The sequence below is a fragment of the Mycolicibacterium elephantis DSM 44368 genome, assembly GCF_004014805.1.
Classification (GTDB): Bacteria; Actinomycetota; Actinomycetes; order Mycobacteriales; family Mycobacteriaceae; genus Mycobacterium; species Mycobacterium elephantis.
Genome location: NZ_ATDN01000001.1, coordinates 343,326 through 400,996 on the forward strand (window position 1 = coordinate 343,326; position 57,671 = coordinate 400,996).

At 65.3% G+C, this 57,671-nt stretch carries 56 protein-coding genes, 1 tRNA gene and 1 pseudogene (1 of these 58 only partly in view); 31 read left to right on the plus strand and 27 right to left on the minus strand.

Annotation, left to right across the window (positions count from 1 at the left end):
• From MELE44368_RS01620 to MELE44368_RS01630, 3 genes are all read left to right on the plus strand, one after another.
• A protein-coding gene (locus tag MELE44368_RS01620; RefSeq protein ID WP_128106854.1) for an ABC transporter permease crosses the window boundary here: on the plus strand, positions 1-848 show its 3' portion. Its footprint begins 34 nt before the window's first position; only the last 848 of its 882 coding nucleotides appear in the window; the start codon falls outside the window, past its left edge; it ends in the stop codon at positions 846-848.
• On the plus strand, positions 845-2,470 hold the full coding sequence (locus tag MELE44368_RS01625; RefSeq protein ID WP_128106855.1) for a dipeptide ABC transporter ATP-binding protein: 1,626 nt from the start codon (positions 845-847) through the stop codon (positions 2,468-2,470). Before MELE44368_RS01620 ends, MELE44368_RS01625 begins: the two co-directional genes overlap by 4 nt.
• An 81-nt stretch (positions 2,471-2,551) precedes the next feature.
• Positions 2,552-3,292, plus strand: a complete 741-nt coding sequence (locus MELE44368_RS01630; protein WP_128106856.1) for an SDR family NAD(P)-dependent oxidoreductase — start codon at positions 2,552-2,554, stop codon at positions 3,290-3,292.
• 101 nt (positions 3,293-3,393) lie between these two features.
• On the opposite strand, the gene MELE44368_RS01635 is transcribed toward MELE44368_RS01630, so the two are convergent.
• The 4 genes from MELE44368_RS01635 to MELE44368_RS01650 form a co-directional block, all read right to left on the minus strand.
• A complete protein-coding gene (locus MELE44368_RS01635; protein ID WP_164889998.1) occupies positions 3,394-5,037 on the minus strand; it encodes a DUF7800 domain-containing protein in 1,644 nt (547 codons plus the stop codon).
• A 68-nt stretch (positions 5,038-5,105) separates the two neighbouring features.
• A complete protein-coding gene (locus MELE44368_RS01640; RefSeq protein ID WP_241566431.1) occupies positions 5,106-6,926 on the minus strand; it encodes a ribonuclease E domain-containing protein in 1,821 nt (606 codons plus the stop codon).
• Positions 6,927-7,105: 179 nt separating this feature from the next.
• Positions 7,106-7,291 carry a hypothetical protein gene (locus MELE44368_RS01645; RefSeq protein WP_128106859.1) on the minus strand — a complete coding sequence of 62 codons (186 nt, stop codon included), beginning with the start codon at positions 7,289-7,291 and terminating at the stop codon, positions 7,106-7,108.
• 65 nt (positions 7,292-7,356) lie between these two features.
• Positions 7,357-8,637: an acyl-CoA dehydrogenase family protein gene (locus MELE44368_RS01650; RefSeq protein ID WP_128106860.1), complete on the minus strand. Its 1,281-nt coding sequence runs from the start codon at positions 8,635-8,637 to the stop codon at positions 7,357-7,359.
• Positions 8,638-8,719: 82 nt separating this feature from the next.
• On the opposite strand from MELE44368_RS01650, the gene MELE44368_RS27445 reads away from it, so the two are divergent.
• Both MELE44368_RS27445 and MELE44368_RS01660 read left to right on the plus strand, forming a co-directional pair.
• Positions 8,720-10,393: an N-acetylmuramoyl-L-alanine amidase-like domain-containing protein gene (locus MELE44368_RS27445; protein WP_128106861.1), complete on the plus strand. Its 1,674-nt coding sequence runs from the start codon at positions 8,720-8,722 to the stop codon at positions 10,391-10,393.
• Between the two features lie 132 nt (positions 10,394-10,525).
• Positions 10,526-12,718: an alkaline phosphatase family protein gene (locus MELE44368_RS01660; protein WP_128106862.1), complete on the plus strand. Its 2,193-nt coding sequence runs from the start codon at positions 10,526-10,528 to the stop codon at positions 12,716-12,718.
• Between the two features lie 15 nt (positions 12,719-12,733).
• On the opposite strand, the gene MELE44368_RS01665 is transcribed toward MELE44368_RS01660, so the two are convergent.
• Positions 12,734-13,276 (minus strand): TetR/AcrR family transcriptional regulator, encoded by a 543-nt coding sequence (locus MELE44368_RS01665; RefSeq protein ID WP_128106863.1) that lies wholly within the window; start codon positions 13,274-13,276, stop codon positions 12,734-12,736.
• A 177-nt stretch (positions 13,277-13,453) separates the two neighbouring features.
• Here MELE44368_RS01665 and MELE44368_RS01670 point away from each other — a divergent pair, with 177 nt between their 5' ends.
• Positions 13,454-14,665, plus strand: a complete 1,212-nt coding sequence (locus MELE44368_RS01670; protein WP_128106864.1) for a cytochrome P450 — start codon at positions 13,454-13,456, stop codon at positions 14,663-14,665.
• A gap of 12 nt (positions 14,666-14,677) precedes the next feature.
• Here the strand turns inward: MELE44368_RS01670 and MELE44368_RS01675 are convergent, their stop codons facing one another.
• Positions 14,678-15,019 carry a hypothetical protein gene (locus MELE44368_RS01675; RefSeq protein ID WP_306439132.1) on the minus strand — a complete coding sequence of 114 codons (342 nt, stop codon included), beginning with the start codon at positions 15,017-15,019 and terminating at the stop codon, positions 14,678-14,680.
• Positions 15,020-15,143: 124 nt separating this feature from the next.
• Between MELE44368_RS01675 and MELE44368_RS01680 the strand changes: the two genes are divergently transcribed.
• Complete coding sequence (locus tag MELE44368_RS01680; RefSeq protein WP_241566432.1) at positions 15,144-15,443, plus strand: excalibur domain-containing protein; 300 nt, start codon at positions 15,144-15,146, stop codon at positions 15,441-15,443.
• A gap of 28 nt (positions 15,444-15,471) precedes the next feature.
• Here MELE44368_RS01680 and MELE44368_RS01685 read toward each other — a convergent pair.
• The 8 genes from MELE44368_RS01685 to MELE44368_RS01725 all read right to left on the minus strand — a co-directional run bounded on the left by MELE44368_RS01685 (position 15,472) and on the right by MELE44368_RS01725 (position 22,447).
• Positions 15,472-15,548: transfer RNA gene (locus MELE44368_RS01685), tRNA-Ile, on the minus strand.
• Between the two features lie 331 nt (positions 15,549-15,879).
• On the minus strand, positions 15,880-16,833 hold the full coding sequence (locus MELE44368_RS01695; protein ID WP_206613640.1) for a ribose-phosphate diphosphokinase: 954 nt from the start codon (positions 16,831-16,833) through the stop codon (positions 15,880-15,882).
• On the minus strand, positions 16,830-17,093 hold the full coding sequence (locus MELE44368_RS01700; protein ID WP_128106866.1) for a metallothionein: 264 nt from the start codon (positions 17,091-17,093) through the stop codon (positions 16,830-16,832). The genes MELE44368_RS01695 and MELE44368_RS01700 overlap by 4 nt, the downstream gene beginning before the upstream one ends.
• Positions 17,094-17,303: 210 nt before the next feature.
• Entirely contained in the window at positions 17,304-18,341 is a 1,038-nt protein-coding gene (rtcA, locus tag MELE44368_RS01705; RefSeq protein ID WP_128106867.1) for an RNA 3'-terminal phosphate cyclase, read from the minus strand.
• Between the two features lie 360 nt (positions 18,342-18,701).
• A complete protein-coding gene (locus MELE44368_RS01710) occupies positions 18,702-20,141 on the minus strand; it encodes an RtcB family protein (RefSeq protein ID WP_277749985.1) in 1,440 nt (479 codons plus the stop codon).
• Positions 20,138-20,560 (minus strand): archease, encoded by a 423-nt coding sequence (locus MELE44368_RS01715; RefSeq protein WP_128106868.1) that lies wholly within the window; start codon positions 20,558-20,560, stop codon positions 20,138-20,140. The genes MELE44368_RS01710 and MELE44368_RS01715 overlap by 4 nt, the downstream gene beginning before the upstream one ends.
• A 17-nt stretch (positions 20,561-20,577) precedes the next feature.
• Positions 20,578-21,987, minus strand: a complete 1,410-nt coding sequence (locus MELE44368_RS01720) for a phosphoribosyltransferase family protein (protein ID WP_241566433.1) — start codon at positions 21,985-21,987, stop codon at positions 20,578-20,580.
• Positions 21,988-22,114: 127 nt separating this feature from the next.
• Positions 22,115-22,447: a DUF4193 family protein gene (locus tag MELE44368_RS01725; RefSeq protein ID WP_164889999.1), complete on the minus strand. Its 333-nt coding sequence runs from the start codon at positions 22,445-22,447 to the stop codon at positions 22,115-22,117.
• Positions 22,448-22,749: 302 nt separating this feature from the next.
• Between MELE44368_RS01725 and MELE44368_RS01730 the strand changes: the two genes are divergently transcribed.
• Positions 22,750-23,958, plus strand: coding sequence for a patatin-like phospholipase family protein (locus tag MELE44368_RS01730; protein WP_128106870.1), 1,209 nt, complete (start codon positions 22,750-22,752; stop codon positions 23,956-23,958).
• A gap of 27 nt (positions 23,959-23,985) precedes the next feature.
• Here MELE44368_RS01730 and MELE44368_RS01735 read toward each other — a convergent pair whose 3' ends face one another.
• The 3 genes from MELE44368_RS01735 to MELE44368_RS01745 all read right to left on the minus strand — a co-directional run bounded on the left by MELE44368_RS01735 (position 23,986) and on the right by MELE44368_RS01745 (position 25,657).
• Positions 23,986-24,666, minus strand: a complete 681-nt coding sequence (locus MELE44368_RS01735; protein WP_241566434.1) for an Rv1733c family protein — start codon at positions 24,664-24,666, stop codon at positions 23,986-23,988.
• 61 nt (positions 24,667-24,727) lie between these two features.
• Entirely contained in the window at positions 24,728-25,198 is a 471-nt protein-coding gene (locus MELE44368_RS01740) for a DUF5709 domain-containing protein (RefSeq protein ID WP_128106871.1), read from the minus strand.
• Between the two features lie 24 nt (positions 25,199-25,222).
• Positions 25,223-25,657, minus strand: a complete 435-nt coding sequence (locus MELE44368_RS01745; protein WP_128106872.1) for a CBS domain-containing protein — start codon at positions 25,655-25,657, stop codon at positions 25,223-25,225.
• 241 nt (positions 25,658-25,898) lie between these two features.
• Here MELE44368_RS01745 and MELE44368_RS01750 point away from each other — a divergent pair, with 241 nt between their 5' ends.
• The 3 genes from MELE44368_RS01750 (at position 25,899) to MELE44368_RS01755 (ending at position 27,527) form a co-directional block, all read left to right on the plus strand.
• Entirely contained in the window at positions 25,899-26,099 is a 201-nt protein-coding gene (locus MELE44368_RS01750; RefSeq protein WP_128106873.1) for a hypothetical protein, read from the plus strand.
• Positions 26,100-26,555: 456 nt separating this feature from the next.
• Positions 26,556-26,726, plus strand: a complete 171-nt coding sequence (locus MELE44368_RS26515) for a hypothetical protein (protein WP_164890000.1) — start codon at positions 26,556-26,558, stop codon at positions 26,724-26,726.
• A gap of 285 nt (positions 26,727-27,011) precedes the next feature.
• Positions 27,012-27,527: a hypothetical protein gene (locus tag MELE44368_RS01755; RefSeq protein WP_128106874.1), complete on the plus strand. Its 516-nt coding sequence runs from the start codon at positions 27,012-27,014 to the stop codon at positions 27,525-27,527.
• A 434-nt stretch (positions 27,528-27,961) separates the two neighbouring features.
• Here the strand turns inward: MELE44368_RS01755 and MELE44368_RS01760 are convergent, their stop codons facing one another.
• From MELE44368_RS01760 to MELE44368_RS01780, 5 genes are read right to left on the minus strand one after another with little or no spacing between them, the layout of a single operon-like run.
• On the minus strand, positions 27,962-28,807 hold the full coding sequence (locus MELE44368_RS01760; RefSeq protein ID WP_128106875.1) for a carboxymuconolactone decarboxylase family protein: 846 nt from the start codon (positions 28,805-28,807) through the stop codon (positions 27,962-27,964).
• Between the two features lie 7 nt (positions 28,808-28,814).
• Positions 28,815-30,191: a TldD/PmbA family protein gene (locus tag MELE44368_RS01765; protein WP_128106876.1), complete on the minus strand. Its 1,377-nt coding sequence runs from the start codon at positions 30,189-30,191 to the stop codon at positions 28,815-28,817.
• 3 nt (positions 30,192-30,194) lie between these two features.
• Positions 30,195-31,712, minus strand: a complete 1,518-nt coding sequence (locus MELE44368_RS01770; RefSeq protein ID WP_128106877.1) for a TldD/PmbA family protein — start codon at positions 31,710-31,712, stop codon at positions 30,195-30,197.
• A gap of 24 nt (positions 31,713-31,736) precedes the next feature.
• Positions 31,737-32,573: a CbiQ family ECF transporter T component gene (locus MELE44368_RS01775; protein WP_128106878.1), complete on the minus strand. Its 837-nt coding sequence runs from the start codon at positions 32,571-32,573 to the stop codon at positions 31,737-31,739.
• Positions 32,570-34,615, minus strand: coding sequence for an ATP-binding cassette domain-containing protein (locus tag MELE44368_RS01780; protein ID WP_128106879.1), 2,046 nt, complete (start codon positions 34,613-34,615; stop codon positions 32,570-32,572). Before MELE44368_RS01780 ends, MELE44368_RS01775 begins: the two co-directional genes overlap by 4 nt.
• Positions 34,616-34,723: 108 nt before the next feature.
• Here MELE44368_RS01780 and MELE44368_RS01785 point away from each other — a divergent pair, with 108 nt between their 5' ends.
• Positions 34,724-35,149: a MarR family winged helix-turn-helix transcriptional regulator gene (locus tag MELE44368_RS01785; RefSeq protein WP_128106880.1), complete on the plus strand. Its 426-nt coding sequence runs from the start codon at positions 34,724-34,726 to the stop codon at positions 35,147-35,149.
• 100 nt (positions 35,150-35,249) lie between these two features.
• On the opposite strand, the gene MELE44368_RS01790 is transcribed toward MELE44368_RS01785, so the two are convergent.
• Complete coding sequence (locus MELE44368_RS01790; RefSeq protein ID WP_128106881.1) at positions 35,250-36,341, minus strand: esterase-like activity of phytase family protein; 1,092 nt, start codon at positions 36,339-36,341, stop codon at positions 35,250-35,252.
• Entirely contained in the window at positions 36,341-37,060 is a 720-nt protein-coding gene (locus tag MELE44368_RS01795; protein ID WP_128106882.1) for a VIT1/CCC1 transporter family protein, read from the minus strand. The genes MELE44368_RS01790 and MELE44368_RS01795 overlap by 1 nt, the downstream gene beginning before the upstream one ends.
• Before the next feature lie 116 nt (positions 37,061-37,176).
• Between MELE44368_RS01795 and MELE44368_RS01800 the strand changes: the two genes are divergently transcribed.
• A complete protein-coding gene (locus MELE44368_RS01800; RefSeq protein ID WP_128106883.1) occupies positions 37,177-39,099 on the plus strand; it encodes an acyl-CoA dehydrogenase family protein in 1,923 nt (640 codons plus the stop codon).
• 164 nt (positions 39,100-39,263) lie between these two features.
• On the opposite strand, the gene MELE44368_RS01805 is transcribed toward MELE44368_RS01800, so the two are convergent.
• Positions 39,264-39,644 (minus strand): nuclear transport factor 2 family protein, encoded by a 381-nt coding sequence (locus tag MELE44368_RS01805; RefSeq protein ID WP_241566435.1) that lies wholly within the window; start codon positions 39,642-39,644, stop codon positions 39,264-39,266.
• 402 nt (positions 39,645-40,046) lie between these two features.
• Here MELE44368_RS01805 and MELE44368_RS01810 point away from each other — a divergent pair, with 402 nt between their 5' ends.
• From MELE44368_RS01810 to MELE44368_RS01890, 18 genes and pseudogenes are all read left to right on the plus strand, one after another.
• Entirely contained in the window at positions 40,047-41,204 is a 1,158-nt protein-coding gene (locus MELE44368_RS01810) for a tyrosine-type recombinase/integrase (protein WP_128106885.1), read from the plus strand.
• A gap of 186 nt (positions 41,205-41,390) precedes the next feature.
• Complete coding sequence (locus tag MELE44368_RS01815) at positions 41,391-41,585, plus strand: helix-turn-helix domain-containing protein (RefSeq protein WP_128106886.1); 195 nt, start codon at positions 41,391-41,393, stop codon at positions 41,583-41,585.
• A complete protein-coding gene (locus tag MELE44368_RS01820; RefSeq protein ID WP_128106887.1) occupies positions 41,582-41,929 on the plus strand; it encodes a hypothetical protein in 348 nt (115 codons plus the stop codon). Before MELE44368_RS01815 ends, MELE44368_RS01820 begins: the two co-directional genes overlap by 4 nt.
• Positions 41,926-42,561 (plus strand): hypothetical protein, encoded by a 636-nt coding sequence (locus MELE44368_RS01825; protein ID WP_128106888.1) that lies wholly within the window; start codon positions 41,926-41,928, stop codon positions 42,559-42,561. The genes MELE44368_RS01820 and MELE44368_RS01825 overlap by 4 nt, the downstream gene beginning before the upstream one ends.
• A 125-nt stretch (positions 42,562-42,686) precedes the next feature.
• Positions 42,687-42,875, plus strand: coding sequence for a hypothetical protein (locus MELE44368_RS01830; protein ID WP_128106889.1), 189 nt, complete (start codon positions 42,687-42,689; stop codon positions 42,873-42,875).
• Positions 42,876-43,104: 229 nt separating this feature from the next.
• Positions 43,105-43,284 (plus strand): hypothetical protein, encoded by a 180-nt coding sequence (locus MELE44368_RS01835; protein WP_128106890.1) that lies wholly within the window; start codon positions 43,105-43,107, stop codon positions 43,282-43,284.
• Positions 43,271-43,645 carry a hypothetical protein gene (locus MELE44368_RS01840; protein ID WP_128106891.1) on the plus strand — a complete coding sequence of 125 codons (375 nt, stop codon included), beginning with the start codon at positions 43,271-43,273 and terminating at the stop codon, positions 43,643-43,645. The genes MELE44368_RS01835 and MELE44368_RS01840 overlap by 14 nt, the downstream gene beginning before the upstream one ends.
• Before the next feature lie 620 nt (positions 43,646-44,265).
• Positions 44,266-44,442 (plus strand): hypothetical protein, encoded by a 177-nt coding sequence (locus tag MELE44368_RS26520; RefSeq protein ID WP_164890001.1) that lies wholly within the window; start codon positions 44,266-44,268, stop codon positions 44,440-44,442.
• Between the two features lie 302 nt (positions 44,443-44,744).
• The gene (locus MELE44368_RS01845) at positions 44,745-48,095 is read left to right on the plus strand and encodes a hypothetical protein (RefSeq protein ID WP_128106892.1); all 3,351 of its coding nucleotides are present in this window, start codon (positions 44,745-44,747) and stop codon (positions 48,093-48,095) included.
• Positions 48,092-48,382, plus strand: a complete 291-nt coding sequence (locus MELE44368_RS01850; RefSeq protein ID WP_128106893.1) for a hypothetical protein — start codon at positions 48,092-48,094, stop codon at positions 48,380-48,382. The genes MELE44368_RS01845 and MELE44368_RS01850 overlap by 4 nt, the downstream gene beginning before the upstream one ends.
• 74 nt (positions 48,383-48,456) lie before the next feature.
• Positions 48,457-48,654, plus strand: coding sequence for an HNH endonuclease (locus MELE44368_RS27280; protein WP_128106894.1), 198 nt, complete (start codon positions 48,457-48,459; stop codon positions 48,652-48,654).
• A 212-nt stretch (positions 48,655-48,866) separates the two neighbouring features.
• Positions 48,867-49,214, plus strand: coding sequence for a hypothetical protein (locus MELE44368_RS01860; protein WP_128106895.1), 348 nt, complete (start codon positions 48,867-48,869; stop codon positions 49,212-49,214).
• Entirely contained in the window at positions 49,214-50,686 is a 1,473-nt protein-coding gene (locus MELE44368_RS01865; protein WP_164890002.1) for a terminase TerL endonuclease subunit, read from the plus strand. Before MELE44368_RS01860 ends, MELE44368_RS01865 begins: the two co-directional genes overlap by 1 nt.
• Positions 50,687-50,730: 44 nt before the next feature.
• Complete coding sequence (locus MELE44368_RS01870) at positions 50,731-51,885, plus strand: phage portal protein (RefSeq protein WP_206613642.1); 1,155 nt, start codon at positions 50,731-50,733, stop codon at positions 51,883-51,885.
• A gap of 49 nt (positions 51,886-51,934) precedes the next feature.
• Positions 51,935-52,471: pseudogene (locus MELE44368_RS01875) on the plus strand (HK97 family phage prohead protease); the annotation flags it as partial.
• Positions 52,472-53,662: a phage major capsid protein gene (locus MELE44368_RS01880; protein ID WP_128106898.1), complete on the plus strand. Its 1,191-nt coding sequence runs from the start codon at positions 52,472-52,474 to the stop codon at positions 53,660-53,662.
• A 3-nt stretch (positions 53,663-53,665) separates the two neighbouring features.
• On the plus strand, positions 53,666-54,085 hold the full coding sequence (locus MELE44368_RS01885; protein ID WP_128106899.1) for a hypothetical protein: 420 nt from the start codon (positions 53,666-53,668) through the stop codon (positions 54,083-54,085).
• Positions 54,086-54,649, plus strand: coding sequence for a hypothetical protein (locus MELE44368_RS01890; protein ID WP_128106900.1), 564 nt, complete (start codon positions 54,086-54,088; stop codon positions 54,647-54,649).
• A 121-nt stretch (positions 54,650-54,770) separates the two neighbouring features.
• Here MELE44368_RS01890 and MELE44368_RS01895 read toward each other — a convergent pair whose 3' ends face one another.
• Positions 54,771-55,310, minus strand: coding sequence for a hypothetical protein (locus MELE44368_RS01895; protein WP_128106901.1), 540 nt, complete (start codon positions 55,308-55,310; stop codon positions 54,771-54,773).
• A 162-nt stretch (positions 55,311-55,472) separates the two neighbouring features.
• The gene (locus MELE44368_RS01900) at positions 55,473-55,739 is read right to left on the minus strand and encodes a DUF2188 domain-containing protein (protein ID WP_206613643.1); all 267 of its coding nucleotides are present in this window, start codon (positions 55,737-55,739) and stop codon (positions 55,473-55,475) included.
• Positions 55,740-57,671: the final 1,932 nt, after the last annotated feature.

Consider the following 57,671-nt stretch of genomic DNA (forward strand, 5'->3'; position numbering starts at 1 on the left):
CATCGTGGCGGCTGCTGTTGCGCAACCCGGTAACGGCCGTCAGCGCAGCGGCGCTCGCGGTCATCGTGTTCGTCGCGCTGGGCGCGGATTGGCTTGCCCCGTATGGCGTCAACGACGTGGATGTGCCCAACGCGCTGCAGCCGCCGAGCGGTGCGCATTGGTTCGGCACCGACGAGCTCGGGCGCGACGTGCTGTCGCGTGTGCTGGTGGCGATCCAGGCGTCACTGCGGGTGGCGGTGGTCAGCGTGGCGTTCGCGGTGATCGTCGGCGTGACCGTCGGTGTGGTGTCCGGTTACCGCGGCGGCTGGTTGGACGCCATGCTCATGCGCGTCGTCGACGTGATGTTCGCCTTTCCGGTGCTGATTCTCGCGTTGGCGGTGGTGGCGATCCTGGGCCCGGGCGTGGCGACGACGATGTTGGCGATCGGCATCGTCTACACGCCGATCTTCGCCCGGGTGGCCCGCGGCAGCACGTTGAGCGTGCGTGCGGAACCGTTCGTCGCTGCGTCGCAGAGCATGGGCACCGGAAGCGGTTACATCCTCGGGCGCCATATTCTGCCGAACATCGCCGGCCCGTTGGTGGTGCAGACGTCGCTGTCGTTGGCGTTCGCCATCCTCGCCGAGGCGGCGCTGTCGTTCCTCGGGCTGGGTCTGCAGCCGCCGCAGCCTTCGCTGGGCCGGATGATCTTCGACTCGCAGGGTTTCGTGACGCTGGCGTGGTGGATGGCGGTGGTTCCCGGCGCCGCGATCGTCGTCACGGTGCTGGCGTTCAACCTGCTGGGCGACGGGCTTCGGGATGTGCTGGATCCCAAGCAGCGCACGTTGATCGAGGCGCGGAGGAAGCAGTGACCGAGCCCACCTTGAGCGTGCGCGACCTGCGGGTGGCGATCGGTCGTCGCGAGATCGTGCGCGGTGTCTCGTTCGATGTCCACCCCGAGCAGACGCTCGGCATCGTCGGCGAGTCCGGCTCCGGCAAGACGATGACCGCGCTGGCCGCGACCGGGCTGCTCGACGCACCGGGCGCCGTCGTCGCCGGGACCAGCACACTGGGCATCGCCGACGGTAAGGGCGCCGTGCAGCTGGTCGGCGCGTCGGCGCGGCTGCTGCGCAGCGTGCACGGCGACCGGATCGGCTTCGTGTTCCAGGACCCCTCCACGTCGCTGAACCCGCTGCTGACCATCGGCCGCCAGATCACTGAATCCATTGAGACGCACCGTCGTTCGACTCGGCGCGAGGCACGCACCCGAGCGCTGGAGCTGCTGGAGGCCGTGGGGTTGCCGCAACCGGAGTCGCGGCTGGACAGTTATCCGCATCAACTCTCGGGCGGGCAGCGGCAGCGGGTGATGATCGCGGTCGCGTTGGCATGCAGCCCGCAGCTGCTGATCGCCGACGAACCAACCACCGCGCTCGACGTGACCACGCAGGCCCAGATCGTCGCGCTGGTAAAGGATCTGCAGCGCGAGTTCGCCACCGCGGTGATCTGGATCAGTCACGACCTCGGCGTGATCGGCCAGGTGGCCGACGACGTCACGGTGCTTCAGCGCGGCACGGCCGTCGAGCAGGCGAGCATCGTCGACATCTTCGACCGCCCGCAGCACCCCTACACCCGGGAACTGCTGGACGCCCGGCCGCTGGTCGGGCACGCCGGGCCGGCGCCCGTCCCCGACGCCGAGGTCCTGCTCGACGTCGACGGCCTCGACGTGCGCTACCGGGTGAGCACGCCGACCGGCACGCGGACCGTACATGCGGTGGAGGACCTGTCGTTTCGCATCCGGCGGGGCACCACGCTGGGCCTGGTCGGGGAATCGGGTTCGGGCAAGTCGACGGTCGCCGCGGCGCTGACCGGTCTGGTCAAACCCGACGCCGGTACCGCCAGCATCGGCGCAACGGACGTGCTCGGTGTGCCTCGATCCAAGGTCAAGGCGTTGCGCAGGCGGATCAGCCTGGTCTTTCAGGACCCGTTCTCGTCGCTGAACCCCCGTGCCCGCGTCGGGACTTCGATCGCTGAGCCGCTGACGGTGCACAAGCTCGTGCGCGGCCGGCAGGCGCGCAGGGCCCGGGTGGCCGAGTTGCTCGAGTTGGTCGGGCTTTCGGCGTCGTTCGCCAGCCGCTACCCGCACGAACTGTCGGGTGGTGAGCGTCAACGCGTGTCGATCGCACGGGCGTTGGCTGGCGAACCCGACCTGGTCATTCTCGACGAAGCCACTGCCTCACTTGATGTTTCGGTGCAGGCCCGGGTGTTGGACTTGTTGACCCGGTTACAGCGTGAGCTGGGGCTGACCTACCTGTTCATCGCGCACGACCTGGCGATCGTGCAGCAGATGAGCCATGACGTGCTTGTGCTGCGCGACGGCGCCGCGGTCGAGTACCGCCCGGCCGCCGAGTTGTTCACCGCACCCGAGCACGACTACACCCGCGAGCTGCTGGCCGCCGTCCCGCCCTCTTCCCCATCCACCACCCCGCCGAAATAGCATTCCGGGTCGCTGCCGCGGCGATCGAACGACCATGCCTTCACGCTGACGCCGCGAACGGGCGTGAGAGGGTCTTGAACCATGACTCAACTCAGCGGCAAGGTCGCATTGGTCACCGGCGCATCGGCGGGCTTGGGCGCCGCGGTGGCGCAGTTGTTCGCCCAGCGCGGCGCCACGGTGTTCGGGATCGCGCGCGACGCCGAACGGATGGCAACCGTCTTCGACGACGTACCCGGCGGCGAGTACGCGTCGGTCGACGTCACCTCGTCTCAGGCGTGCCGCGACGCGGTGTCGCAGTGCGTCGACGCGTTCGGCCGGCTTGACGTTCTGGTCAACGGCGCGGGCTTTCACCAGATGCGCCACACCACGACGGTGACCGACGAGGAGTGGGACCACGATCTGGCGGTGAACCTGAACGGGCCGTTCTACCTGTGCCGCGCGGCGCTGCCGCATCTGCTGGAGACCGGCGGCAACATCGTCAACGTCGCCTCGATCGCGGGCGTGGAAGGCGAGGTGTACTCGGCAGGCTACTGCGCCGCCAAACACGGGCTGATCGGCCTGACCCGCGCCCTGGCCGTCGAGTACACCAAAGAGAAGATTCGCGTGAACGCCGTCTGCCCGGGCGGAATGCCGACCGCGCAGACCACCGAGTTCACCGCCCCCGAGAACGCCGACTGGGATCTGATCATGCGGATCGCCTCGCCGCGCGGCTTCATGGACACCGTCGACGTCGCCAAGGCGATCGCGTTCCTGGCCAGCGACGACGCCGCCGCGATCCACGGAGCGGTGTACCGGGTGGACAACGGCAAAGGTGCGGGCTAGCGGGTTGGACCGGCCACGTGGCTCAACTTGCGGCGAAATCTGCACCAGGGCTGTGGTTTTCGTAAGATCGCGACCCTGGTGCAGATTTCGGCGTTCGTCGGCTAGAGCAGCTTGTGCTCGATGACGGTGGTCAGCCGTGGCTTGCGCCAGTTGCCGGTGACGGCTTCGATGCGCACGCCCATCTCGCCGCCCGCGATCTCCAGCGTGCCGATCTGGTTGCGGAAGTGCGGCATGGTGACGGGTCGCCACCGAAGCCGCGGCATCCCCACCTTGGTGGTACGCACGAGCGCCTTGCCGACCGCCTCGACGAACCCGGTGTGGCCGAGCCGCAGGACGACCCGTTCGACCGCCGACGGCTCCTTGCGCAGCCCGGAGCACACCACCTGCCAGATCTTGGTGCCGGCGTTGGCGGTTTCGTCGGGCAGCGCGACCTCGCTCACCCAGCAGTGGTGCACGTCGCCGCCGAACAACACCATCGACTCGGGCGCCAATCCGCGCTTGCCGCCGGCCACTTCGATGACCAGGTCCTCGAAGCGTCGGAAGCTGTCCTGGAAGCAGGCCCAGTGATCGAGGTTGGCGGCCATGCGCACCTTCTCCCCCAACCCGGTCAGCCGCTTGCCCCACGCGCCGTCGCCGACGGCCTCCGACCAGGCCTCGATGTGGTGCATGCCGTAGGGCAACAGGATCGGCAGTGAACTGGCGAACAGCAGATGCTGGTAGTTGCCGTCGGCCTTGGCGGTGATCCAGTCCCACTCGTCGTCGGTGGTGACTCGGCGGTGTCCCGGCTTCAGTTGCCGGCCCGAACGGGCGTCGACGACGATCAGCCGCGCCGCGCCGAGATCGCGGCACATGCTGAAATGCGAAACCCCGTCGTCTTTTTCCGCCATGAGCGCGAGTTCCCGGATCGGTTCTGCGCCCTGCCGGGTTTCCATGACCCGCTGAAATGTCTGGTCTTCGGCCAGTTCGTCCGGCGTCATGTTGCCGAGGTGCTGATAGATCCAGTAGGCCATGAGCCCGCCGATGATCCGGGTCTGGTACCAGTCGGTCTTGCGCTTCTCCTCCAGCCACGCCTGCGAGGTGTTCCACTTGTCGTTGATCTCGTGGTCGTCGAATATCATCGACGTTGGAATGGTCGAAAGCATCCATCGCACAACGGGATCGCGCCAGGCGTCCCAGTAACCGATGCAGTACTCCTCGAAGTCCTCGAGCACCTCGACCGGGCCGTCGGCGTGCACCTCGCGGTCGGCGACGAGGTCCCTGATCGTGTCGTTGACCTGATCGGCGTAGAGCTGGTCGCCCATCATCAGCAACGCGTCGGGCCACAGCGCCGACGGCTGACGCAGCATGCGCAGGCCGTAGGTGCGCAACACGTCGACGCCCTTGCCCTTCGGGTGCCACCAGTGTTGGTAGGTGTGGGGCGGGTGGTGCGGGGCCGACGCGCGGCACGACCCGAACAGCAGCCGCAACGAGCCGTCCCGCGGCATCAACCGCACCCGCGGCTGTGGCATCTCGTAATCCGCTGGCGGCCAGGCCTTCTCGCCGTCGAGGTGAACCTCGTAGTGATGCTCGCGGTCCGGGTCCAGCCCGGTCACGCAGACGATCGCGAAGTGGTGCCCCTCGACCTCGAACGTGTCCGCCAGGTGTCCGAGGATCGCCACTTCGCACGGCGCATCCGTCTCGACCCAGATGGTCGCGTCGGTCTCGCCGACGTGGCGGAGCAGCGGTCCTACGCGAACCTCGGGCATCGCCCCATCATGCATCACTTAATTGACGGGGATGCACGTTCTGGAGCGATGCCCGAGGCGCGATCTTCTCAGTGCTCAGGCCGCCGGCGTCCGAGGTAGAACGCCATGCCGATGGCGCCGAAGCCCAGGGTGCCGATCACCCCGGCCGCGACCATCAGGAAGACGTCGCGTCCGTTCAGGCCGGCCGAGGACGACTCATCCGATGCCAGCCGGAGACGGTAGTCGCCCGGCAGCGGACCCTCTTGAGGTTCCTCGAGGCCCGGGAACTGCTGGGTCCGGTGCACCTCGAATTGCCGTTCGCCGGACGGCGTCTGGGTCCAGACGCCCCATGCAGGCGTCGCACCGTCGAGCAGCACCTTGCGCTCACCGAAGCGGGCGTCCTCGCCGACGTCGACGATCCGACGGACCCGGAACGGCTCGTACACCGCATCCGAGTAGCGCACCTGCACGGGCACGTTGTCGTAGCGCAACACCGGCGGCGGAGGCGGCGGCAACGGCAGCCCGGCGCCCGGGTAGTAACCGCCGCCGAAGAAGCTGCCCACCGCGATGTTGGTGATGGCCTGCATGGTGTCGATGGCAGCGTTGATCGGGGCCAGGATCGCCGCGGTGAAGCTGTAGGCGGCGAACCGGGCGGCCTCGAGCACGATCCGTGACAGCGGCGGGATGTACATGATCCGCGGCCGCATGTCGTAGACGTAGACGATGCGCACCGGAGCCCGGAACGGGTTGGCGATGATCGGCCGGTAGTACTCGTCGTACTCGATCCATTCCGGACGCCACTGGCGCACGTTGCTGATGAACTCGACCTCGCGACGCTCGACGCGGCGCTCGACACCGAACTCGGTCTTCGCGCTGGCCCCGATGTCCAGGCCAGGGATCTTCAGGCTGGTTTCGATCGAGTTCGCGAAGGCCGCGACGTCCTTGTCGGCAGCCGGCTCGGGCTGCGGCTCGAAGATCGGCTCGGCGCTCTTGGCCAGTTGCACATCCTCGACCGGGGCCTCGAGGGTCTTGGGCTGCAGCGTCTCGATCTCCTTGGCGGCCTGCGAGATCGACACGGTCGGCGTCTCGGAGTCCTCGCTGCGGGTCTCGGATTCAGAGGTCTTCGACTCGCTGGTCTCCGATTCGCTGGCCGGCGCCTCGCTGCGCGACGACGGCGCGTCGCGGGTTTCGGTCGCCGGCATCATCGCCTCCGACGGCGGCACCGACGTGCCCGACGTCTGCGGGTCATCGCTGTCGGCTTCCGTGGTACGCGCAGCCTGATTCTCGGTGCTGGGCGCGGCGGAGCCGGCCGGCGAACGCTCGGCGGCGGTCGACGGCTTCGCTTCGCTGGCCGGGGCCGGCTCGGTGGTCCCCGGGGCCGGCTCGGTGGTCCCCGGCTCCGTGGTGACGGCGGTCTTCGGCTCCGTGGTGACGGCGGTCTTCGGCTCTGTGGTGACCGCGGTCTTCGGCTCTGTGGTGACCGCGGTCTGCGGAGCCTGGGTCTGCGTCTGCGGAGCCTGGGTCTGCGTCTGCGGGGCCTGGGTCTGCGTCTGCGGGGCCTGGGTCTGCGGTTCAGGCTCGGGGGCGACGACGGCCGGAGCCTGCGGCTGCGGGGCCTGCGTCTTCGGGGCCTGCCTCTGCTGCTGCGGGGCCTGCGCCTGCGGAGCCTCTGCAGCCGGAGCCTGGGCCGGCTGCTGCGGAGACTGGCGTTTCGGCGCGTCTTGTTTCGGCGCGTCTTGTTTCGGCGCCTCCTGTTTTGGCTCCGGCGCGTTGTGCTTCGGCGGGGGCGCCACGACGGTCGTCGTCGGACCACTCGGGTCGTCGGATCCCGGCTTGGCGAGAGCCGGTGCGATCCCACCGGTAAGGGCTGTCAACGAGATGACGATTCCGGACGCCAGAACGGCGACCACGCCTCGCTTCGAGCAAATTTCAAGCGGTGCACCCATCGTGCGTCTGCTCCTTCGAAACGTGCACGTCGACTCCCCCAACGCTGGTGCCTGGTTCCAGCAGTCGCGGCGCTCGACAGTTTCATCGCTCGTCGGGCCGTCGTAGTTACATCCCGCACGGTGTGACGAAAGAATTCCCCGGACTAAGACTTGCGACGCAGCGCGCCGACCGTCAGCGCGATCCCGACCAGCGCAATGAGCGGGCCCAGGATGGACCAGGTCGTGGTGTTGCTCATCGGGCTGCCGCCCACCACGCCGAATCCCTGCAGGGCGAACAGCAGGCCGAACAACGCGACGATCACGCCGAGCACGGCGATGGCGATTCGCATGGCCTCACCCTAAGCGCAGCGAGGTCAAGCGCACCCGCGAACCACCGTGCGCCTGGCGGAGAGGTTCAGCGGCGACGGCTCAGGTACTTCTGATAGGCCTCGGCAGCGGCGGCCAACTCCGGCCGCGCGTCGAGCACGGGCTGCAATTTCTTGCGCGCAGCCTCACGCTTGTAGGGCAGGAACTCCGTCGGGAAGTCGCCCTCGTGCGGCTCGTAGTCACGCAGCACCCGGCGCGCGACGGTGGCCTTGTGCACCTCGTCGACCCCGTCGGCGATGCCCATCGTCGGCGCACCGGCGTACATCGCCTGGATGGGCGTGAGATCGGTGGTGCCCAACGAGCCGAGAATGTGCAGCGCGTTGAACGACACCTCACGCAGCACGCGCGCCATCGTGAACTTGACAGCGGCGATGTCGGTGCGGGCCTCCTGGGTGGAGGTCTGGTCGATCTTCCACGCCGTCTCGAGCACGAACAGGCGCAGCATCTTGATCATCGCGTAGGACTCGGCGATCTTCTCCTGCACCATCTGGTGCTCGGCGATGACCTTGCCGTGCGACTCACGGCTCAGCGCCCGCTCACACATCATGTCGAACGCCAGGTTGCACTGCGCGATGGTGCGCATGGCGTGGTGGATGCGGCCGCCGCCCAGACGTCGCTGCGCCAGCACCTTCGCACCGTTCTCCGGGCCGAGGAGATGGTCTAGAGGCACGCGCACGTCGCGGTAGATGATGTGGTTGTGGTTGCGCGGCTCGGGCATGATCTCGACGCCCGGTGTCTGGCGCGGCACGACGAACATGCCGTTGGTGCACATCACGAACAGGATGTCGGCGACGCGACCCGCCGAGGTGAACCACTTCTCGCCGTTGATCACCCATTCGTCGCCGTCGCGGACGGCGTGTGTCTTGAACAGGTTCGGGTCGCTGCCGCCCTGGGGCTCGGTCATCGAGTAGGCCGAGAAGATGTCCTGGTTGAGCAGCGGCTTGAGCCAGCGTTCCTTCTGCTCCTCGGTGCCGTAGGCGGCGAGCATCTCCATGTTCCCGGTGTCGGGTGCTGAGGCACCGAACATGTGCGGCGCTCCGGCGTAGCGTCCGATCACCTCGTTGAGCAGGCCGAGCTTGAGTTGTCCGTAGCCGGGGCCGCCGAGTTCCTTGTCGAGGAAGATCGCCCACAGGCCTTGGTCTTTGACTTCTTGTTGCAGCTCGCGCACATAGGCCTTGACCGCGGGATCCGGTGAGCGCACCGCATACGGAAACACGTGATCGAGCGGCTCGACCTTCTCCTCGCAGAACCGCTTGACCCAGTCGAGCTTCTCCTGAAATTCCGGTTCGGTGCTGAAATCCCACGCCATGGTTGCAGTCTGTCAGCCGTGCCGAGGCCTGACCCCGCATTCGACCGGTTGGGCGAATACCCGCGCTACGCTGACCGGTGTTATGCAGCGGCTATTCGCTGAGGCCACGAGCGACGCGCTTCGGCGCATCGCGGCGCTCCTGCTCGTCACCGGCGTCGCTGCCGTCGGCTGCTCCGCGCCGGACACGTCGTCCGCGCCGGCCGCCGACGCCCCATCCGTCGCGCCGACCTCCGCGCCACGGCATGCGCCCGAGGTCCCCCGTCGAGAACTGGCTTCCGATCCGGCACGGATCGCCGAGGATCTGGTCGACGACGAGCGCGTGCTGCGGGACCCGTCGTCGTCCGAGGCGCTGCGGGCCGCGGCGGCACACCGCCAGCAAGCGGCCTACCGCACGCTGGGACGGCACCCCGAGTGGGACCCGGTTGTGCGCCCGCGCATCCCCCCTGAGCTGATGGAGGTCTACGACCTCAACGTCGACGCGCGCCGCCAGTTGACCGCGCTGAGCGAAGGAACCGCAAAGGACACGTTGCCGGCGTGGCGCATCGTCGCGCCGACGCCGGTCGACGAGCTGCGCGACTACTACCGCGAGGCCGAAGCGGCATCCGGTGTCGGCTGGAACTACCTGGCCGCGATCAACTTCATCGAAACCGGATTCGGGCGGGTCACCGGCGTGAGCACGGCGGGAGCGCAGGGCCCGATGCAGTTCCTGCCGACCACGTTCGCCGCCTACGGCAACGGCGGCGACATCCTCTCTCCGCGCGACAGCATCATGGCGGCCGGTCGCTACCTGGCCGCGAACGGCTTCGCGCACGACCGCGACCACGCCCTCTACCGGTACAACAACTCCGACCGCTACGTGCGCGCGGTCAGCGACTACGCGGCGGTGCTCGCCGCCGATCCCTCCGCGTTGGACGTCTACCACCGGTGGAACGTCTATTACAAGACGACGGCGGGTGACGTGCTTCTGCCGATCGGCTACTCGGCGACGGAGCCGATTCCCGTCGTGGAATACCTTGCAGCCCATACGGCCCCGGCCGTGCAGATCTCCCGATCAAGCGAACAGATCCTCGAGCGGTTGTTGGCCGCCAAACGCGACGCGACGCGCGCCGACCCGTCGGCGCAGTCCGACATGCTGTCCCGGCTGTTCCTCGGAACACCCTATGGCGCAGACACTTTGATCGGTTCGGCCGCCGATCCCGAACAGCTTGTGGTCGAGCTGGAAAAGGTGGACTGTTTCACCTACGCCGACTACGTCGAAGCGCTCAAGCGGGCGGACAACCGCGAAACCTTCGTCGACGCGCTCATCGACGTGCGCTACCGGGACGGCGTCGTGGCATACCAGAACAGGAAGCACTTCTTCACCGACTGGGCGGTGGACGCGCCCACGTTGGCGACCGATGTCACCGCGAGCTTGAGCCCCGACGCGGTTGCGGTGCACAAGGACCTCAACCAGAAGGACTCCGGCGGGGTGTATCTGCCCGGGTTGCCCGTGGTGGCACGCACGGTCACCTACATACCGAGCCAAAGCGTCGACGAGCTTGTGCTGAGCCAGCTGCGCACGGGCGATTACATCGGAGCGTTCGCGCAGGACGGCGGCCTCGACGTCACCCATGTCGGCGTCTTCGTCGAGACACCGGATGGGCCGGTGTTCCGGAATGCGTCCTCGCTGAACGCGTACCACAAGGTCGTCGACCAGTCGTTGTGGGATTACCTCCAGACCGTTCCCGGGATCGTCGTGCTCCGCCCTGTCGAGTAGACCGGTCCTGGCGAGCCGACGCGCGTCCGATCGGCCAACCCGCGTACACGCGGGGTCAAACACGGTAATTTGCTGGACACGTAAATAGTTCACTCCAGCGCATCGGCTGAGCCTCGGAAGGGGAAGGAAGCGATGGGTTACGCCAGCTATATCGGTCGTGTCGGAGCGCTCGCGGTGACGCTGGGAGTCGGGGTGGCCCTTGCCAGCACCCCCGCCGTCGCTGTCGCCGGACCCTCGGATTCGTCGTCCACCAGCAGTTCGTCCTCGACGAGCGAGTCGTCATCTTCGCCGAGCAACACCTCGGCCGACGGCGCGGAACCGGGCGACAGGGCCGACGACGCGGAACCGTCAGACCCCGAACCGGAGGCTTCCGAGCTCGACGACGACGCGACCGAGACCGACGAGGCCGACGCCGACGCCGAAGATGGCGCCGCCGACGATGACGTCGTCGACGATGGCGAGGACGCCGGTGAAGACGGCTCGTCGGACGGCGGTGAGGAAACCGAGGGCGACCTCGAGGCGTTGTCGAGCGTCGACCCGGCCGACCCTCCGGCTGGCAGCAACCACGAATCACGCACGAGCACACGAGATTTCGCCAATGAGGTCGAGTCGTTCGTCAACGCGGCCGTCGAGCGGTTCGCCGGCCGGGAGAACCCGCAGTCGCAGCCGGACAGCACGGGGGCGGTGACCGACAACCCGGTGCAGGAGTCGACCGCCACTACCACCGCCACGGTGCTGACGTCCACGGCGACAACGACATTCACGACGCTGGCCGATCCCGAAGCCGCGCCGACCATCGCGCGGCCGCAGCCCACCTTGATCAGCATCGTCACCGAAACGGTGGAAGCGGTGCTGCGACCGCTGATGGGTCTGGGCACCGGAGCGCCCGTGGAGGTGCCCGCGCTGTGGGCGCTGTTCGCGGCGGCGCGTGGCGAGTTCGAACGCGCTTGGGGGCTGCGGAGCGCGCCGCCCGCGGCGCAGTACACCGTCACCCAGATCTCAGGTCCCTCAGCGCAAGCCAACGGCACGCCCTACATGCTCGTGATCGGCGTCGACGGCACGAATCTGAGCAGGATCCTCGCCGACCCCGCGAACGACAACTTCTTCGAGCTGATGGATCAGGGCACCACCGCGCCCTCCAGCATCGTCGGGCACACCACGATCTCGAACCCATCGTGGTCGGCGATCCTGACCGGTGTGTGGGGTGAGCGCACGGGCGTGGTGAACAACGTCTTCACGCCCGGCACCTACGACCGGTGGCCCACGGTGTTCAACATGCTCGAAACGCACAACCCGGGCATCAGTACGGTCGCGATCGCGAACTGGAACGTCATCGCCGACATCGCCAACGCGGGTTCGATCCCGGCGGACCAGATCGTGTTCGTGCCACAGGTCCCGGGCGACACCAACTGGTTGCTCACCGACGACGCCGTCGGCGCAGCGACCGTCGAAGCGATCCGGAACGTCCAGACCGGCACGCCGACGTTCATGTTCACCTACTTCGTCGGCGTCGACGAGAACGGGCACATGTACGGCGGCGCATCGCCGCAGTACGCGGAAGCGATTCGGAACGTCGACGACAATCTCGGCCTGATCCTGGACGAGATCGCCGAACGCGAGAAGTGCAATCCCGGCTTGTGCGAGAACTGGACCATCATCGTGGTCACCGACCATGGCCATCAGCCCCAGCAGGGTTTCGGCCACGGCTTCCAGTCCCCCGCGGAGACCGAGACATTCGTGATCGCAAGAGGTTCGGATTTCCAGGACGGATTCATGAACCTGCAATACGAGATCGTCGACACCACGCCCACGGTGCTGACCCTCTTCGGCGCCACGCCGCCGGACTATTTCGACGGCGTGTCACTGACGACGCTGGGTGCGAGCGACGTCGATCCGGTCGACCTGCACCAGGCGCTGCTGGACGCGATCGCGATGAACGGATATCCCGACATCGGTACCAACATCGCGCTGGGCGTGCGGACGATCTTCACCTCGATCCCGTACTTCATCTACGAGTTCACCTACGACATCATCGGCCAGCTGCAGTCAGTCGCCGGCCAGGACATCTTCCTCGTCAGCGCACTGGCCGGGTTGGCCGTTGTGCCGGTGCAACTGGTGGGCAACCTGCTGTACGTGGTGACCAACATTCCGGCGCAGATCGTCGCGCGGCTGACCGGGGTGACCGGCGCCACCATCTTCCCGCTGGTGCCACCGCCGCCGTCGACCTGGCCGCCGGAACAGACGTTCGTGCCGGACCTGGCGACGCTGGCCTGCGGCTCGACGACGACCGCCGGGTCGCAGTGCGCGGCGCCGATCGTTGCGTGACAAGCGATCTGGTGTTCAGGTGAACGCGGGGGCGACGAAGCGCTCGACCACCTGACGCTCGATGTCGTTGTCGCCCATGGGCCAGACGGCCAACGACATCACGACGCGGACGATCCACTGCGCCGCGTGCGGGTCATCAGTGATACCGGTGAGATCCGCGGCAATCCGGCCCAACACCGGCGAGGACGGAAGCTCGGTCAGATCCCGACCGGCGCCGAGGCCCGCCATCATCTGGCGGATGGGGTCGGATCGGATGTGCTCGAGCGCGACCGTGATCGCCTGCACGACGCGTTCGGTGCCGCGGAGATCCTGCACGGCGGACCGGACGGAGTCGACGATTCTGCCGGCAAGGCGCAGCAGCACGGCGTCGCGGATCTGCGCCTTGCCGCCGGCGTAGCGGTAGATGGTGGCGCGCGAACAGTGCACCCGTGCGGCCAGCGTGTCGATGTCGAACGCGTCGAGACCTTCGCGCACGACCAGCTCGGTGGCCGCGGCGTAGATCCGCTCGGCGGCGGCGCTGCGCCGCTCGCCTCCGATGAGCCAATCGTCTCGAGCCACCGGTGCTCCTTCTGCGCAGATTTTTCTCAACTATGAGACAAAACTGACCATACATCTCAGCGTTGGTGCAGGTGGGAGCGATGGCTTGAGACGGTGTCGCTCGGTGCGGCCTACCAGCGGTTTCAAGTTCGGCGCAGGCTATTGACGACGGTGTGGCGGCCGGTCACCTTGGTAGGCATGGGGTCTGAGCTGGGCATCGCGTTGTTCGACGACGAGTACATCCAGGATCCCTATCCCCTGTACCGGAAGATGTTGGACACGGCGCCGGTGCATCAGATCGGTGAGTCGGGGTTCTATGCGGTGTGCGGTTGGGACGCGGTCAACGACGCGATCGCGCGGCCGGAGGATTTCTCCTCCAACTTGACCGCGACGATGACCTACCAGCCCGGCGGTGTCGTGGGGGCCTTTGAGATGGAGGGGCTGGGCGGCAAGAGCCATGTGCTGGCCACCGCCGATGAACCCGCTCATGCCGTGCATCGCAAGTCGTTGCTTCCGCAGTTGGCGGCCAAGCGGATTCGCGCGTTCGAGCCGTTCGTCGGCAAGACCGCGGATCAGTTGTGGGCTGATGGCCTGCACGACGGGCGCATCGAGTGGATGGGTGCGATGGCCAATCGCCTGCCGATGATGATCGTCGGTCGGATCATCGGCGTCCCGGACAGCGACGTCGACAGACTGGTGCGGTGGGGATATGCGGCCACCCAGGTGGTGGAGGGGCTGGTGAGCAAGGAGCAGCTCGCCGAGGCCGGCGTCGCCGTCGGAGAACTCGCGGGATACATCACCGACCAGTTCCAGCGTGCGGCCTCCGACCCGCAGGACAACCTGCTCGGCGACCTGGCCGCGGCATGCGCGTCGGGCGACCTGGACGAACTCACGGCGCTGGGCATGATGATCATCCTGTTCAGCGCCGGCGGTGAGTCGACTGCGTCGCTGATCGGTTCTGCGGCTTGGGTTTTGGCGACCCGTCCGGAGGTGCAGGCGCAGGTGCGCGACGAACCGGAACGGCTCGGCGCGTTTCTCGAGGAAGTGCTGCGCTACGAACCGCCGTTTCGGGGACATTATCGGCACGTGGTGCACGACACGACGCTGCGCGGGGTGGATCTTCCGGCGGGGTCGCGGCTGCTGTTGTTGTGGGGAGCGGCAAATCGCGACCCGGCCCACTTCGACCACCCGGACGAGTTCCGGCTGGACCGACCTAACCCCAAGGGCCACATCAGCTTTGGAAAGGGATTGCATTTCTGCGTCGGCGCCGCGCTGGCCCGCCTGGAGGCGACGATCGTGATGGGTCAGCTCATCGAACGGACGTCGTCGATCGACGCAACCGACGTGGGCCGCTGGCTGCCGAGCCTTCTCGTCCGGCGCCTCGAGCGGCTGGAGTTGGCGTGCAAATGAAGTTCCGGCGGCTTAGACGGCGCCGCCGCATCCGCCCGGCGGTGCCGGCGGTGGCACCGGGGAACCGTCGTCGATCACACACGTCAACGTGATGGTGCTGCCGACGAACGGCGCGGGGGCGCGAAGTTGATGCCAGTAGCTGCCGTCCGGGTACTTGATCCCGTCGCAATAGCCCCATCCGGTCGCGCCGCCGAAGCCACCGCCCGGGCAGTAGCCCTGCGTGGTGTTGGGCATGTGCGGGTCCATCTCCTGGTTGGCGCTGCCGGTCGCTGCGGTGGCGAGGGCCGCGGCGGTGACGGCGCCGACGAGGAGCACCGCGCTTGCGCACCCGCCCAGAACCCGCTTTGTCGTCATGTCGAGGTTCATGTTCAACCCCCTGAAGAAGTAGCACCAGATTAGCGGGGTCGTTCGCCGAGTGCGGCGTAATGAGCACAAAGGGCGAATCGGCCGGTTAACTGGATCGGCAGACCGTTGCACGATGGCCGGCGATCCGCGTGGGCTACCATTCGCGATCGTGAGGAAATTGACGGTGCTGGCAGTTGGGTTCGGGCTCGCGCTCGTCTCGGCTTCGGTGGCCAACGCCGCACCCGTGCCGCAGCAGCAAGGTTCGGATTGCGACCCAAATTACTCGGGTGCCTGCGTTCCGATCGCCAGCGATGTCGACTGCGCCGGCGGCAGCGGTAACGGGCCTGAATATGTGTCCGGCCCTGTGTATGTCGTCGGTGATGACATCTACGAGCTCGACCGCGAGGGCGACGGAGTGGCGTGCGAAGGGTAGCTTCCGCCTTGAGCTGCGAAAAAATACGTGGTGGGGCGGGCGGGACTTGAACCCGCGACCTACGGATTATGAGTCCGCAGCTCTGACCAACTGAGCTACCGCCCCCGACTTCGCCGCACCATGTTCGCACATGCCGGCGACGCCGCATCGCCGTCCAGCCCGCCTCGGCACGATTGAGCGAATTTTTCGCTCAGAGCTTGGCAAGAGTCCGTAGTGCCCCCAAAGAGGAACCTCGGTGCCGCGGCGCTTAGCTCGCGTCCACCGTCAGCTCAAACGCCTGCTCCTCGGAGAAATGTTTCCGCACACCGCCAGCCACCCCCACCGATATTCGCGACCGCGACCAGATCAGCGCGTCGACGTGCCGCCGACTTCCCCCGAGCCCAGTAGGCCTGCACCATCGGGGAGATGTATCTGCCGAGTGCCATGGCCTCCTCGCTCACGATGTTCCCTGGACTTGCGTCACCGCAGCACCGACAGGTTTGTCGTCGTACATGCACCCGATGGCCGCAGCCAGGACGGGCGCGATCGAGCACACCTCGACCAAGGTGTCGGTCTCGTCGTGTTCCACGGTGTCGGCGACGACAACCCGCCGCAGTTCGAGATCACGCAGGCGGCCAGCGGCGTCGTGAACGAAAAGCCCGTGGGTGGCCGCGACGAGGATGTCCGGCGTCGCGCCCCGCCTCCGCAGCAACTCGACCGCCGCTTCGATGGTCCCGCCTGTGGAAATCATGTCGTCGATGACGACGGCCGGGCGGCCGCTCACGTCTCCGGCGATGTCCAGCGCGGTGACCGTCGAACCGTCTTCGCGTTGCTTGCGCACCACCGCGACCGGGCCGTGCAGAATCTCCGCGTACCGCTCGGCCAGTTTGGCCGCCCCCAGGTCAGGGGCGACCACCACGGATCCCTCCGGTACCTCGTTGACCAGCCGCCCGGCGAGGGTGGGGACCGCGGAGAGGCTCTCGACCGGGATACGGCATTGCGCCTCTAGGGCGGCGCCGTGCGGGTCGACGACGACCATCCGGTCGGCTCCGGCCCTGGCGATCGCGTCGGCGACGACCGACACGCCTAGCGCCTGACCTGAGGCGGTGCGCCGGTCTTGGCGGGCATAGCCGAAGTACGGCAGCACGGCGGTCACCCGCGCGGCGTGAGACCGCCGGCACGCATCGAGCAGCAGCATCAGCTCAACGATGTGCTCGTTGACCGGTGGTGCCGTGGACTGGATGACATAGACGTCGGCGCCACAGACGTTGTCGATCGTCGGGCGCAGTTCCCCGTCGGGAAACCGCTCCACCTTGCAGCCGTCAGACTCGACGCCGAGGTGGTCGATGACTGAGGCGGTGAGCCTTGGGTTCGCGCTGCCGCAGACGACACGCAGCGCCGCGGTGTTCACGGCCGTACAACAGCGGCCGACGCGGGATAGCGGTCGTTGACGCCAGGGTTGCCGGATTCGCGTGCGCAGTGGGCACCACAGTAGATGCTGTCGTCGACCTCGACTCCGTGGCCCAGGACGCGGCACCCGCATCGGTCGCATATCGGTGCCAATCCGGCCGCCGCGCACTCGATGCTGTCGAAGGTGGCGGTGTAGCCGTCGGCTCGAGTGACGGTGAAAGTCTTGTCGTAGTCGTTGCCGCAGGTGTCACAAACTGCCATCGCATGCCTCCTAATGCCGACCAGAACCCGGCCCGGCGACGATCACGAACCTCAAGCGTCGATCTCCGGCGAGTTCAGCTGGCGACCAACAGGTTTACTTGGATCTTCCGGTGCTCTGTGGTCGGACGGTAGGGACAGAAGTCCCCATCTTCGATGGCCGTTGGTTGTTGGACTGGCCGATCGTGCATCGCGCTCGATGCTGCGACCGGCTCACCGGCTCAGCCCGACTCCTCGGATGCGCACATGTCTGTCGTCCATGTCCACCTGTGCACCGAACTGGGAGACGAGCCAGAGATTGGTTTCAAGGTGTGCAGTGGTGCGCGGCACGACATAGCTCGACTCTCCGTGGGCCAATGCGCAGAACAACACCAGTTGATCTGCCAAGTGACGATCCACCGTCGCTCGACTGCGGACGTCTTCGAGGAACGTGTCCGCTACGTAGCGGCCGATCTGCTCGGAGGTGCGGCCACGCCGACCGGCCCGGTCGGCGCCGATCCGGCCTCCGGTGCTGCTTTTCGCCCAAATCGCCAGGCAGGCACCGGCATGCAGTGCGCCGGTGTCGTCGACGCGCTCGATGGTGCACGTCATGCCCGCGCCCTGAATCTTCGCCTCGCACACCGATGCCATGCGCTCGCTGACGCGTCGGTCGGCCAGGTGGCTGGACAGGGCGACGCCGTGCACATCGTCGACCTGGCCGGCCGTGGTGCACGTCAACGCCTGGAGGCCGGCAGGCCGAGGTGCCACGGTCAGTTCGACGACGCCCCCACCTCCCGGGACGTACCCGGGGCGGCTGACGTGCAGGGCCATCTCCACGCCCATCGCGTGGATCATCGGGGCCAGCGCATGCTGCATGTGAAACGGCGATGGAGCAAAGTCCTGAATCACTCCCCCGGTGATGCGGGCCCGAACGGGTGTGGCCGCGAAGCACGCCACCGGCAGCACGCTCAGCGCCAGCATGGTGGCCGAGCCCGCGGTGCCGATGTCCCATGTGTAACTCCCGCCGCGGATGTCCGATCCGGGGACGAAGTCAAACGTTTGGCTGCCGACGTCGGCGCCCTCGACCGTTGCTCCGCAGAGCTGCGCGCAGGCGTGCACGCTCGCCACGTGTTGAGGCCGCAACCCCGGCTTGTCCCGATTCTGTCTGGCGTTGATGATGCGGACCGGCTTGCCGTGCAGCGCCGCCTGGGCCACCGCGTAGCGGACGATGGTGCCGCTGCCCGACATCTGCGCTCCGTCAATGGTGATCACCAGTGCTCCACCCTATGTTCCCTCCGTCCCATGGGCGCTTTTTCCATAAGTTATGGCGCGGCCCCGGAGCCGCTGTCTTGGCTTCGGGGCCGCTGGGAAACAGGCTCAGCTCGCGGCTTGCACCGGTATGCGTTTTCCTCCAGGGCGGCCTGTTCGGGGACGGCGACGTCCATAATCTTCCGTCGTTGAGTTGCTGTGGGACTTACGTGTTCGATTCTTCGCGGCTGTGTGTTCGACGGGTAGGGACGGAAGTCCCGTATGGGCCGCCATGCTTGTCGTGGTGACCGGACGGGCTGGTTACGAGGTGACGACGAGCCGGTCATCGGGCACCCCGTCGACGCGAGGGCGAGCCGTCCGCGCTCAGCCTTTCACCACTCCCAGCGGGATGAGCCGGGCGACCTTGCGCGCCAGACCGGCCTGTTCGGTGGTCTCGATCACCTCGTCGACGTCCTTGTAGGCCTCGGGTTTCTCCTCGGCGAGCCCTCGACGCGAGCGGCCCCGTACGAGCACGCCGTGCTTTTCGAGGCGGCTGCGCAGGACGTCAGCGTCCTCACCACGGGCGGCTGCATGGCGACTCTGCACTCGGCCGGCACCGTGCGCGGCGGAATCGAACGCGGGGTTGTCGGGCACGCCGGCGAGCACGTAGGAGCCCGTACCCATCGTGCCCGGGATCAGCACCGGCTGGCCGACGTCGGCGAGATCGGCGGGAAGATCTGGATGGCCGGGCGGCAGGGACCGGGTTGCGCCCTTTCGATGCACGCACAGGTTACGCGGCTTTCCGTCGACGTCATGGGTCTCGAACTTGGCGAGGTTGTGTGAGACGTCGTAGACAACCCGGAGCGAGGTGTCTGCGTGTGCCTCGAACACCCGACGGGTTACCTCGGTGAGCAGCTGCCGATTGGCGCGCCCGTAGTTGGCCGCCGCGTTCATCGCTCCGACGTAGGCCTGCCCCTCGGGGGAGCGCACCGGCACACACGCCAACTGGCGATCCGGCACGGTGATGCCGTAGCGCTTCATCGCTGCTTCCATCCGCCGGACATGATCGGTGCAGATCTGGTGGCCCAGCCCGCGCGACCCGGTGTGGATCATCACGCACACCGCGCCGTCGGCCAGACCCATGCGGGCGGCGGTCGCCTCGTCGTACACGCGGTCCACCGCTTGGACCTCCAGGAAGTGGTTGCCCGAGCCGAGGCTGCCGATCTGTTCCAGGCCGCGCTCCATGGCTCGGGCGCTCACCTCGGCCACGTCGGCACCCTCGAGGACGCCACCGTCTTCGCAGCGCTCCAGGTCTTCTGGCACACCGTGCCCCTTTCCCACCGCATACCGGGCGCCACCGGCAAGCACACGTTCCAGGGCTGCGCGATTTGGTAGCGGCCACACCCCTTTTCGGCCCAACCCGCGTGGAATCCTATTGTCAAGCCCGTCCATCACGGCGCGAAGGCGCGGCTGCAGCTGGGTACTGTCGAGGTCTGGACTGACCAGCAGCCGCACCCCGCATGAGATGTCAAAGCCGACCCCGCCGGGTGAAATCACCCCGCCGTCGTCGATGTCGGTCGCCGCGACCCCGCCGATCGGAAACCCGTATCCCCAGTGAATGTCGGGCATCGCGAAGGAAGCACGGACGATTCCAGGCAGCGTGGCCACGTTGGCGACCTGAGTCAGCGCCATGTCGTCGCGTTCCTCGGGTAGCAGCGCTTTACTCGCGTACACGATCCCGGGCACGCGCATGGCGCCTTCCTTTGCTATTCGGAACCGGTACGGGGTTTCTTCGATGATCTTCACGTTATCGACCTCACTCACACGTCAAGTGTCACCAGACATCGCCAGCCATCCGGGTCGCGTGACAGGCGGATATCGTTGAGAGCCACTGCCTTTGGGATGGCGCCCAGCTGAGGCAGGTCACTGGCGTCCACCATCGCGAAGCTGACCTCGACGCCGCCGTCGACGTCGCGCAGGCTGAGGTCGACGGGTACCTCACCTTCGGTGTCCAACAGGTAGATGACCTCGTCGAGCACGGCGGCCAGCAAGTCGTCGTCGCGCTCTCCGTTGAGCCGGGACCGACGGGTGCGCGTCGGGGCGGACGCCGCCGAGGTGTCCAGAAAACTTTCGACGGCACCGAGCACCGCCTCTCTGATGCACTCGTCGCGGGTGGGCGCCCACGCCTCGATTCGCAGGTCCGCGGTGTGGGGGACGTCGCGATGTCCAGATATGCTGTGCATATTGACTTTTCGTTCCACTACGGATTGGCGCTCGCGACCATTCGGCTTATGTGGTCGGTGAACCAGTCGCGGGCCAACACCGCCACCTGTTCGAGAGCACCCGGTTCTTCGAACAGGTGGGTGGCCCCGGGAATCACCTCCAGCTTGCAGGGTCCCGGGATCGCTGCTTGGGCGCGACGATTCAGTTCGAGGACCAGACGATCATGTCCTCCCACAATCAGCAGCGTGGGCGCGTGCACCTTGCTCAGCGCCTGACCTGCCAGATCGGGTCGGCCGCCGCGGGAGACCACCGCGGCCACCCGCACCCGGGGATCGGCGGCGGCGACCAGCGCTGCGCCCGCCCCGGTGCTGGCTCCGAAGTAGCCGACCGGCAGCGTCGCGGTGCCGGGCTGGTCGGCCAGCCACTGTGTGACGCCGACGAGTCGCTCGGCCAGCAACTCGATGTCGAAGACATTGGCGCGGTCCAACTCCTCGGCCGGGGTGAGCAGGTCGAACAGCAGGGTAGCCAGCCCGGCGCGGTTCAACACCTCGGCGACGTAACGGTTACGGGGGCTGTGGCGGCTGCTGCCGCTGCCGTGGGCGAAGACCACGATCCCGATGGGCTGCTCGGGCACCGTCAGATGTCCGCTCACCGTCACCTCGCCGGCACGCACCTCCACTTCCCCGTCACCGAGCCGCGGGTTGCCGGCGACACTGGCTGCGGCCGGGCCCGCGAAGTCGGCGCGGGCGCGGTCGAGCAGCGCGATCACCTCCTCGTCGGAGGTTTGGGTGAAGTTGCGGTACCCCTGTCCGACCGCGTAGAAGAACGGCGGGGTCTGCAGGCAGACAATCTCGTCGGCGTAGTCGGCGAACCTCTCGGCGACATCGTCTGGGCCGATCGGAACCGCCAACACCACCCGACTGGCGCCCTCGGCGCGGGCGACCTGGCAGGCCGCCTTCGCCGTCGCACCGGTGGCCACGCCGTCGTCGACGATGATGGCCACTCGCTCGCCGAGTGAGATTCGGCCGTGGTCACCGCGGAACCTCTCCGAGCGCCGCTCCAACTCGCGCCGCTCCGCGCGTTCCACCGCGTCCATGTCGTCTTGGCTCAACCGGGTCTGTTCTACGACAGCGTTGTTGATCACCCGCACGCCGTCCTCGCCGATGGCGCCGAACGCGAGTTCGGGCTGATACGGCACCCCGAGCTTGCGCACCACCAGAACATCCAGCGGTGCCTGCAGCCTCTTGGCGACTTCGAAGGCCACCGGCACTCCGCCTCGCGGCAGACCCAGCACGACCACGTCCTGGCCCCGGAAGGATTCCAGGCGGGTGGCCAGCTGACGCCCGGCATCGACACGGTCCTCAAACGGTCTGTTATCAGCGCGTAACCAGGCCAGCCGGCGAGCCGGTTGACCCTGCGCGTCGTTACGGTCGTCCATGCGTGTCATGGCGCGAGTCTGCCGTGCCGACGCGTGCCTGCAGAAGGGTCCAATGGCCATATCGGCCCGGGACCAAGGCCTTCAAAGAGGCCTTCAAAGAGGCCTTCAGCGGGCCTTCAGGCTGCTTCCGGTTCCACTACGCGCACTCAGCGCAGGTCGACTGACCGTCAGCCGAGGTAGCCAACCGGCTGATGTGGTGAATGAGGAAGCATGTCGAGCACGTGAACTCGTCGGCTCGTTTTGGTATGACCGGCACGATCATGTCGTCGGCGATCAACTCCGAGCTGTCCAAAGCGAGCAGCCCCGCCGCGTCGGGCTCCTCGGTTTCGTCGACGACGAACCGTGTCGCTGCCCGCCCATGGCCGGGTAACAGTTCACCTAGTATCGACTCACCGCTATCCATCGGCAGCGAGGCCGTCGCATCTGTGAGCAACGTCCCTGACTTGCGCCGGGTCCGTGTGGCACCCATCGTGCCCCTCCTTTCCGCCTGAGATCCGCGGGCGTAGTCGCCGATCAGACCACGACATGTCGGAGCCTCAATAGGGTCGTTGGTCCCGATCCGGGCCATCGGCGGTCATCACTCGTAACTCCTTGGAATGCCGAGAAATGCCGAGGAAACGCCTTGGAAGCCGCCGTGAATACTCGGGACCTAAGACTCTGCTGACTGCTATGACCGGCTTCTAATGTCGGCTGGCATGGCGAGAGACTTCTCCGCTCACAGCGGGCGCGGTGAGTCGCCGTCGTCGCCCTGACAGAAGAAGGGAGGCGTTGATGCCGAGGCACTGCGAACGGGCCGCGATTGTCGCGATGGGGTCCGGGGCCCGCGGCGCCTATGAGGCCGGTGCGTTGTCGATACTCGTGCAGCGGCTGCGTGAGGGGGGTTGTGAACCCAGGGTTTATGTGGGTTCCGGTGCGGGCGCGATCACCGCGACGTTGCTCGCCGCCTGCGCCCACTTGTCGCCGGTCGATCAGGCCCGGCGGGTCGTGGAGCACTGGCGCGCCATGTCGGTAGCCGAAGTTTACCGATCGCCGATCCTCACGTCGCCGGTCGTGGCGGCCCGCTTGACCGGACGCATCCTGCGACTACCCGGTGTGAGGCTGCCTCATCTGCTCGACACCATGCCGCAGCGCCGCAACATTCAACAAGGCATCGACTGGACCAGGTTGCGGGACAATATCGCCGACCATGGCCTCACACTGGCCATCTCGACCACCGCCGGTGATGACAACCGCACTGCCGTCTTCGTCGAGCGCCGCGACGGCGTACCCGTACCGTGCAGCGACGACGAACGACCACTCGACTACATCGACGCGCAGATTCAGCCCGAGCATGTGCTCGCGTCATGTGCGATCCCGATCCTGTTTCCGGCGGTGCGGATCCGAAAACCGTCGGGTACGCCGGGCTGGTATCTCGACGGCGGGCTGAGGCTCAGCGCGCCGCTGAAGCCGGCAATTGCGCTGGAAGCGGATGCGCTGGTCGTCGCCGCTACGGGTCCGCTGCGGGACACCATAACGACACCCCATCCCGGTGGGGTGGCGCCGGATGTGGATGACCTCCTAGCCGAGTTGGTCGCCAACACCTTCGTCGACCGGATGGTCGAAGACGTCCTGGGTCTGGGCAAGGTCAACTCGTTGCTGAGCGAGGATGGGCTGATGGCTACGGCGAGCGGCCGCCTGCGCAGGAAGATACCCTATGTGTTCGTCGGTCCTGAGCACCGAGAAACGTTGGGCCGGTTAGCGCTTGATGTCCTTGACGACGCGCCGGAGTATTCGACCGACCCCATGGTAAGGGTTCGACAACTCGAATTCCGCGTGCTGGCACGCGCTTTCCGGGGCGATGGCCCGCGCCGAGGTGACCTGGTCAGTTACCTATACTTCGATCAGGAGTTCATCCGTGCGGCCCTCGAATTGGGTCAGCGTGACGCGGAGTCATTGTTGGAGGGTCTGCCGGCCGACGAAATACCCTGGCGCATCGATTAATAGTCGTCGTCCGCGGTGCGCCTGAGGTCACCCTCGCCGACACTGCAGGCTGTCGATGTCGTATTGCCATCTGGCATCGCGGGCATGGTTCAGCGCGACCCTGGCGAAGGCCCCAACGACGGCGACTCCAGCGGTGATGCCTAACCAGACCCCGAGCGCGGCCGCCACCGCCTCTGCTGGGGCACGGGACTGCGGCGCGGGCTCACCCACCAGACGACCGTCGTCGTCGATCCAGATATCGACGCGGTCGCCAAGTGCGACTGTGGGTGCCGCATTGACCATCCCGCGGTGCTCTGACCCGTCGACGACCCACCTGGCCGGCACCGTGATCGTCTGGCGCGGCATCGCTGGTATGCCGGCGGTGATGTCGAGTTCATCGGCCGAGATCGCGTCACCGGTCACCGTCGCGGTCCAGGGGTGCCGACTCTGAGCCTGCTGGGCGTAGACCTGGCTGCGGGAATCGTGGACCGCGGTGCCCACCGCACCCGCGACCGGAACGGCCATCAAAGCCACCGAGGCGGTGATCAGCACAATGACTGCCTCGAGGCGATCCACCCCGCGCACCAACGGATTACGGCTGAATAACCACCGGATTGGCCCCCGCGGCCAGCGCACCGCCAAGGGTTCCATCAGGACTCCTTCGCGTCCTTCGCGATCGTGACTCGACATCGTGATCATCACCCGACGGTTGGCGACTCGCAGGGTCATGCGTCCCTAATGTGCAGGGGCTGATATCACAAGCCCGGCCACCAACGCGATTGCGAGGTTGTCAACCGCGGCTGTCGCCCTCGGTTTCCTCTTTGAGGATGTGCACGGCGGCTTCTTCCGCGGTGGCCGCGCCGCCGCTGATGCCGACGTCCTCGGCCACCAGTTCTGGCTCGGTGTCTTCGCCAACCCCCAGGTCCGGCGCTACAAGTCGTCCTGCGCGCTCGCTTCCGACTTCGCCTCGCCGCGGAAATTCCACTTCGAGCAGGGCAGCCTCGGCCCGTCGTCGCTCGGCTTCGTCGAGCGGGACGTTGATCCGTGATGCCGGATCTGGTTCCTCCTGCGCGAGCAGCTGATCCATACTCGCCGGGGGGCGAAGTGGGTCATACCCCGACTTCCGCTCTGGGGGCGAATACCCCACATCGAGGATGTCGTCGACCTCCTGATTGATCAGCGTGTCCAGCGGCTGCAACTGGTTCTCTGCGTCCACGCCGTTCTCGCCCGCCGCCGGATCGTTCTCATATGAAGTGCTCATGGTGCTGGTCGCGTTGTCAAAGGGTCAGTGGCTGGTGATGGCCAACGGGGCACAGATCGACTTGGCGTACTGCGCGACCATGTGTTCGGGCAGGTGCCGCGCCACGTCGGCCTCGCTGACGATGCCGACCAAGCGGTCATCGTCCATCACGGCCAGCCGTCGGACCTGGTGCTCTTCCATGATGTTGAGCATCTCCTCGACACTGGCGTCGGCGTCGACGCGGTAGATATAGCCCTGGGCCAGCTCGCCGACGGTGGTCGTGTTGGGATCGCGCCCGGCGGCGATGCCCCTGACGACGATGTCGCGGTCGGTGAGCATGCCCTTCAGGCGCTCGTCGTCTCCGCAGATCGGCAACGCACCGATACCCTGATCGCGCATCTTCTGGGCGGCGGCGGTCAACGTCTCATGCTCGTCCACACAGGTAGCCCCGGTGTGCATGATCTCGCGGACGGTGGTCATGATGTCCTCCTCAAATCGACCGGAACCCGGATGGTCCGACTCCTGATAGCTCGATACTCAATTGCCTCGACCACACCCGGCCAGGGTCCTTTGGCCCAAAAACCGAGCGACATTTGACCCCACGAGATGTACTGCACTGCACCACGGCCCGCACGGGCACCGTGTAGCGGTTGCACCGTCGCCCCGGCCGCAGAATGCAGCAACTCCTGCTTGGGCGGGCTATCGGTGCAACACTCGGTCTATGTCATTCACAGTGGAAGTGCCCACTCGCGGAGGTACGCACGAGCTGCCATTCACCGACAACGACTCGTTCGCCATCGTGGCCGGTGTCCTTGGAGTCCGCGAAGCCGAAACCGCGAAGGTCGTCTATTACCCGGCTGGGACGTGGGTCAAGGTGACGGCGGTGAACCACCCTCCCGGCGGAGTCGAATTCAGCGATTGAGGAGTGCAATAACGAGCACCTCGGGATCATGAGTCCGCGGCTCTAACGAGCTGAGCTGCCGCCCCAAGAAACTCCCATACTATCTTTGCCCACCGTCACGTCGTGACCAATCTTGCGCGACCGACCATTCAGCTCCTAGCCACGCTGATTTCTCCTCGGTCTTCGTACGGAATTAGCCGATTTGATCTACAACTGGTCTCGCGAAGCGAACGCCGCGGAATCTGCTCCAGCGAACTAGTAAGTGCTTTCAGAAATAGCGGCCCTACTTTCTCCACTACTACGGCGATGCAATCGGCATCGGTTGCGCAATTAACTGGTGCGTTCGGAAATTCAGATCGATTTAAGCTGTATACCGGGCTGGATACTCGCGAAACCTAAAGTTAGCGAGGAATTTTCGGGGTTCCGATCTACCAGGTTCCGCCCTCCAATATTCTGGTCACTGATGGAGGGAATCTCATGGACGGTCTGCTCGGCATCCTCGTAACCATCGCAGGAGCCTTCGCATTCGCGGGCGCGGTTGTCACACTGGTATGGCTCTTGATGATCAAGATTCCCGAGATCCGCAGGGCACGGAAAAAATCCACAGCCAAGCCGGTGAAACGGAGCGGAACCACTGTATCCGGGTAGGTTCCTCGCGCCGAACGGCCAAAGCCTGGTTCAACCACAGACCGTCCAGGACCTGAACAATGTGGTTCGAAGACGAAGCGTAGCGACCGGGCGGGCCGTAAGCGCCGCGTGCAATTGTCCTGGGACACGGACCCGCCACCGATTAAGCGGGAAACGCCCGAGTTTGTCGGATGGCTACGGGCAATCAAGGACACGAGCCCAAAGCGCGTGCGGCGCGGGAGCTATCGGTGGGTTGCGGGAGTAGCAATCGTATGTGCCGGAGCAGCCTTGATAGTTTCTGCTTTCTTGGAGTGGGGGCGCACCACGGTGTCCGGTTACGCCCTTGCGGTATCTGGCTTTGGACAGGTGACCGTCTCTGGATACAACATCAACGACGGGCAGGATGTCCTGAAATCCATCTACGTCAAGCTCGGGGTTGAACCCTCCGTTCAAAGCCCCGGAGCGTGGGCAGCAATCGTCGGTCTGATCAATGCCGTAGCTGGCTGGATGTACCTGTGGACCGCCCTGCGCAGCTTGGCCTCAGTTGTCGTCGTCCTAGCGGCTGGAGTCGGGTTTCTCGTGTTCTTGGGCAATCTGATAAATCTCGAATCGATGATGGGTGAGGTTTCCGTGTCAGGCTTCTACACCGTCGGATTCGGGCTTCTTCTCGCCTGTGCCGTGGGGCTCATCCTAATTGCGCTCGGCATCACTGCATTCGTTCTAGAGCGAGTGTCGATCGCAGCTCCGTCGCCGCGTGAGATGGGTGAGCGTCGCACCCAAGGTGCGACTAGATGGAGCCGGCTCGGACGAGCCCTCGAATGACGGAACGTCGATGTTGAGAAGCCTCACGACTTCGTCGCAACGATTTTGTTGCGGCGACCTTGTTCGAGCCGTTATGAGACGGTCCGCCGGTCAACCGGATCGTCAGGACCGATCAAGGTATCGGTAATAGGCATAAGCACTGTCATCCGGCTCTGGGGCCGCATCAGGCTGATCGACCAGGTTTCACCGGGCTCATAACGACGTCTTGAAGAAGGCATCGCCGTAATGGTGGAAGTCGATCGGGTTGGCCCGCAATCCGGTCAATATCCTGGAAGCGGTCTGAAAGTTAACTTGCACGTGGTGTGCCCTAATCTGGGCATCGTCCGCATATGCCTGCGGTGACACACGGCCGTCCACCCCCGGCCGGCTCGATCGAGCGAATTATTCGCTCAGAGCTTGGCAATCGTCACTGGCACCCCGAGACGCCCGCCCCTTTAGCTCGCGTACACCGTCTGCCCGTCGGCGTCGACCAGGTACTGCTCGGTGCCCTCAGTCACCCGCGGTGCGTCGGCGCCCAGCGACACCGCGATCTTGTTGGCGGCGTTGCGCATGACGTCCAACGTCAGTTCAAACGCCTGCTCATCGGAGAAATGTTTGCGCACACCGCCGGCCACCTCCGCCGATATCCGCGACGGCGACCAGATCAGCGCGTCGACGTATCCCAGCGCCGCCTTCTGCGCCTCCGTGAGCCCCTCGGCCGATTCGTACCGCTCGATCTGGCGGTACATCTCCTCCGAGCCGCCCGCGTCCAGCGCCGTGCTCTCCCGCAGCGACTTGCACAGCCGGCAGTTGTGCTGCGTCGCCCCGCGCAACCGCACGACCTCCGTCGTCACCGGGTCAAGACCCCGTAGCCGCGCCACCGCCGGCACGAACCCGTTCAGCAGCGCATCAATCGGATCGCTGTCGTGGTCCCAGCCCACGACCTCGCGTGCGCCCGGCCTGCCCAGCCCCAACGCCTCACACCCCGCCCACACCCGCGGGATGAAGTCGGCGATGAAGATCGCCACCACCGTGCGAAACGCGTTGTCGCCCAACGCTGACCAAAGCTGCGTCCGCTGCGTGTCACCGATTTCGGACACATCGACCGCGAACTGCTCGGTGAACGCCGCCACCACCGAGTCACGCTCGGCGGGCCCGTCCACAGGATCGGCCTCCACCGGCAGCGGCGGTAACCCCAATGCCCTGGCGCACGTCAACCGCATCAGCGTGTCGAGTCCCCGGTCGCCCGATGACATCGCCACCAGCCCGGCCAACCTGTCGGCTAGTCCCTCTGTGTCCATTTGAGGATTATTGCGCCTGGCTCACCGACGACATGTGAAAGTCCGGGATCCGCAGCGTCGGCATCGCCGCCCGGGTCGCCCAGTCGCCCCACTCCCGCGGCAGCGTGGCCTCGCTCACCCCGGCCTCCGTCGTCCGGCGCAGCAGATCCAACGGGCTCTCGTTGAACCGGAAGTTGTTGACGCCCGCGGTCACCTCCCCGTCCTCGACGAGGTAGACCCCGTCCCGGGTGAGCCCCGTGAGCAGCAGCACCGCCGGGTCGACCTCGCGGATGTACCACAGCGTCGACAGCAGCAACCCGCGTTCGGTGTTCGCGATCATGTCGGCCAGGCTCGCCGTGCCCCCCGTCATCAGCAGGTTGTCGGCCGGCACCGCCACCGGCGCACCGAATTCCGCGGCGGCCGCCCGCGGGTACGCCAACGTCTCGATCACGCCGTCGCGGATCCAGTCCACCCGGCCGATGTCCATCCCGTTGTCGAACACCGAAATCCGCTCCGACGACGTCGCGGTCGCCACAAACGGGGTGCACTCCAGCCCCGCCGCGTGCGGATCGGAGTACAGCGTCAACGGCAGATCGGTGAGCTTCTCCCCCACCCGTGTGCCGCCGCCGGGCGCCGACAGCGCGGTCCGGCCCTCCTGGGCACCGCGCCCGTCCATCGTCCAGGTCAGATAGATCATCAGATCGGCCACCGTCGACGGCGGCAGAATCGTCTCATAGCGTCCCGCGGGCAATTCCACCGACCGCCGCGCCCAGTCCAGTCTCACCGACAGCTCATCGAGCATCGAATCCGTTGGCACATCGGTGAAGTCCGGTGTACTGACCCCGACCCACGCGCTCGCGCCGTTTCGCTTGGCGTTGATCTCCACCGAACCCGTGGGCTGGGTGTAGCGCCGTCGCAACCCATTCGACGTCGCGACGAACGTCGTCTCCATGATGTGCCTGGCGTAGCCGTACAGCCGGTTCTGGCCGCGAAACCCCCGACCGGCAAGGGTTTCCGCCAGCGGCAGGAACACCTGCGCGCCGGTACCGGGCACCGGCGCGTCCCAATCCTGCGGCGCCTCGGTGGCCGCCAACGGCTCAGCGCTGTCGCGCGCCTCGGGCGCCGACGCGGCCGCCTCCTGCGATGCGGCCACCAGACCCGCGATGACGCCGGGATCCACCTCGCTGGACCGCACCGATCCCACACGCGCCTTCTTGCCTTGGCGCACAATCGATATCACGGTGGTACTGCGGCTGGTCGACTCGCCGTTGGTGGTCATCGAGTTGCCCGCCCAGCGCAGCGACGCGTCGGCCCGGTCGGTGACCAACACGATCGTCTCGTCGGCCTTGCCCAGCCGAGCCGCCTCGGCCAGCGCGCGGTCGATGACCTGCTGTGCGCCGATCATCGTCTACCGCCCCGCCTCGTCACGCGTGTTGAGCACGTTGATGCCGCGGAACAACGCCGACGGGCTGCCGTGGCTGACCGGCGCCACCTGCCCCGGTTGGGCCTTGCCGCAGTTGAACGCCCCGCCGAGGCGCCACGTCGACGGACCCCCGACCGCCTCCAGCGAGCCCCAGAAGTCCGTCGTGGTCGACTGGTACGCCACGTCACGCACCTGACCGTCCAGCCGGCCACCACGAATCCGGAAGAACCGCTGACCGGTGAACTGGAAGTTGTAGCGCTGCATGTCGATTGACCAGCTCTTGTCGCCCACGATGTAAATGCCGTCGTCCACCCGGCCGATCAGGTCCTCGGTGCTGACATCCTCGGCCGCCGGCTGCAGCGACACGTTGGCCATCCGCTGGATCGGTACGTGGTGCGGGGAATCGGCATAGGAGCAGCCGTTGGAACGCGCCACACCCAGTCGCGGCGCGAACACCCGGTCGAGTTGATAGCCCACGAAGATGCCGTCGCGCACCAGATCCCAGCTCTGTGCGCGTACGCCCTCGTCGTCGTAACCGACGGTGGCCAAGCCGTATTCGACGGTGCGGTCGGCGGTCACGTTCATCATCGGGGAACCGTAACGCATGGTGCCCAGCTTGTCCGGTGTGGCGAACGACGTGCCCGCGTATGCGGCCTCGTAGCCGATCGCGCGGTCGTATTCTGTTGCGTGCCCGACCGATTCATGGATCGTCAACCACAGGTTGGTCGGATCGATCACCAGATCCGTCGGGCCCGCCGTCACGCTGGGCGCCTTGACTTTCTCCGCGAGCAATGTGGGCAGCTCGGCCAGCTCGTCCGACCAGTTCCACACCTCGTCACCGGCCAGGACCTCCCAGCCGCGCGCGGACGGCGGGCACAGCGAGCGCATCGTCTCGAACGTGCCCGCGGCGGCGTCGACCGTCACCGCCTCCAGCATCGGCAGCACCCGCACCCGCTGCTGGGTGATCGACGAGCCGAAGGTGTCGGCGTAGAACGTCTGCTCCTTGACCGCACTCACCCCGGCCGACACGTGATCGACGCCGTCGGCGGCCAGCAGTCGTCCGGAGTGCTCGCCCAGCACGGCGAGCTTGTCCGCCGACGCCACGGTGAACGGGTCGATCCGGTAATTCGACACCCAGGTGACGTCGGCATACACCGGCTCGGCGGCCAGTTCGATGCGCTCGGCGTTGAGCGGGGCCAGCGTTGTCGCCACCCCAACGGCGCGCCGCGCGGTGTCGGCCGCGACGTCGGCGCTGAGCTCGGCGTGCGAGGCGAACCCCCAGGTGCCGTCGACGATCACCCGCACCGCCAGGCCGATCTCGCGGTTGACGACGGCGGTCTCCAGCTCGCCGTCGCGCATCTGCACGTACTCGGTGGTGATCGCGTGAATGCGGAGATCGGCGTGGCTGGCCCCGGCGGCCACGGCCGCGGACAACGCCGCATCGGCGATGGCATGGCGCGGCAGCTCGAGAAAGTCGGCGTCGACGCGTCGGCTCGCTGTCACGCCCACCAACTTAGTGGGCGGGCCCTACGCGCTGGTGCCCGCCACCGTCAGCTCCAGCGCCAGCGCCGCGCCGCACACCAGGGCGACGACCGAGAACGCCACCCAGTCAGCACGTTTGGGCCGCGACGGCGCCGCCGAGATCTGGCCCGCGCCGCCACGCGCGGTGATCGCGTCGCCCATCTCGTCGGCCCGCCGCAGTGCGACGATGATCGCCGCCGCGAGCAGGTCGATGGCCTCCAGCCACCAGCGGCGGTGGCGTCCGCGTCGGGTCTGCGGCCGCTGTTTGGGACGCAGCCGGCGCGCCGCGTAGAGCACCCGGAACTCGTCGATGAGCATCGGGAAGGCGCGCAGCGCCAACGTCAGCGCGACCGCCCATTCGTCGACGGGGATGCGCAGCACGCGCAGCGGCCGCCCCAATGCGGCGACAGCCGGGGCGATCTCGGCGACGTTGGTCGTCCACGACACCATCACCCCCAGACCCAGCAGCACGATCGACAGCGCGGTGATGCGCAGGAAGTTGAGCAGCCCGCCGAGTCCGAGTTCGACTGAGCCCAAGTCGATGATCGGGCTGCCACCGGCGAAGGCCGCGGTGACCCCGCCGAACGTCAACAGCACCCACAGCCAGCCCGGAACCGTCGGCAGCACCCCGCGCGGAATGCGCGCCAGCCGCGCGGCCGTCACGACGAGCACGGCCACCGCACCGATCGGCACCCAGCCCGGATAGAAGGTGAGCAGGACGCCGATGCCGGCGACGATCGCCAGTTTCGTTCCGGCCCACAGCTGGTGGATGGCGCTGTCGCCCGGCACGGGCCGCAGCAGCACGACCGGCTTGGGCTGGCGCCGGGTGGCGGGGGCCGTCATGACATGCCTCCCGCCGCCGAGGGCGCCGTGACCAGCGCGCCGCCTTCCAGGTGCAGCGTGCGTGGGCAGAGCTCTTCCAGGCCGGTGAAGTCATGCGAGATCACGACGACGGTCAGGCCGGCGGTGCGCCGCAGATCCTCCAGCAGCCGCAGCAGACCGCGCTGGCTGGCGGCGTCGAGGCCGGCCAGCGGTTCGTCGAGGATGAGCGCCCGCGGTGAGCGGGCCAGCAGTCCGGCGAGCACCACGCGGCGCATCTGCCCGCCGCTGAGCTGGTCGATGCGCCGCTTGGCCAGCGCTGGATCCAGGCCCACCGTGGTCAACGCTTCGGCCACCCTGGCGTGGTCGTCGGGGGGAAACCCCGCCGCCGAGGCGATCTCGTGACCGACGTGGCTGCGCATCAACTGCAGGCGCGCGGCTTGGAAGGACAGCGCGACGGCACCGACCCGCTCGGAGGCCGGCGCGCCGTCGAGCAGGCACTCGCCGACCGTCGGGATGGTCAGGCCGGCCATGATCCAGGCCAGTGTGGACTTGCCGGACCCGTTGAGCCCGTGGATCAGCACGCCGTCGCCCTCGTGCACGGTGAAGTTGATGTCGCGCAATGCGGTGGTCGCCCAAGGGGTTCCGCTGCCGTACTCGTGTCCGACGTCGATGAGTTCGAGCACCGGGGTTTCGGAGTGGTGGCCCGGCAGCACGGTCGCGGCAGGCGCCGCCGTCGTATCCACCATCTCGGTGTTGTCGGCCGCGCCGTTTCCGGTGAGGTCGATGGTCCGGTCCGCGTTGTCGGCCTCGGTGTTGTAGTGGGTGATGTGCACCAGCGACATGCGGTGGCGTTTGGTCAACCCCGACAGCACCGACACCAATGATTCGCGGCCCTGCTGGTCGACCATGCTGGTGACCTCGTCGGCGATCAGCAGCGAGGGTTCGCGGGCCAGCGCGGCCGCCACGGCCAGGCGCTGTAGCTCACCGCCGGAGAGCCCGCCGGTGTCGCGCTCGGCCAACCCGTCGAGGCCGACCTCGGCGAGCAACTGCTGCACGTCGATGGTCTTGCCCGGCGGCAAACCCCAGACGACGTCGTCGGCGACCCGGGTGCCCAGCACCTGGCTCTCGGGATGCTGCATGATCACGGCGGTGCCGCCGATCCGGCCGAGGCCCACGGCGCCGGGCCGTTCGACGGTGCCCGAGGTGGGTTCGCGCCCGGCCAGCACCAGCATCAGCGTTGTCTTACCGGACCCGTTGGCGCCGGTGACGGCAAGGTACTCACCGGGTTCGACGGTCAGGGACACGGGACCGAGCGCGTCGACGTCGGCGTTGGGATAGCGGAACCGGACGTCGCGGAGTCGGGCAGGCACCGGTGCGACGGCGCCGGTCTCGGCGGAGGACTCCAGCTTGTGCACATCGGGAATGCCGAACAGCCGCGACATCACCCGCGAAAGCGCCCACCAGCCCAGCAGGCTGATCACCGTGATGGACAGCACGCCGCTGCCGAAGAACAGGAACGGCCAGTAGTCCAACGCCGTCGCGAAGTCGCGCTTGAGTTGGTCGGCGACGCCCTGCATGTCCGGGATGCGGGCGATGATCGCGGCGACGCCTTCGACGTTGGCGGTGACCGTGTCGAAGATCAGGGTGCGCAGCCGCGCCAGGATGGCCAGGGCGACCACCGTGGCCGCGCCGAACGCCGCGCCCGCGATGAGCGCGACCACCACCACGGTCGGGGTGCCGCGGCCGCGGCGCTTGACGGTGCCGGTGAGCCCGCCGATGTAGGCGCAGTTGAAGACGGTCATGAAGCCGCCGAGGCCGGCGATGAGAAACGCGATGATGCCGCCGGCCACGGTGGCGGTGATCAGCACCCGCAGCCGGTAACGGTAGGCCAGCAGACCCATCGGCACGGTGCCCAGCAGCGCCAGCCCGGCCGCGAACGGGACGACGACGGCGATGATCGCGGTGGCCGCCGTCAGCGCCGCCATCACCGAGGCCTGCGCGAGTTCGCCGGGACGCAAGGAACCGGTCCGTCGAGACGGCCTCGATTCCTCGGTAATGGTCATTGCACGATTCTGCCAGTCGGACCGCGAGAAGCTCCATCAGCGCAGTTGTGGCCGGCGACATCGCCCCGAAATCGAGACCATATAGGAAAGCTATGTAATATGGACGGCATGTCGTCGACACTAGGAGCCGACCTGTTGGCCGTCGTTGCCCGGATCAACCGGCTGGCCTCGCAGCGGGCGCGGATGCCGCTCGGATACGCCCAGGCGCGGCTGCTGTCCACGATCGAAGATTGCGGTGAGGCCCGCATCTCGGATCTGGCCGCGCTCGACCACTGCTCGCAGCCGACGATGACGAACCAGGTGCGCCGGCTCGAAGACGCCGGCCTGGTGTCGCGCACCATCGACCCCGAGGACGGGCGCGCCGTGCTGATCCGGATCACACCCAAAGGCGTGGAGACCTTGCGCCAGGTCCGGGCGGATCGCCGTGCCGCCATCGACCCGTACCTGGAACGTCTCGACGACGCCGATCGCAAGACCCTCGGCGATGCCGTTGTGGTTCTGCGGCGTCTCCTCGAAGACGCCGCCTCGCCTTAGCCGCGCGCCATCGTCAAGTAACCGCGAACGTGGGCTTGTGTTCGAAGTTTCGCCGAAATCTCGAACACAAGCTCACGTTCGATGCCCAGGGCCCCGTCGGTCAGAGTGCGAACGCGAGAAACTGGGTGAACTGGTCGGCGGAGAAGTTGTCGTCGCTGACCAGGACCAGCGACTGGCGTCCGTCGGGCAGCGTGGGGCCCAGCGTGGCGCCCTCCACGTTGTCCAGCGGGTCCACGACGTCGGTCAGGTCGACGAGCGGGGTCTTGGTCATGGTCCGCAGCGATGCGCCGCGCAACGACGGCCGGGCCAGCACGTCCTCGGCGTCACCCACGCTGGCGCGGTAGAGGCGCGCCTGAACGTGCGTGCCGTATCCGCGTTCCAGTACCAGGAACTCGCCGTCGTCGAGGGCCACCAGCTCGGAGACCCCGTTGTCACCACGCGGCCCAGCTCTGAGCTCGTCGACCGGATAGGCGTACTGCGCTGTGGCGGAGAGGCTTTCGACATCGAACTTGGTGATCCGGACCAGCGCGCCGTCGGTTTCGGTGGGTAACTCGCCGTCCTCGTAGCGCGGCCCCTCCATCGCCGCCCACAGGTAGCGGCCGTCGGGAGAAAGCGTGAGCCCCTCCAACCCGCGGTTGCGCCGGGGCCCGGTTTCTTCGCTGGACATGTGGAGCATCGGCGGCAGGGCGAACTCGCCGAGATAGTTGCCGTCGAGGTCGGCGATCCGCACCGACGGGTCGAGCAGCGCGTCGCCCTTCCGTTCGCCCTCGCTGGACCAGTACAACCGCTGGCGGCCGACGTCAAAGGCGATGCCCTCGGGGTCCGGCGGCACCACCGGCGGCCGGGTGTCGGTGTCCAGCGGCGCGAACGGCTTGCCGTCGTCGTTGCGCAACGGATGCGTCGAGACGAAGTCGACGGCTTCGACTCCGTTGTCCGACAGCGTTATCCGTGCCGTATAGAACCGTGCCGGGTTCTTGTTCGACCGGTCGTCGCTGATGATGTAGTACAGGTCGCGGTCGGGGTCGTAGCTCACGCCGGACAGCCCGCCGATCATCGTGCCGTCGAAAGTCGCGCCGTCGTGTAGCTTGAGCTGGCCCAGATACCGCGGCCGGTCGTCGATGGCGGTTTCCGAGACGCCGCACGCGGCGAGCAGCACAGCGCAAGCGAGCCCGATCAGGCGAAGCGCGCGCACTACACCGTCGTATCGAACAGCGTTCCGACCAAGTAGGTCGCCGTGATCGCGACGGTGCCGAACGCCAACAGCCGCAACGCCCCGAACCACAATGGTCTGCGGGTGATCCGGGCAGCCATCGCGCCGGCGATGAGCAGTCCCAGGCCGCCGCACGCCAGCCCGACCCACAGCGACTCGTAGCCGAGCAGGTACGGGATCAGCGGAATGATCGCACCGATCGCGAACATCACGAACGACGAGCCGGCCGCCACCCACGGTGACGGCTTCTCCTCGGGATCAACCCCCAGTTCCTGCACCAAGTGGAAGTTCAACGCGCGGTTCTCGTCGCGGTGCACCTCCTCGGTGGCCTTCGCCGCGGTTTCGCGCGTCATGCCCATCTCCATCAGCATGGCCACGAGTTCCGCCTTCTCGGCTTTCGGGTCCTTGCGGAAGGAGCGCCGCTCGACGAGGACCTCAGACTCGATCTGCTCGTTGGCGGTGGTCACCGATGTGTACTCACCCATGGCCATCGAGAAGGCGCCGGCCAGCAGCCCGGCGATACCGCTGATCACCACGGTCGGCGCATCGGCGGCGGCGGCGACACCGGCGATCAACGCGGTGTTGCTGACGAGGCCGTCCATGGCACCGAACGTCGCGGCACGCAACCAGCCGCCGCTCACGTCGGCATGCTCGTGAGTCGTCACATGCGGCACTCCGGTGGGCGCCAACCACTTAGGCATGCCCGCACCCTTTCATGTCCCCGATGGAACCCCACCTGATTCTGCCGGATCCAGTCAGATTTACCTGCGTTTGTCGCATCACGTTTGCGTCGTCCCGCGTCGGGATACCGTGAGGTATGACCACCACCGCAGAGCACCTGCGCAATGCGCTCGACGGCCGTTGGCGCGATGTGAAGAACCAGATGCGCGAGGAACTCTCCAGCCAGGTGTTCCGCCCGCACTACACCCCGAACACCGTCATCGCCCGCACCAAAGTCGCCGAGCAGATGAAAATCATGGCCGCCAAAGGCGCGGCCGAGGACGGGTTCAAGAAGGAGCACGGCGGCAACGGGAACGTCGGCGCGGCCATCACCCAGATCGAGATGCTGGCGATGTCCGACCTGTCGCTGATGGTGAAGGCCGGGGTGCAGTGGGGGCTGTTCGGCGGCGCCATCGAGAACCTCGGCACCGAACGTCACCACGAGAAGTACGTGCCGAAGATCATCAACCTCGAGCTGCTCGGCTGCTTCGCGATGACCGAGACCGGCCACGGCAGCGACGTGCAGTCGCTCGAGACCACCGCGACCTACGACCCGGCGACCCAAGAGTTCATCATCGACTCCCCCACCCGCACCTCCCGTAAGGACTACATCGGCGGTGCAGCCGAAACCGCTCAGGTGGCAGCGGTTTTCGCCCAGCTGTTCACCCTGGACGGCGAGGGCCACGGGGTGCACTGCTTCGTGGTCCCGCTGCGCGACGAGGACGGCAACGATCTGCCGGGCGTGACCACGTCGGACAACCACTACAAGGGCGGCCTGCCGGGAGTCGACAACGGGCGCATCCAGTTCGACCATGTGCGAATTCCGCGGGAGAACCTGCTCAACAAGTACGCCGACGTCGCAGAGGACGGGACGTACTCCTCGCCGATCGAGAACCCGAACCGCCGGTTCTTCACGATGCTGGGCACGTTGATCCGCGGACGGGTCACGGTCGGCGGGAGCGCGGCCGCGGCAGCGCGGGTGGCGCTCGACATCGCCACGCGATATGCGTTGCAGCGCAGGCAATTCACCGAGCCAGACACCAACCACGAAGTGCTCATCGTGGACTACCTGGTGCATCAGCGTCGGCTGCTGCCGCTGATCGCCGAGTCGTATGCGCTGCAGTTCGCGCAGAACGAACTGGTGGCCAAGTGCCACGAACTGCAGACCTCCGATCACCCGGATCCCGAGGAGCAGCGCGAGTTGGAGGCACGCGCGGCCGGGTTGAAAGCGGCCAACACCTGGCATGCCACCCGCGCGATCCAGGAGGCGCGGGAAGCCTGCGGCGGTGCCGGCTACATGGCCGAGAACCGGTTGATCGCGCTGAAGGCCGACACCGACGTGTTCACCACGTTCGAAGGTGACAACCATGTGCTGACCCAGTTGGTCGCCAAGCAGTTGCTCACCGACTACGCCGACGACGTCAAGAGCATGAGCCCGGTGGAATGGGTGCGCTTCGCCGCCGAGACCGTCGGCACCCGCGTCCTGAAACGCACTGCGGCACAACCGATCATCCAGACGATTCTGGACAATCGGCAGGACAACGAGGAAGAGGGCAGCCTGTTCAACCGCGGCACCCAGATCAAGATGTTCGAGGACCGCGAAGAGTACATGCTGTCTACGGTGGCGCGCCGGCTGCAGGGCAAGTCCAAGGAGATGAGTGCATTCGAGGCGTTCAACGCCGTGCAGGATCACGTGCTGCACGCCGCACGCGCCCACATCGACCGCGTCATCCTCGAGGCGTTCGTGGCTGGCATCGACGCGTGCGAGGACGAGGAAGCCCGCAAGATCCTCGACATGGTCTGCGACCTGTATGCGTTGTCGGTGTTCGAGGAGGACCGCGCCTGGTATATGGAGCACCGGTTCCTGTCCACCGAGCGGGCCAAGGCGGTGACTCGCGGGATCAACGAGCGCTGCCGCAACCTGCGCCCCTATGCGGAATTGCTGGTCGACGGGTTCGGTATTCCGGAGCCGCTGCGCTACGCCGAGATGCTGCACCCGGAGAACATCGTCGACACGTAGATCGTCCTGGATCTTCCTGGATCTTCCTGCGCGAAAAGCGCAGATGGTGGCGATCCCGGCGAGAACGGCACCTTCTGGGTCTGCTGGGCTGGGGAAACTCGGGCTTGAAAGCGCGTCGGCCCGCCACCTCCCCGGTGACGGGCCGGCGCCCGAAGTGCTCTCCGCTAGCCAGCGGCGAGCTGTTTGGTCCCGTACACGCGCTCGAGCAGGGCCGTGTCGCCATGGACATCGACACGCACGACCTTGCCGTCCCGCAGTGTGAACACGTCGGCGTCCTGACCGGTTTCGCCCCCCGCGGACACTTCTGTGATCGCGACCACATTATCGTCCTCGGCGACGAGCCGCTCGACTTTGACCGTCAATCCCTTGGCGGCCAGCCGACCGAACTGCTCCATGATTTCGGTCTTGCCGTGGAAGGTGCCGCTGACGGTGCTTCGGCCCGGCTGAACCCATTCGATGTCGTCGTCGAACAGCTCCATCACGGCGTCCAGATCGCCGGCGGCGAAGGCGTCGTAGCCCCGCCTGATGATCTCTTTGTTGTCCACTTCGACCTCCCGTTCTTCGCATCCGATAGTTCGGCCGCGAAGGCGTGGCCGGTCTTCGGGAGTCCGCTCGGCGCGGCTCCTCGATCAGTCAGACCGTTCGCCGCCGTGTCGATTGTCCGCCCGGATCGAGCAGGAACAATCGGGTTCTGGTGGAACGGAATCGCCGAGGTTGCGGGTGCAAATACGGTCACCCGCCGGAGCTCGCATTTTCGCCCGGCAGAGCCTGCGAAATACTTGCTCCCCCGGCTGGACTCGAATTAGCCGCCCTAGCAATCTTCCTTGCAGCTGATTCACTTGTTTACCTGCTATGATATCCACCAACAGCTAGATTCAGCAATCGCCATAACCCCCGCTATATAGCACGCGGATGGCCTCGCAGATAGCACGAAAAGGTGTGACTGAATGGCAGGTAAGAAGGGGCGGCGCGGCTGGGGGTTTGTTCGCCGACTGCCCTCGCGTCGCTACCAAGCCTCGTACGTCGGGCCGGATCTGGTGCGGCATCGGGCACCGCGCACGTATACGTCGAAGCTCGACGCCGAGCGATGGCTGGCTGATGAACGCCGAGCCATCGAGCGCGACGAGTGGACGCCGCCCGCTCAGCGTGAAGCCGAACGCAAGGCGCGAGGCGTCACCCTTGCGGATTACGGGCCTACGTGGATCGAACAACGCACCAAGGGCGGGCAGCCGCTCAAGCCGCGCACCAAGAGTCATTACACGCGACTGTTCGATGAACACATCAAGCCGAAACTCGGGAAACTGGCACTCAAAGACGTCACGCCACAGGCGGTGCGGGACTGGCATGCCCGCACTCTCGCGGACAAACCGACCTACAGGGCACACGCGTACGGGTTGCTTCACAGTATGCTCGCTAGCGCTGTTGCCGACGAACTCATCTCGGTCAATCCCGCTCAGATCAAGGGCGCCGCGAAGGCGACCCGCAAGCGCCAACCGGTGATTCTCGACGTCGCCGAGGTCGGCCAGCTTGCCGACGCGATTCGGCCCGAAAAATTCAAGGCGTTCATCCTGATCGCGGCATGGTGCGGTCTCCGGTGGGGCGAGTTGACCGAACTCCGACGCAAAGACGTTGGGCAGGGTTGCGCAGAGATCAGCGTGTGGCGGGCCGTCACCCATCGCGATAAGGCCTGTGTCATCGACTCGCCGAAGTCGGGCGAGGCCCGCAAGGTCGTTGTGCCCCCGCACGTTCGCCCCGCCTTGCAGCATCACCTGAAAGCCCACGTAGCGAAGGATGCCGAGGCGCTACTGTTCCCGCCCGCGCGGGGTGGATGCCACTTGCGCGACAAGGTTTTTCGCGAAAGCTACTTTGATCGCGCACTTACGGAAATCGGCCGCGATGGCGAGAAGAAACCACGACCCACCATCCATGACTTGCGTCATTTTGCGGGCACGCAGACGGCGCGGGTGGGCAACTTGGTGGAGACGATGGGCAGGCTTGGTCACAAGACGGTGCAAGCGTCGCTGATCTACCAGCAGATAGCATCCGGCAGGGATGCCGAGGTGGCTGAGGGCCTATCTAAACTCGCCGAAAACGGTGTTCTGTAGGCGCTCGCGCCTACGAAACCCGTTGACGGAGTGTCAGAAATGACAATATCTGCGTCGGGATTTAGGACACCAGTGCGCTAGACTGGCCCCAGACACCAGCAGCGTCCTTCTTCTCCCGCAAGTTCGGGCACGTGTCTAGAGCCGAGGCCATCCGGGCCAAGGCATGCCCACGGGAGGAATCTCTATATGTTCGACTTTCCGGCACTGCCCGCACAACCCACGATCGCGCAGGCAGCGCACCATCTGAATTGCTCGTCCACGCATATCCGGCGGCTGATCGCGAGCGGACAACTGAAGGCCCGCCGCATCGGGGTACGCGCGATCCGAATTGACCGCGAATCACTTCTGAAGCTGGGGCAACCGGTGGGCGGCGCCCGATGAGCTACCAACCCACTCCGGCCCGCCACGCCTGCCACGAGCGCGGCGTTGTTGAGTTCCACGTCTGGCCGGTCGAGAACGACATTGAAATCGACGGCCCCGCAATCTGGCGGCGTCCCGTCACTGGCCGCACCGAGACCGACGAACTGATCGTGCTCCCTGAGACCGGGCCGGCAATCACCGTTGGCGATTACTTGGATCAAGTGATGCCGAAGGAACTTCAGCACAATCACAGTGCGCGAGTTCATCACCGCGATTTGGATGGCCCGATCAGCGATGCACCCAACATCAGACGGCGGCGTGAAGTGGTCAGTGGCGAGCATTCCTCCGACGACGGCGGTCGGTGAGCGGCCCGCTCGCCGACACCGACAGCACCGCCCGCACGATCACCGAGGCCCCAGCGTATTTAATCACTGCCGACGGCGAAGTCTGGTCGCGTCCGCGCACCGTGGCCGGCAAGGCTGGCTCGTTACGAGTCCTGCAAGCTCGGCGGCTAAAGCCTGACGGTGCTGGCCGGGTGTCGCTGCGCATCGACGGCGCAACGGTGCGGATGCCAGTGGCGGCGCTCTTCCGGCGCTACTGGCCCGAGATCGGCTATCGGAAGGTTCAATTCTGTTGCCGCCGCGGGCATCCGCTTATCGATGAGAACGTCGCGGTGTGGGGCACGGGTAACCGTGTCTGCCGCATCTGCTGGCCCGACTGGCACCCCCCACCGAAGACACAAAACCATGCGCCCGGGCGGGAGACGATGAGAGTCGCGCCGCGCTCGCACCCCGAGGTCGACGACTTGACCGCTTCGGCCCACGGCTGGCAGATCAAGACATTGAGCGGTGAGTTTCCCCGCGGCGAGTTCCCGCGGGTGCGCGTCATGCCGCGCAAATGGGTCAGCTTGCTTTGCGAGGTCGCCGGGACGCCGTGGGGCGGCAGTGAATGGTCGCCGGGTTGCCTGTCGCCAATGGTCGGCGTCGGCGCTGGTTAATTAGTTCTCCACTTTCACTCTATGGATAGAGATAGATTCTCTCGCTATTTTTTTGACCTTTTTCCGTATGGCGACCGTCTGCGAAAGGGCGCGACCAGATGACATTAAGCACTACCGAGTACTACGTGAGTACCGGCGAATCAAAAGAGGCCACGCGGGCGAGGCAGGCCAAATATCGCCGCCGGCAGCGGCTGGCTATGGCCCTCCTACACGCCGCAGAGGCGCGCGGGCTGTCGGGCGGCGAAGCTATCGCCGTCCTGCAGAACGCCGATTATCGAACGCTGCAGGAATGCCAGTCGATGGGTATCCGATGAGCCCACAGCCTGACGATATCGCAGTCCTCTACCACCAAGCGAAAATGGCGGCCGACCAATACCTAGCCGGTGAAATAGACGACTTGGAATTTCGCCGCTGGATCGCGTGGATCACACTGTGTGCCCAGGGTTGCCCAGAGCCAACGCTTGAACGACTAGAAGTGCGAATGCGCGAAATGGACACAGCGACAAGCTTTATCTCGGCCGCGCCGACAAAGGAACAGGACCAGTGAACAATCCGATTCGGCTGTCCAAGCGCCAAAACGGTGGCGTGCACATCATCCAAGGGAAAAGCTTCGTCCTGCTTGATCGCGACGAAGCGCTAAAGCTCATCGCCGATATGCAGAAGTTGATATCCGCTGATAGCCCAACACGGGCGGAAACGATGAACAAGATTGACGCTCGATAATGACTACGACAAGTTCGTGAAGCTTAACCCGGCGACCTGTCGGGCACTAGCGCTGAACGCCGATATGCCGCTGCGGTTCCGCGTTGCGTTCATGGCGTATGGCAGCGTACGCAGAAACGGCCACGCGTGTTTCAAGCCGGGTGAGCTGGCACGGATACTCGGCGTCCGTCCCGACTCGCTTTCGCGTGGGATCGCCAAAGCAAAAGCTTCGGGCCTACTGATGTACGAGTCGAGCGCCCGGTGTTTGGTGGTGCCCGGGCATGTAGTCAAGGGCTGGCTGGGCCACGAGAATGACCCATGCGCTGTCCACCACGGCAAGCGCAACCGAGGTCAAAAATTGGCCGAAATGGCCAAGAATTGACGCCATTCTTGGCCATAATGGCCAAGGTGATTGGCCGAAATGGCCAAGTGTCAACGCTCTGACCTGCGGCAATGCGCCGCCCTTCTATGACTCTTATCAGTGCTGACCAGGCTTCGCCCACCACGGGGCGACGGCGCTGAGGGTCGACCGACGGCAAACCCACTTAGCCCCGCACGCGCGGCAGCGCGCAGGAACGCACCTCGCGAAGCGAGCCAAACCTTCTAAAGAATCCTCGGGGTTGATTTCCCTGCGGGAGCTGCAACCTCCCGTTGAGAGGGCACTCACCTCTCTTCCGAATTGGGCTGTCGTCGGCCCGTGAGCGGCGCTCGCCGGTTGATCAGCGGTCGATAGGTCAACGAGGAAATGGCTCGCCCTGGCTAGCAGCGCCGGCCGCGAGGCGGGGTTAATCGCGGCCCGCTTAAGGCGTCCCGGGGCCAACCGAAGACTTCACACAACAGGGGAACCAAACTGAACTTCACCGAAATCAGCGCCGTCAGCTACGACGGGACGACGATCGACATTCAACTAGCGCCCGACCCGTGCGGCTGGCGTGGCGTGTACGACGGCATGACCGTCTATGTCACCGTCGTTCGCACCGCGCTCACGGGCGCGGCCCACCAGTGACGACGACTATCCCGGCGACGGTCGGCGAACCGTATGAAATTGACCTGACACCCCGGGGATTGATCCGGCTCAGTCGGACCGTGAACGGCCGCACGCATCATCTGATCCTCGGGCCGACTGATGCGATCGCGGTCGCCGATGCCTTGGTCGATACCGCCGAGCAACTCGATTAAGCGACCACAAGCGATTTGACGGCAAGATACGCCCGTTTCCTATCCCTTCCGGCGTGTTTGCCGCTCACAGCGACGCTGAGACGCGGGAATCGCATTTCCCGCCGAACTCACCCCCCGGTACTTGGGGCCGGGCACCTCTTCTCCGTCCGGTTCCCACACGACGACGCCGCACTCCGGTAGCGACTCCTAGCCTCTTCGTCGCCCGGTGGCCCGCTGGTGTGCCAACCCGCGCTTGAGCTTTGCTCGCCGATTCCAGCGGGCGCGGCGCCGTCCTCAAACTTTAATTCTCTTAAGGAGTTCCATTGGCAGACGTGCATGTCGACGTATTAGCCAGGGTCCATCGCAACTCGGTTGATCGCGCCGCGGAAAACATCAAGCGCCCGTTAGAGCGCGCTGGCCGCGAGGCGGGCCAGAACTTCGCCACCAACTTTGGTCGCGGCTTTGAATCCCGAAGCGCGAGAATCCAAGCGGCGCAGCTCAAGTTGGCAGATGCGACACGCAAAGTCCACGATGAGCAGAAGACCCTCAACAGGATGCTGGATGCGGGTGAACAAAACCTCAACAAACTGTCCAGGGCGTCGGATCGCGTCCTCAAGAGCCACCGTGCGCACGACCGCGCGGTGCGTGACTTGCGCGCCTCCTACGGCGGTCTGGAAGCCGATGCGCGGGTGGCGCAGAAGGCGCTTGCCAGCGTGGGCGACAGTGCGCGTGGCGTTGATTGGGAGAATGTTCGAAACGAGGTCGTGCGGACCGGTGCCGTCTTCCGCGCACTGGGCAGCATCGGTGCACCTGTGGCAATTAGTGCCGTCTCCGCGGCATTGGTATACGCCGCTGGTATAGCCGCGTCAGCAGCGCAAAGTTTGTGGCTATTGCCCGGTGCTGTCGGCGCCGCCGCTGCCGGGTTCGGGACGCTGAAAATTGCGACTCTCGGATTCGGCGATGCACTCAAAGACATTCGCGACCCCGAAAAGTTCGCCGAGGGGCTGCGAGAGTTGGCTCCTAATGCCCAGCAGGCGGCGCTGGCGATTCAGAATCTGCTGCCGCGATTCGACCAATTGAAGAACGCGGCGCAGAATGCGTTGTTTGCCGATGTTGGCCAGCAGCTTACCGCCCTCACCAACCAATTTTTGCCGACGATCCAGCGGATGACGACCGGTGTTGCGGGTGCGTTCAATCAAATGCTTTCCGGTGTTGTCGATCAGCTAATGACCCCCGAATCCCAGCAGGCGATATCGACCACCGTCAGCAACATCGTTTCCGCGTTCCAAAATCTCAGCGGTGCTGCTGGGCCGCTGACCTCGGCGCTGGCCAACCTATTAGCAACCGGGTCAGACTTTCTGCCCGACCTGGCGAGTTCTGCTGCGCAGGCCGCGGAGTCGTTTGCCGCGTTCGTGCGCGAAGCGCAGCAGTCCGGCCAACTGAAACAGTGGATCAGTGAAGGCTTGACCACCGTCAAGCAACTGGGCGAGGCCGCCTGGCAACTCGGTGAGGCATTTATGTCGCTGGCCCCAATCGGGCAAAAGATATTGCCTGAAATACTTGAGATACTCCCGGCCATTAAAGAAATGATGCCCGCCATTTCAACCGCGGCGGTAATGGTGTCAGGCACCCTCCTTCCGTGGGCGAAATACATCGAATTGGCCAGCAAGGCAATGGAGGGCTTCAAAGGCATTGTTGAGGGCGTCGGAAATGCCGTACTACCGATTATCAACAAAATCGGCCAGGCATTCGACGCGATGCTCGAACCTATCCGTAAGGCGATCGACACCGCGAACAAGTTTTCGCCGGTCGATCTTCCCAATATCCCGAAATGGCAGAACGCGGGGCCTTTGAATCTGACCGGTCCCGAGCGCGGCGGGAGCTGGATGCCCAAGCCGACCGATCCGTTACCCACGGCAGGTATCGACCCGTTCACCGGCCTGCCGCTACCGCCTGGCGCGACCGCCGGGCGCATCGGGGCCAGTGTCGGCGGCTTGAACCAGAGAGGGCCGGGTTGGGGGCCACAGGGCAGCTATTTCGATTCCCCGGGCGCAGCCCGCGGCGGTAGTTCTGATCCGGCTAAACCTGTTGTGCCCTATCCGAACACCGACCCGATGTCGCTGTTGCAGGGCTTCCCCGTCACGGCATCGCTGTACTCCGCAGCCGGCACGGTAATCGACTCTAGGCACGAACTGGCCCAGTCCGAAGCGGAGCTTAATGCGCTGCTTCAGCGCAACGACGCGACGGCCGAAGAGATCCAAGACGCGCGCAACGACCGGGCAAAGGCTGAACGTGAAGCCTATGAGGCGGAGCTTCGCCTTCAAGAAGCCAAGCAGTCCTCGACGGATAAGTTCGCGAACCAAATGCGTGGCGCCGCTGCAACATTCCAAGACATCTCGGCCAACCTTGACGAGGATCTGGGACTCTCAGATGGACTTCCTGGCCTAGCCGACAACCTGGTGCGCTTTATCGCCACCCTGGCCGCTGCTCCGGTTCTTGGACAGCTCAGCGCGATCAAGAACGCCAGCCCTTCACAGGGCGGCCACGGTTTATTCGGGATGCTCGCCGCGCAAGGAACATTCGGCCCGCAGTTCACCGGACTGCCGCAGGAGCAGTACACGTCGCAGGGCGCAATGCCCCCAAACCTGGCACAGATGTATGCCTTGGCCCAGCACGCCAACGGCGGTCAATACGATTGGGGCGGAACCGATCTAGTCAACGGCCTGGCCGACTGCTCAGGCGCGGTGTCCGAACTCGTCGCAGTCCTCACCGGTCGCGGCGTGGGCCAGGGTCGCCTGTTCACCACGGACAATTTCGCCGCCTACGCCCAGCAGAACGGCTGGCAGCGCGGATATCAACCCGGCGCGTTCAACGTCGGCCTGAATGAGGGCCACATGGCTGCCACGCTGCCCAACGGCCAGGCGTTCGAGTCAGGCGGCAGCCACGGCGGCATCGTGCTCGGCCAGGGCCAGGGCGCACTCAACCCAACGTTTACCGACCATTGGTTCAAGCCTGTCGCACCGGCGTACCCCAGTGCACCGCAGTACGCACCGAGCTACGCGCCGCCCGCAGGCCCGCCGTCGCTGGCTAACGTTCCCCCGATGCCGGGTGGCCCACTCAGCGCTGGCATGCCACAGGCAGCCCCGTTCGCCAATCCCATGGGGCCGACACCCGTTGTTGGCCAAGCGGCGGGACAGGGCGGATGGCAGCCCAACGGCGGCGGCTTCGGCATCAGTGGCGACGGAGCGATCGGCGCCGGTATGGCAGCAGCCGCCGGCGGTGGCATGGACGGTGGCGCAGCAGCCGCTGGCGTAGCCGCACAAACGGCGATGAAACTGATTCAGCGCACGGTCTCCTACGCCGGTCAGGCGGCAGGCATCGGCGTTCAGGGGCTGATGGAGACCTTCGGTCTCGACAGCGCCCTGCAGGATTCGTGGCTAGGCCGCGTCGCAGCGGGTATTGCCGGTGCGCGTCCCGCACTGCCCAACCAGGCCGGACAGACCCAGGCCCCGCTACAGGACCAGCAAGGCCAACAGGGGCAACAGGGTCAGCCACCAAGCCCTCAGTATGGCGTCTTCATCAACGGCGACTGGGTGCAGGCGCCTCATCGTGACACGGCTAAGTCGATGTCGGACCTTGCGTTTCAGGCTGGCTCGGCGTGGACGGGCCGATGAGCATGCAGACGGTTGATTGCATTCGCTGTGCGTTGTGGGAGGCCGACCCGACCCACGCCGAAAACGTCGAATCGGTTCGCGTGCAGCGGCTTCTCTTGGCCACGCTGAACGCCGCGCCCGATGTAGTCGCGCTGCACATGGAAGAGGTCCGTGACTGCGCATACTGCCTCGGCCGGGTGGCGGCGCGGCTACTCGCCACGTCGGCAATGCATCTGGCCACGCTGGCTGGCGATGCTGAACCGGCGATGCGGGCGCTGCAGGACCAGCTCTTGGCGGACATGGCGTGAAGGTCCACCGCCCGTGTCTCGAATGCGGACGACTGACGGACGACAGCCGGTGTCCGCGCTGTCGGCGTGCGCGTATGCGGGCCACGTATGGGTCGGCAGCGTATCGGGCGTTGGGTCGCCCATCGGGTGCGTGTCAGTTGCGCCTACCGGGATGCACCGGACAGGCCAGCACGTGGGATCACGTCGTGCCGGTGTCCAAGGGTGGCGGGCATGGCCGGCTCAACGTGCGCCCAGCCTGTGCGCATTGCAATTACAGCCGAGGCAACCGCTGACGCCTGGCCAGCAAACCTCTATCGCATCCCGTCATGCATAGCGACTTATTCGCATTACCGCTGGTCAATGGGCGCTAATAGGCCATCTACGTCATAACAGCAGGTCAGAGGGCGTAAAAAGTTCACAGGTATTTCGCCTGCTGGACGCCCGGCCCGTCGCGCACGCTTATAAAGGAAATTTATGCAGGACTTTATACAGAAGGCAGCAAACAATGGACGCTGACGAGATCGAGCGGGCCATCCTCGACGAGATCGCGAACGACGCCGAACTGCGCGCACAACTGGAGCGTATTCCCGACCGGGTTGCCGACACGGTGCAGTCGTTCGTCCCGGTGGACACCGGCACCGCCAAAGCGTCGATCGAGGTGCAGGGCCGGCGCACGCCGTACAAGCGTCTCGGATACCGCCCGATCAAGATCGGCACCGTCAGATCAGACGACGACCCGGCGAAGGTGAACACCTTGGAGTTCGGCCGTGGTGCGACCGCTGAGCACGGCGCCACCGAAGCGTTCTACATGTTCACTAAGGCTGCGGCACGTTGGACGGACGTCGAACTGTAGTGGGCAACGGCAATGCCCGTAGTCGGTATGCCGACCTCACTGACCCGCCCTGGTACCGCTGGAAGACGAAGGAGCCCGCCAAGCGCGCCATCCGCTTCATCGAAACCTATTGCCGCTCGCCAAAAGGCCACGGCTACGGCAAGCCCTTGAAGTTGGCCCGATTCCAAAAAGAGTGGCTCGCTGAGATCCTCGCGCCCGGTGTGCGCCAAGCGGTCCTGCAATGCCCACGCGGACAGGGAAAGTCAACGCTGCTGGCCGCGTTGGCGGTGTGGGCGACGTTCGACCGCTACGAGGATGGCGCCCCGCAGGTGCCGGTGATGGCCACCACGGTAGGGCAGGCCAAGAGGTCGGTCTACGACGTGGCGGTGGCGATGATCCAAACCGAACCGGAGCTGTCCCGTAGGAGCATCTGCTACACCGCCATCGGCGATAGCCGCTTCGTGGTCGGCTACAACGACGGGGTCTGCTTTCCGGTGTCCAACGACCCCGATGGGTTGCAGGGCTTGGACCCTGGCCCTATCGCTGTCGTGGACGAGATCGGATTTCAGCCCATCGAGTCGTGGTCCTCGATGGTGCTGGCCTCTGGTAAGCGATCCCGTTCGGTGATCGTGGCCATCGGCACACCCGGCCTGGACCGCGACAACGCCCTGTGGCATCTGCGCGAGGCCTGGCTCGACGGTAAACGCCCACCAGGGTTCTCGTTCACCGAGTACAGCGCCGCCGAGGGGCTCGACCCCTACGACGAGAACACTTGGCGTATCGCCTGTCCCGCACTGGATGCGGGGTATCAGTCGATTGACGCTCTGCGGGTGGCGATTGAGACCTCCCCGCTGAGCCACTTCGAGATCTTCCATTTGGGTCGCTGGGTCGAGGGCACCGACAACTGGTTGGGGCCTGACGGTAGAACCATCTGGGGCGCACTGCAATCGGACTACCAGCTTGTGCCCAAGGCCCCCACGTGGGTCGGTATCGACGTCGGTATCAAGCGCGACACGACCGCCGTGGTGTACGCACAACGCCGCCCTGACGGCATGTTGCACACGGTCGCCAGAATCTGGCAGCCCACCAAGGACGAACGAATCGACCTGTCATCGGTGATGGCGTTTTTGCGCGAGCTGGACAGCCTCTATGACCTCCGCGAGTGCGCCTACGATCCGCGCCTGTTTGAGATCCCCGGCCAGATGCTCGCCGACGAGGGACTGCCGATGGTGGAGTTCCCTCAGTCATTGGAGCGCATGACCCCGGCCTACGTCAGCCTCTACGAGGCGATCGTCAAAGGCGCGATCAGCCACGACGGCAACGAACAGTACGCGCGCCAGATACTGAACGCCATACCGCGCCACAACGAACGCGGGTTTGTGCTGTCCAAGAACAAGAGCCGCGGCAAGATCGACGCCGCTGCCGCGCTGGCGATGTGCCACGACCGCGCCGAGCACCCGGTGCAGCCACTTCCCAAGCTTGTCTGCCTTTAACTACTTCGGAGAACCATTTGAGCCTTTTCTCGCGGATATTCCGCGTGCCTGACCCACCCTATGAACCACCCGAAACCCGCAACTGGTCGATCAGGGACCCGCAGATCGTCACATTGTTTGGCGGCGCGCCGTCGCTGGCCGGCGTCTCAGTCAACGACCGCTCCGCACTGGGGCTATCGGCCGTCTACCGATGCGTGTCGCTCATCAGCGGCTCTATTGCATCGCTGCCCTTGCGCACGGTCGTCACCAACGCAGACGGCACCACACAGCGCACCGCGTCGTGGCTGGATGACCCGGCCGGACCCGATGGGGTTACCGGCTTTGAATGGGTCGAGTTCCTCATGGTCAGCCTCTTGCTTCACGGAAACGCCTATTTCTTTCAGCAACGCGGCGGTGCACTGCAGTTGCTCGGGCTCCAACCCATCCCGCCGCAGTGTGTCGGTGTCGAGGTAAAGAACGGCCGCAAGCTCTACCGGGTCCAGCTCGACAACGGACAGACCAAGCAATTCACCGACCGCGAGATCGTCCATATCCCCGGCATTTCACTGGATGGCTACACAGGTGTTTCACCGATCCAGATTGCGAAAAACTCTCTGGGGCAGGCGATTGCTACTGAACGCAGCGCGACCCGACTATTTCAGAACGGGTTGCTCTCGTCGGCGATTGTCACCCCCGAGGACACGCTGACCGAGGATGAAGCCACGGCGGTTAAAGAGGCGCTGGACCGCAAGGCCGGCGGTGAGACCAACGCAGGCGGCATCAGCGTCATCAACAGAAAGCTGAAGGTCACGCCGTGGTCGATCGACCCCGAGTCAGCGCAGTTTCTGGAAAGCCGCGCGTTCGCTGTCGATGAGGTCTCGCGATGGTTCGGCATCCCGCCACACCTGTTGGGACAGACAGAGAAGCAGACGAGCTTTGGCGCCGGCCTGTCCGAGCAGAACCGTGGCTACGCCAAGTACACCCTCGAACCGTGGACGCGTCGCATCGAGGCGCGGTTGACCCGGCTGCTGCCCGAAGGCCGCAAAGCCGAGTTCGATTTCCGCTCCCTGGTGTCACCTGACCCCGAAGCCGAAATCAGCCTTCTCATCGCGCAGACCCAAGCCGGTCTGCTGACCAACGCCGAGGCGCGAGCCATTTTGAACCGGCCACCGCTGCCGGACTCTCAAGAGCAGGAACAGAACAACGAAACACAACCATGATCTAAACCTCTGGGAATACCGGACACCGTTCGACGTCAACAGCGACCCCGACACGCTGACCCTGACCGGCTACGCCTCCACGTTTCAGCCCTACGAGATGTACGGCGGACCAGCCAATCACGGCTGGATCGAACAGTTGGATCGCCATGCGTTCGACGAAACACTACGAGCTATACCCGATCTGCACCTGTTGATTAACCACGACGGCATGCCGCTGGCACGCACAAAATCAGGCACCTTGAGCCTGTCTGTGGACGACCACGGCCTGAAGGTCGTTGCCGTACTGGACCGCTCAGATCCTGACGTGCAGCGGCTCGAGCCGAAGATGCGCCGCGGCGACATGGATGAAATGTCTTTCGCATTCCGCGTCAAGGCCCAGAAATGGGAAGCAGCACCCGGCTTCACCGACCCCGAATCACTGCGCACCATTTCGGCCGTAGACCTGCATAAGGGTGATGTGTCGGTCGTGAACTTCGGCGCCAACCCCACCACCTCCGCGAGCGTGCGCACGCTCGTCGCGGCCATCGACGGCCGCACTCAACGCATTCGGGCAAAAGCCCGCGTGTACCTTTCGAAAGGAAACTGATTGACCATCGAAGAGATCCTGGCGAAGCTTCAGGAAATCGCCGACCTCGGCGAAAACCGCTCCCTCACGGAGGAAGAGGTTGCGCAGTACGAGGACCTGGAAAGCCAACTCAAGGCCGCCCAGAAGACGCAGGAACTGCGTTCGCGACAGGCCGCATATCAGGCGCCCAATGCCTCACTGACCGCTGGCGTGAACGTCGCTAGCCCCAAGGAAGACGACACCCTTGAACGGGCATTCACCGCGTATCTTCGCACCGGGCAGGCCAACGCTGACCTGGCCGAGCTTCGCGCCCAGAGTGAAGGCACCCCATCTGCCGGTGGCTACACCGTGCCAGACGGCTTTCGCACCAAGATCATCGACCGGATGAAGGCTTTCGGCGGAATCGCCAACGCCGCCGAGACCATCAACACCGAAACCGGTCAGTCCCTTCAGTGGCCAACCGTGGACGACACCGCCAACGTCGGCGAGATCGTCGCCGAGGGCGGCACCTTCGCCTCTGGCGCTGATCTGACCTTTGGCACCGCTTCGCTTGGCGCCTACACCTACACCGCCGGCGGCGCTGGAAACAACCCATTGCGGGTGTCGATCGAACTGTTGCAGGACAGCGCCTTCGACATCGAGTCGTTCGTGGCGGGCAAGCTCGGTGAGCGTGTCGCACGCCTGCAGTCGACCCACCTGGTAACCGGTGACGGCACGGGACAGCCCAAGGGCCTCGTCCACGGTCTGACCGGTGTCGAGTTGGCCGACGACACCAAGGGCGTGACCTACGACGATCTGATCACCTTCATCCACTCCGTGGACCCGGCATACCGCAACGGCGCGGTGTGGGCGTTCAACGATCAGTCTCTAGCCGCTATCAAGAAGATCAAAGACAGCCACGGTGACCCGATCTGGCGCCCCGCCGACGCCGACATGGCCGTGTCGACCGGCGGCGGCGTGCTGCTCGGCTACCCGGTCGTGGTCGATCAGGCGTTCGCCGATATCGACGTCGACAACAACACCGTCAACTGGGGCGCGTTCGGCAACCTGTCGGAGGGCTACGTGATCCGCCGAGTTCGCGACATTCAGTTGATAGTCGACCCGATCACCCGCATGGCATCCAACCGCGAGGTCCAATACGCCGTGTATGCGCGCATGGACGCCGTTCCCCAAAATGCCCATGCCTATGTCGCAGTGACGGGAGAGCAGTAAACGATGGCAGTAAACGATCTTGCCAGCACCGACCTCAAGCTCTTAGGGACGGCCAAGGTCGCCGTGACCAACAACAATTGGAACAACTTCGATTTCGGCGACCCCAACGATATCCACCTGCCCGACACTGACTACGCCCACGGCGACAAGGTGCTTGTCGAGTTCACCGCCACCACACAGGGAAGCGCCGACCTGGTGTCCTTCTCAGTACAGGACGCACCCGACGACGACGGCATCGGCACCCCGGCCGCTGCGGTCACCGATGGCACCCTGACCGAATTAGGCCCCGGCGACGCGCACGCGCACACGTTCGTGCGCGTCCGGTCAGACCGCCCGTGGCTGCGCTGCCGTGTCTCCAAGGTGGGCACCGCTGACAGCTTCACCGCCACGGCCAAGGTCTACGCGGTCAGTTCGGGGGTCTAAATGTGGGCACCCGCCTACGCGGTTGCCGACGAGCTGGCGAGCTGGCTCGGTGTCCCCAATGAGGACACCGAGCAGCTCACCTTAGCCATCGACGCCGCATCACGCGCCATCGACCGGGCCTGCGGCCGACAGTTCGGCAAAACGGACTCCCAGACGCGTTACTACACACCCGAATGGCACCGCGACCGGTGGACAGTCTCGGTCGACGACATTTGCACTGAGCCTGTTGTCGAGGTCGACGGCACCGTTGTCGACGTCACGTTGCTGCCGAGAAACGCACCCGCCAACGGCCAGCCGTGGACCCGCATTGAATACACCGGACCGCGCGGCGAGGTAGCGGTTACTGCCGAATTCGGTTGGGCCACCGTGCCCTACCCAATCGTGTACGCCACGATCGTCCAAGCCAGCCGCTTCTACGACCGCAGAGAAAACGTCGCCGGCGCATTAAGCAGGCATCGCGTCGATGACGTCGAATACGGCTGGGCGGCAACAGGAAACCAAGAACTCGATGCAGACGTGTTGGCCAGTGTGTCGCCCTACCGCCGCCTTTGGGCCGCGGTGTGAGTGGCAGTCCCCGCGCCCGGCTTCATGCGTCATGGCAAGCACGTTAACTGTATGGGGTGACGAATCCGCAAACCGCCGCCACGTGATTCGCATGGCCGCTCAACGTTGGCGCGGCCGGTTATCACACGTAACCCAAACGGCTTGCTACTTCATGCCCGATGGCAGCTACAGCCAGGATGACTGAGACGACCTGGCACCACAACGCTATATCGGTCACCAATGCACGCTTGTCGTTGCTCTTCCGCAATTCGATGACCGAATCTCGATCCCGACAAGCGGTTACATACAAAGCGTTCGCGTCGGCATACCAGTGCTCTGGACTCAGCATCTTGTCAAACGTCTGCTCATCTGTGAGCGTCGACTTCACAGCGATTGATTGTCCGAAGGCAGCCGCGAGAAGTGCCACGACTGCGATGAACGCCGCAACGCCGAAAATTCCGGCCGTGGCTACATCGAGCATGAGTCCATGCCCGTCCCGGTAGACGATTGCGATTACACCGATGGCGACAGTCAGAATCGCAATCTGGGCCTTAAAGATAGTTCCAGCACGACCGTTGCTGCGATCAGCGCGCTCGAACTCCCGGTCGAGTACGTAGCGGACGTGGTTTGAGAAGACCGACGGTGTGGACTCCGCCGGTGACTCACCGGCTACGCCGCTCAATTCGGTCGTCCTTCGTATCGAAATTCGCGCCGCCGCGAACACAAACGCTCGATCCCCAGTCAGTCAGAGGAGGCGGGTTGTTTTCTGCAGGCGGCGGGGATGGTGTGGGTGGCTGTTCCTGCTGACTTGCAGGTTGCGGTGACGCCTCGTCGTTCATTCCGGCTACCGCTTGTCCCGCGGCGGATTCGGGTCATTCCCCGGTGGGATCGTGTCCGAGTCGCGAATTCTGCCTTGGCGGTCGTGGATACGCAGCTCGCCACCGCCATCGTTTTGAAGGATCTGCCGCGCCCGGTCGATTGCGTCGGACTGCCTATCGTAGTGAGCGCTAGCCCGACTGGCGTCAGGTTTGGTGACGTCCCAGCCGCCCTCGGGGTTGGGCACCACATTTCTTTGGTTCGGTTTACTTGCCATGCCGCAACCGTTCCACATCGGTCCGACAAGATTGCGGCGACACGCCGGGCGGCCACGAATGCGCGAATATTTGCGAAGACCGCGGTATAAGCACCCGCCCGCCGACCGGCTGCGTTACTCACGGCGATAACAACGCACTGGTCGCGACGAGCCAAGGCTCAGTGTGTTACCTCTATGGGGCCGACTTCGGGATGAGTTATGTCTGGATGCGGCCATACCGCGTGTGGCCGTTCGGACATTCAAAAGTAGCGCGAACGTAGATCGGTTCCGTGGGAGTGCCCGACAAGACTTGCTCGGACCCCTGTACAAGTTCGGCCTGTTCGCCGCATTGCCCGCACTTGCGGGTTGCGCTCGACCCCATCGGAGAGAACTTACACGGAACGCGAGTTCGGCCGGGTGCCATGCGCTTCCGAACGCCATGTTTGCTGGAGTTCGCACGTTGGGAATACCCTGCCTGCATAGATGCAACGGCGTGGGCGACCAGGCGCCGCGAGTCTGACGGTGGGGGTCTACCGACTGAACGTTCCATATCTGGGCAGTTGCAGTCGTCGGCGGCAACGTTTCTTTCACATCTGGCAACAGTCCGTATACCAAGACTGGCCAACGGCGGCAGCGTTTCAGTAGCGCAACACCTCGCGTCTATGCGTGACATGTTTTCCAAAATTGCGTACAGTCAAGTTCGCCAGCTGGGAGGGGCCAGCGAGGCAAGGGACGGAACCGGGAAAAGTAAAGTATTGCGCTGGAGCTAGTGGGAGTCGAACCCACCGGGGACCCTTTTGGAGAGAGCAAACCGGCGAACCTGCTAGCCCCAGCGGCTGAGATGAAGCCGGGTGGACGTGGACGCGTCTGCCCGGCTTCAATCTCCAGCTAGAATTTTACTGGCATTCCACATGGTTCCTCGGTTTGCGCTTCATTTTTCGTGGCGTGTCGCGCGCTAACTCTTGGGTGTTGTTACTGGTGTGACTGGTGTTGCGGTGCGACTGTTAATTTTCGACCCACACCAGCCGGTTGCCATCCTGTTCAGTTGTGCGGCGGTCATCGAACCAAGCGAATTGCCGGCGGCATCGGACCATCGTCAGTGCTGCTGGTGGTGTCGAGTTAGGCGGCGCAGTCTGTCGCGAGGAAACCCCCATCCATGCCGGTCATGATCGCTACACGTGTCCCGGTGCCTTGGTATTTATCCGGGTAGACGGACACCGACAGGCCATCGTCAGGCGACCCCCACAACCATCGCGTTTCGTCTGCCTTGGTAACCGTCTTACACCAGGGGAGAGAGCCATAACTTCGCGAGATCGGCAGCTGCGGTTCAACTTCGGACAACACATCGGACACTGAGCCCGGTACTACCCACATCTCATATTTGGTGTCACCCTTCATGAGATCCGCGCCTCTGGGCAGCGTCAAATTCTCTATGACTTGCGAGCGTGGTCCAGACACCGCTGCGGATGGCGAGGTCGTGCTGCCACTGCTTGTCGTGCTCGTGGCGCAGCCACTCACGAGTGCCACTAGAACCACGATCGTCAACAGCGCGCGACTCACGTCATTGAGCATAAGGTGGGATGGGAACGAGGGCCTTCAGTTCAAGCCACCCGGCCCCAACTCCGAATAAAGGAGGGCCTGCCTGATCAACCCGCGCCGGTGCGCGTCTAAGCCGTCAGGGTGGTCGGGGCTGCGGTCACACTTCCACAGAAACGCGATCTGTTGCGGCGTCAGCTTGTCCGCAAAGGTGTGCCATGTGGCGGGAGGTTGACAAGATGGCTTCCCCACGTCGAACTCCTTTCGGCGTACGCAAGTACCGCATGGCCTGCGTGGCAGGCGCTGCGATTCTTTTTCGGCAATCCAAGCTATGGAACGATGCTGAAATTACCGCGCCTACAGCGTGTTTCGAAAGTACTAGAGAGTGTTCTAGCTAATCAATTTCGGAACACAAGGGCCATTCCGTAGCTACAT

Coding starts and splice junctions, on each gene's coding strand:
- MELE44368_RS01630 (WP_128106856.1), top strand. CDS start 2,552: ATGACTCAACTCAGCGGCAAGGTCGCATTGGTCACCGGCGCATCGGCG.
- MELE44368_RS01635 (WP_164889998.1), bottom strand. CDS start 5,037: ATGCCCGAGGTTCGCGTAGGACCGCTGCTCCGCCACGTCGGCGAGACC.
- MELE44368_RS01645 (WP_128106859.1), bottom strand. CDS start 7,291: ATGCGAATCGCCATCGCCGTGCTCGGCGTGATCGTCGCGTTGTTCGGC.
- MELE44368_RS01650 (WP_128106860.1), bottom strand. CDS start 8,637: ATGGCGTGGGATTTCAGCACCGAACCGGAATTTCAGGAGAAGCTCGAC.
- MELE44368_RS27445 (WP_128106861.1), top strand. CDS start 8,720: ATGCAGCGGCTATTCGCTGAGGCCACGAGCGACGCGCTTCGGCGCATC.
- MELE44368_RS01660 (WP_128106862.1), top strand. CDS start 10,526: ATGGGTTACGCCAGCTATATCGGTCGTGTCGGAGCGCTCGCGGTGACG.
- MELE44368_RS01670 (WP_128106864.1), top strand. CDS start 13,454: ATGGGGTCTGAGCTGGGCATCGCGTTGTTCGACGACGAGTACATCCAG.
- MELE44368_RS01675 (WP_306439132.1), bottom strand. CDS start 15,019: ATGACGACAAAGCGGGTTCTGGGCGGGTGCGCAAGCGCGGTGCTCCTC.
- MELE44368_RS01680 (WP_241566432.1), top strand. CDS start 15,144: ATGGCCGGCGATCCGCGTGGGCTACCATTCGCGATCGTGAGGAAATTG.
- MELE44368_RS01700 (WP_128106866.1), bottom strand. CDS start 17,093: ATGGCAGTTTGTGACACCTGCGGCAACGACTACGACAAGACTTTCACC.
- MELE44368_RS01715 (WP_128106868.1), bottom strand. CDS start 20,560: ATGCACAGCATATCTGGACATCGCGACGTCCCCCACACCGCGGACCTG.
- MELE44368_RS01720 (WP_241566433.1), bottom strand. CDS start 21,987: ATGACACGCATGGACGACCGTAACGACGCGCAGGGTCAACCGGCTCGC.
- MELE44368_RS01725 (WP_164889999.1), bottom strand. CDS start 22,447: ATGGGTGCCACACGGACCCGGCGCAAGTCAGGGACGTTGCTCACAGAT.
- MELE44368_RS01730 (WP_128106870.1), top strand. CDS start 22,750: ATGCCGAGGCACTGCGAACGGGCCGCGATTGTCGCGATGGGGTCCGGG.
- MELE44368_RS01735 (WP_241566434.1), bottom strand. CDS start 24,666: ATGACCCTGCGAGTCGCCAACCGTCGGGTGATGATCACGATGTCGAGT.
- MELE44368_RS01740 (WP_128106871.1), bottom strand. CDS start 25,198: ATGAGCACTTCATATGAGAACGATCCGGCGGCGGGCGAGAACGGCGTG.
- MELE44368_RS01745 (WP_128106872.1), bottom strand. CDS start 25,657: ATGACCACCGTCCGCGAGATCATGCACACCGGGGCTACCTGTGTGGAC.
- MELE44368_RS01750 (WP_128106873.1), top strand. CDS start 25,899: ATGTCATTCACAGTGGAAGTGCCCACTCGCGGAGGTACGCACGAGCTG.
- MELE44368_RS26515 (WP_164890000.1), top strand. CDS start 26,556: ATGGACGGTCTGCTCGGCATCCTCGTAACCATCGCAGGAGCCTTCGCA.
- MELE44368_RS01760 (WP_128106875.1), bottom strand. CDS start 28,807: ATGGACACAGAGGGACTAGCCGACAGGTTGGCCGGGCTGGTGGCGATG.
- MELE44368_RS01765 (WP_128106876.1), bottom strand. CDS start 30,191: ATGATCGGCGCACAGCAGGTCATCGACCGCGCGCTGGCCGAGGCGGCT.
- MELE44368_RS01775 (WP_128106878.1), bottom strand. CDS start 32,573: ATGACGGCCCCCGCCACCCGGCGCCAGCCCAAGCCGGTCGTGCTGCTG.
- MELE44368_RS01780 (WP_128106879.1), bottom strand. CDS start 34,615: ATGACCATTACCGAGGAATCGAGGCCGTCTCGACGGACCGGTTCCTTG.
- MELE44368_RS01785 (WP_128106880.1), top strand. CDS start 34,724: ATGTCGTCGACACTAGGAGCCGACCTGTTGGCCGTCGTTGCCCGGATC.
- MELE44368_RS01795 (WP_128106882.1), bottom strand. CDS start 37,060: ATGCCTAAGTGGTTGGCGCCCACCGGAGTGCCGCATGTGACGACTCAC.
- MELE44368_RS01800 (WP_128106883.1), top strand. CDS start 37,177: ATGACCACCACCGCAGAGCACCTGCGCAATGCGCTCGACGGCCGTTGG.
- MELE44368_RS01810 (WP_128106885.1), top strand. CDS start 40,047: ATGGCAGGTAAGAAGGGGCGGCGCGGCTGGGGGTTTGTTCGCCGACTG.
- MELE44368_RS01815 (WP_128106886.1), top strand. CDS start 41,391: ATGTTCGACTTTCCGGCACTGCCCGCACAACCCACGATCGCGCAGGCA.
- MELE44368_RS01820 (WP_128106887.1), top strand. CDS start 41,582: ATGAGCTACCAACCCACTCCGGCCCGCCACGCCTGCCACGAGCGCGGC.
- MELE44368_RS01850 (WP_128106893.1), top strand. CDS start 48,092: ATGAGCATGCAGACGGTTGATTGCATTCGCTGTGCGTTGTGGGAGGCC.
- MELE44368_RS27280 (WP_128106894.1), top strand. CDS start 48,457: ATGCGGGCCACGTATGGGTCGGCAGCGTATCGGGCGTTGGGTCGCCCA.
- MELE44368_RS01860 (WP_128106895.1), top strand. CDS start 48,867: ATGGACGCTGACGAGATCGAGCGGGCCATCCTCGACGAGATCGCGAAC.
- MELE44368_RS01885 (WP_128106899.1), top strand. CDS start 53,666: ATGGCAGTAAACGATCTTGCCAGCACCGACCTCAAGCTCTTAGGGACG.
- MELE44368_RS01890 (WP_128106900.1), top strand. CDS start 54,086: ATGTGGGCACCCGCCTACGCGGTTGCCGACGAGCTGGCGAGCTGGCTC.
- MELE44368_RS01900 (WP_206613643.1), bottom strand. CDS start 55,739: ATGTGGAACGGTTGCGGCATGGCAAGTAAACCGAACCAAAGAAATGTG.